This window comes from Roseobacter sp. HKCCD6576-2 (assembly GCF_013179285.1).
GTDB lineage: Bacteria > Pseudomonadota > Alphaproteobacteria > Rhodobacterales > Rhodobacteraceae > Rhodophyticola > Rhodophyticola oceani.
In genome coordinates this window covers 1-57,036 of the sequence record NZ_WVNW01000001.1, presented here as the reverse complement: position 1 = coordinate 57,036, position 57,036 = coordinate 1, and the positions used below count along the sequence as shown (strand labels likewise).

At 60.3% G+C, this 57,036-nt stretch carries 53 protein-coding genes, 1 tRNA gene and 1 riboswitch (1 of these 55 only partly in view); of the genes, 21 read left to right on the top strand and 33 right to left on the bottom strand.

What is annotated here, in order from left to right; all coding sequences use genetic code 11:
- Positions 1-872, bottom strand: the start of a protein-coding gene (dnaK, locus tag GTF44_RS00270) for a molecular chaperone DnaK (RefSeq protein WP_171558963.1). Its footprint begins 1,045 nt before the window's first position; 872 of the gene's 1,917 nt are visible here — the first part of the coding sequence; the start codon lies at positions 870-872; its stop codon lies beyond the left edge, outside the window.
- 254 nt (positions 873-1,126) lie between these two features.
- Here dnaK and GTF44_RS00265 point away from each other — a divergent pair, with 254 nt between their 5' ends.
- Positions 1,127-1,732 (top strand): alpha-ketoglutarate-dependent dioxygenase AlkB, encoded by a 606-nt coding sequence (locus tag GTF44_RS00265; RefSeq protein ID WP_171558960.1) that lies wholly within the window; start codon positions 1,127-1,129, stop codon positions 1,730-1,732.
- On the opposite strand, the gene GTF44_RS00260 is transcribed toward GTF44_RS00265, so the two are convergent.
- Together GTF44_RS00260 and GTF44_RS00255 are read right to left on the bottom strand one after the other, a co-directional pair.
- Positions 1,729-2,337, bottom strand: a complete 609-nt coding sequence (locus GTF44_RS00260) for an SH3 domain-containing protein (protein ID WP_171558958.1) — start codon at positions 2,335-2,337, stop codon at positions 1,729-1,731. The two genes, GTF44_RS00265 and GTF44_RS00260, sit on opposite strands and share 4 nt — an antisense overlap.
- On the bottom strand, positions 2,334-3,155 hold the full coding sequence (locus GTF44_RS00255) for an ABC transporter permease (protein ID WP_171558955.1): 822 nt from the start codon (positions 3,153-3,155) through the stop codon (positions 2,334-2,336). The genes GTF44_RS00260 and GTF44_RS00255 overlap by 4 nt, the downstream gene beginning before the upstream one ends.
- A 125-nt stretch (positions 3,156-3,280) precedes the next feature.
- Between GTF44_RS00255 and cysQ the strand changes: the two genes are divergently transcribed.
- The 6 genes from cysQ to GTF44_RS00225 all read left to right on the top strand — a co-directional run bounded on the left by cysQ (position 3,281) and on the right by GTF44_RS00225 (position 9,975).
- On the top strand, positions 3,281-4,078 hold the full coding sequence (cysQ, locus tag GTF44_RS00250; RefSeq protein WP_171558952.1) for a 3'(2'),5'-bisphosphate nucleotidase CysQ: 798 nt from the start codon (positions 3,281-3,283) through the stop codon (positions 4,076-4,078).
- The gene (locus GTF44_RS00245) at positions 4,075-4,875 is read left to right on the top strand and encodes a 3-deoxy-manno-octulosonate cytidylyltransferase (protein WP_171558949.1); all 801 of its coding nucleotides are present in this window, start codon (positions 4,075-4,077) and stop codon (positions 4,873-4,875) included. The genes cysQ and GTF44_RS00245 overlap by 4 nt, the downstream gene beginning before the upstream one ends.
- Positions 4,876-5,123: 248 nt before the next feature.
- Complete coding sequence (gene galU / locus GTF44_RS00240; RefSeq protein ID WP_171558946.1) at positions 5,124-6,017, top strand: UTP--glucose-1-phosphate uridylyltransferase GalU; 894 nt, start codon at positions 5,124-5,126, stop codon at positions 6,015-6,017.
- A gap of 46 nt (positions 6,018-6,063) precedes the next feature.
- Complete coding sequence (locus tag GTF44_RS00235; protein ID WP_171558944.1) at positions 6,064-7,086, top strand: glycosyltransferase family 2 protein; 1,023 nt, start codon at positions 6,064-6,066, stop codon at positions 7,084-7,086.
- 202 nt (positions 7,087-7,288) lie between these two features.
- The gene (locus GTF44_RS00230; RefSeq protein WP_171559591.1) at positions 7,289-8,275 is read left to right on the top strand and encodes a glycosyltransferase family 2 protein; all 987 of its coding nucleotides are present in this window, start codon (positions 7,289-7,291) and stop codon (positions 8,273-8,275) included.
- A complete protein-coding gene (locus tag GTF44_RS00225) occupies positions 8,272-9,975 on the top strand; it encodes a beta-1,6-N-acetylglucosaminyltransferase (RefSeq protein WP_171558940.1) in 1,704 nt (567 codons plus the stop codon). Before GTF44_RS00230 ends, GTF44_RS00225 begins: the two co-directional genes overlap by 4 nt.
- Positions 9,976-10,127: 152 nt before the next feature.
- Here GTF44_RS00225 and GTF44_RS00220 read toward each other — a convergent pair whose 3' ends face one another.
- The 9 genes from GTF44_RS00220 to GTF44_RS00180 form a co-directional block, all read right to left on the bottom strand.
- Positions 10,128-10,592, bottom strand: coding sequence for a PTS sugar transporter subunit IIA (locus GTF44_RS00220; protein ID WP_145213733.1), 465 nt, complete (start codon positions 10,590-10,592; stop codon positions 10,128-10,130).
- 39 nt (positions 10,593-10,631) lie between these two features.
- Positions 10,632-11,207 carry a ribosome-associated translation inhibitor RaiA gene (gene raiA, locus GTF44_RS00215; RefSeq protein ID WP_171558937.1) on the bottom strand — a complete coding sequence of 192 codons (576 nt, stop codon included), beginning with the start codon at positions 11,205-11,207 and terminating at the stop codon, positions 10,632-10,634.
- Between the two features lie 282 nt (positions 11,208-11,489).
- Positions 11,490-12,251, bottom strand: a complete 762-nt coding sequence (lptB, locus tag GTF44_RS00210; protein ID WP_171558935.1) for an LPS export ABC transporter ATP-binding protein — start codon at positions 12,249-12,251, stop codon at positions 11,490-11,492.
- Entirely contained in the window at positions 12,248-12,742 is a 495-nt protein-coding gene (lptA, locus tag GTF44_RS00205) for a lipopolysaccharide transport periplasmic protein LptA (protein WP_171558931.1), read from the bottom strand. The genes lptB and lptA overlap by 4 nt, the downstream gene beginning before the upstream one ends.
- 9 nt (positions 12,743-12,751) lie before the next feature.
- Positions 12,752-13,348 (bottom strand): hypothetical protein, encoded by a 597-nt coding sequence (locus GTF44_RS00200; RefSeq protein WP_171558928.1) that lies wholly within the window; start codon positions 13,346-13,348, stop codon positions 12,752-12,754.
- Positions 13,349-13,356: 8 nt separating this feature from the next.
- The gene (locus tag GTF44_RS00195) at positions 13,357-13,968 is read right to left on the bottom strand and encodes a ribonuclease D (protein ID WP_171558925.1); all 612 of its coding nucleotides are present in this window, start codon (positions 13,966-13,968) and stop codon (positions 13,357-13,359) included.
- 38 nt (positions 13,969-14,006) lie between these two features.
- Positions 14,007-14,093: transfer RNA gene (locus tag GTF44_RS00190), tRNA-Leu, on the bottom strand.
- 83 nt (positions 14,094-14,176) lie between these two features.
- On the bottom strand, positions 14,177-17,365 hold the full coding sequence (locus GTF44_RS00185) for a translocation/assembly module TamB domain-containing protein (protein ID WP_171558922.1): 3,189 nt from the start codon (positions 17,363-17,365) through the stop codon (positions 14,177-14,179).
- 41 nt (positions 17,366-17,406) lie between these two features.
- Entirely contained in the window at positions 17,407-19,191 is a 1,785-nt protein-coding gene (locus GTF44_RS00180) for an autotransporter assembly complex family protein (protein ID WP_367383343.1), read from the bottom strand.
- Between the two features lie 175 nt (positions 19,192-19,366).
- On the opposite strand from GTF44_RS00180, the gene GTF44_RS00175 reads away from it, so the two are divergent.
- Positions 19,367-20,350 (top strand): complex I NDUFA9 subunit family protein, encoded by a 984-nt coding sequence (locus GTF44_RS00175; RefSeq protein ID WP_171558919.1) that lies wholly within the window; start codon positions 19,367-19,369, stop codon positions 20,348-20,350.
- Here the strand turns inward: GTF44_RS00175 and GTF44_RS00170 are convergent.
- Positions 20,347-21,150, bottom strand: a complete 804-nt coding sequence (locus tag GTF44_RS00170) for an undecaprenyl-diphosphate phosphatase (protein ID WP_171558916.1) — start codon at positions 21,148-21,150, stop codon at positions 20,347-20,349. The genes GTF44_RS00175 and GTF44_RS00170 overlap by 4 nt on opposite strands.
- A gap of 213 nt (positions 21,151-21,363) precedes the next feature.
- Here GTF44_RS00170 and GTF44_RS00165 point away from each other — a divergent pair, with 213 nt between their 5' ends.
- The 5 genes from GTF44_RS00165 (at position 21,364) to gltB (ending at position 29,197) form a co-directional block, all read left to right on the top strand.
- Complete coding sequence (locus GTF44_RS00165; RefSeq protein WP_171558914.1) at positions 21,364-22,797, top strand: FAD-dependent oxidoreductase; 1,434 nt, start codon at positions 21,364-21,366, stop codon at positions 22,795-22,797.
- Positions 22,798-22,896: 99 nt separating this feature from the next.
- On the top strand, positions 22,897-23,658 hold the full coding sequence (locus tag GTF44_RS00160) for a hypothetical protein (protein ID WP_171558911.1): 762 nt from the start codon (positions 22,897-22,899) through the stop codon (positions 23,656-23,658).
- 4 nt (positions 23,659-23,662) lie between these two features.
- The gene (locus GTF44_RS00155; RefSeq protein WP_171558909.1) at positions 23,663-24,109 is read left to right on the top strand and encodes a GFA family protein; all 447 of its coding nucleotides are present in this window, start codon (positions 23,663-23,665) and stop codon (positions 24,107-24,109) included.
- Positions 24,110-24,197: 88 nt separating this feature from the next.
- Complete coding sequence (locus tag GTF44_RS00150) at positions 24,198-24,662, top strand: GFA family protein (protein WP_171558906.1); 465 nt, start codon at positions 24,198-24,200, stop codon at positions 24,660-24,662.
- Complete coding sequence (gene gltB, locus GTF44_RS00145; RefSeq protein WP_171558903.1) at positions 24,659-29,197, top strand: glutamate synthase large subunit; 4,539 nt, start codon at positions 24,659-24,661, stop codon at positions 29,195-29,197. Before GTF44_RS00150 ends, gltB begins: the two co-directional genes overlap by 4 nt.
- 182 nt (positions 29,198-29,379) lie before the next feature.
- Here gltB and GTF44_RS00140 read toward each other — a convergent pair whose 3' ends face one another.
- The gene (locus GTF44_RS00140) at positions 29,380-29,895 is read right to left on the bottom strand and encodes a hydrolase (protein ID WP_171558900.1); all 516 of its coding nucleotides are present in this window, start codon (positions 29,893-29,895) and stop codon (positions 29,380-29,382) included.
- Between the two features lie 63 nt (positions 29,896-29,958).
- Positions 29,959-30,837, bottom strand: a complete 879-nt coding sequence (serB, locus tag GTF44_RS00135; protein ID WP_171558898.1) for a phosphoserine phosphatase SerB — start codon at positions 30,835-30,837, stop codon at positions 29,959-29,961.
- A gap of 147 nt (positions 30,838-30,984) precedes the next feature.
- On the opposite strand from serB, the gene GTF44_RS00130 reads away from it, so the two are divergent.
- Positions 30,985-32,415: an alpha/beta fold hydrolase gene (locus tag GTF44_RS00130; RefSeq protein ID WP_171558895.1), complete on the top strand. Its 1,431-nt coding sequence runs from the start codon at positions 30,985-30,987 to the stop codon at positions 32,413-32,415.
- Positions 32,416-32,442: 27 nt separating this feature from the next.
- Here GTF44_RS00130 and GTF44_RS00125 read toward each other — a convergent pair whose 3' ends face one another.
- The 3 genes from GTF44_RS00125 to GTF44_RS00115 are packed head-to-tail and all read right to left on the bottom strand — an operon-like array spanning position 32,443 to position 36,579.
- Positions 32,443-33,504: a lipocalin-like domain-containing protein gene (locus tag GTF44_RS00125; RefSeq protein ID WP_171558892.1), complete on the bottom strand. Its 1,062-nt coding sequence runs from the start codon at positions 33,502-33,504 to the stop codon at positions 32,443-32,445.
- A complete protein-coding gene (locus tag GTF44_RS00120) occupies positions 33,494-35,902 on the bottom strand; it encodes an ABC transporter permease (RefSeq protein WP_171558889.1) in 2,409 nt (802 codons plus the stop codon). Before GTF44_RS00120 ends, GTF44_RS00125 begins: the two co-directional genes overlap by 11 nt.
- A complete protein-coding gene (locus GTF44_RS00115) occupies positions 35,899-36,579 on the bottom strand; it encodes an ATP-binding cassette domain-containing protein (protein WP_171558887.1) in 681 nt (226 codons plus the stop codon). Before GTF44_RS00115 ends, GTF44_RS00120 begins: the two co-directional genes overlap by 4 nt.
- 194 nt (positions 36,580-36,773) lie before the next feature.
- On the opposite strand from GTF44_RS00115, the gene GTF44_RS00110 reads away from it, so the two are divergent.
- Positions 36,774-37,661, top strand: a complete 888-nt coding sequence (locus tag GTF44_RS00110; RefSeq protein WP_171558884.1) for an AraC family transcriptional regulator — start codon at positions 36,774-36,776, stop codon at positions 37,659-37,661.
- A gap of 117 nt (positions 37,662-37,778) precedes the next feature.
- Entirely contained in the window at positions 37,779-38,105 is a 327-nt protein-coding gene (locus GTF44_RS00105; protein ID WP_145213800.1) for a hypothetical protein, read from the top strand.
- Positions 38,106-38,171: 66 nt separating this feature from the next.
- On the opposite strand, the gene GTF44_RS00100 is transcribed toward GTF44_RS00105, so the two are convergent.
- From GTF44_RS00100 to GTF44_RS00030, 15 genes are all read right to left on the bottom strand, one after another.
- Positions 38,172-39,149: a TonB family protein gene (locus GTF44_RS00100; RefSeq protein WP_171558881.1), complete on the bottom strand. Its 978-nt coding sequence runs from the start codon at positions 39,147-39,149 to the stop codon at positions 38,172-38,174.
- Positions 39,146-39,532 (bottom strand): biopolymer transporter ExbD, encoded by a 387-nt coding sequence (locus GTF44_RS00095; protein WP_253261241.1) that lies wholly within the window; start codon positions 39,530-39,532, stop codon positions 39,146-39,148. The genes GTF44_RS00100 and GTF44_RS00095 overlap by 4 nt, the downstream gene beginning before the upstream one ends.
- On the bottom strand, positions 39,529-39,909 hold the full coding sequence (locus GTF44_RS00090; protein ID WP_171558877.1) for a biopolymer transporter ExbD: 381 nt from the start codon (positions 39,907-39,909) through the stop codon (positions 39,529-39,531). Before GTF44_RS00090 ends, GTF44_RS00095 begins: the two co-directional genes overlap by 4 nt.
- Complete coding sequence (locus tag GTF44_RS00085) at positions 39,906-40,529, bottom strand: MotA/TolQ/ExbB proton channel family protein (protein WP_171558874.1); 624 nt, start codon at positions 40,527-40,529, stop codon at positions 39,906-39,908. The genes GTF44_RS00090 and GTF44_RS00085 overlap by 4 nt, the downstream gene beginning before the upstream one ends.
- A complete protein-coding gene (locus GTF44_RS00080; protein WP_171558872.1) occupies positions 40,526-41,329 on the bottom strand; it encodes a cobalamin-binding protein in 804 nt (267 codons plus the stop codon). The genes GTF44_RS00085 and GTF44_RS00080 overlap by 4 nt, the downstream gene beginning before the upstream one ends.
- Entirely contained in the window at positions 41,326-41,973 is a 648-nt protein-coding gene (locus tag GTF44_RS00075) for an adenosylcobinamide amidohydrolase (RefSeq protein WP_171558869.1), read from the bottom strand. The genes GTF44_RS00080 and GTF44_RS00075 overlap by 4 nt, the downstream gene beginning before the upstream one ends.
- Positions 41,970-42,728, bottom strand: a complete 759-nt coding sequence (locus tag GTF44_RS00070; protein ID WP_171558866.1) for an ABC transporter ATP-binding protein — start codon at positions 42,726-42,728, stop codon at positions 41,970-41,972. The genes GTF44_RS00075 and GTF44_RS00070 overlap by 4 nt, the downstream gene beginning before the upstream one ends.
- The gene (locus GTF44_RS00065; RefSeq protein ID WP_171558864.1) at positions 42,725-43,714 is read right to left on the bottom strand and encodes an iron ABC transporter permease; all 990 of its coding nucleotides are present in this window, start codon (positions 43,712-43,714) and stop codon (positions 42,725-42,727) included. Before GTF44_RS00065 ends, GTF44_RS00070 begins: the two co-directional genes overlap by 4 nt.
- The gene (locus GTF44_RS00060) at positions 43,711-44,508 is read right to left on the bottom strand and encodes an ABC transporter substrate-binding protein (protein WP_367383452.1); all 798 of its coding nucleotides are present in this window, start codon (positions 44,506-44,508) and stop codon (positions 43,711-43,713) included. The genes GTF44_RS00065 and GTF44_RS00060 overlap by 4 nt, the downstream gene beginning before the upstream one ends.
- Before the next feature lie 25 nt (positions 44,509-44,533).
- Positions 44,534-46,390: a TonB-dependent siderophore receptor gene (locus tag GTF44_RS00055; protein WP_171558858.1), complete on the bottom strand. Its 1,857-nt coding sequence runs from the start codon at positions 46,388-46,390 to the stop codon at positions 44,534-44,536.
- 135 nt (positions 46,391-46,525) lie between these two features.
- A riboswitch (cobalamin riboswitch) is annotated at positions 46,526-46,725 on the bottom strand.
- Positions 46,726-46,790: 65 nt separating this feature from the next.
- A complete protein-coding gene (locus GTF44_RS00050) occupies positions 46,791-47,708 on the bottom strand; it encodes a metal ABC transporter permease (RefSeq protein ID WP_171558856.1) in 918 nt (305 codons plus the stop codon).
- Positions 47,705-48,910 carry a metal ABC transporter permease gene (locus GTF44_RS00045; RefSeq protein WP_171558853.1) on the bottom strand — a complete coding sequence of 402 codons (1,206 nt, stop codon included), beginning with the start codon at positions 48,908-48,910 and terminating at the stop codon, positions 47,705-47,707. The genes GTF44_RS00050 and GTF44_RS00045 overlap by 4 nt, the downstream gene beginning before the upstream one ends.
- A 4-nt stretch (positions 48,911-48,914) precedes the next feature.
- Positions 48,915-49,721 carry a metal ABC transporter ATP-binding protein gene (locus GTF44_RS00040; protein ID WP_171558851.1) on the bottom strand — a complete coding sequence of 269 codons (807 nt, stop codon included), beginning with the start codon at positions 49,719-49,721 and terminating at the stop codon, positions 48,915-48,917.
- Between the two features lie 9 nt (positions 49,722-49,730).
- Entirely contained in the window at positions 49,731-50,681 is a 951-nt protein-coding gene (locus GTF44_RS00035; RefSeq protein ID WP_171558848.1) for a zinc ABC transporter substrate-binding protein, read from the bottom strand.
- 161 nt (positions 50,682-50,842) lie between these two features.
- A complete protein-coding gene (locus GTF44_RS00030; protein ID WP_171558845.1) occupies positions 50,843-51,184 on the bottom strand; it encodes a MarR family winged helix-turn-helix transcriptional regulator in 342 nt (113 codons plus the stop codon).
- A 395-nt stretch (positions 51,185-51,579) separates the two neighbouring features.
- On the opposite strand from GTF44_RS00030, the gene GTF44_RS00025 reads away from it, so the two are divergent.
- The 5 genes from GTF44_RS00025 to GTF44_RS00005 all read left to right on the top strand — a co-directional run bounded on the left by GTF44_RS00025 (position 51,580) and on the right by GTF44_RS00005 (position 56,961).
- A complete protein-coding gene (locus GTF44_RS00025; protein ID WP_171558842.1) occupies positions 51,580-52,734 on the top strand; it encodes a phosphoserine transaminase in 1,155 nt (384 codons plus the stop codon).
- Between the two features lie 44 nt (positions 52,735-52,778).
- The gene (serA, locus tag GTF44_RS00020) at positions 52,779-54,374 is read left to right on the top strand and encodes a phosphoglycerate dehydrogenase (protein WP_171558839.1); all 1,596 of its coding nucleotides are present in this window, start codon (positions 52,779-52,781) and stop codon (positions 54,372-54,374) included.
- Positions 54,375-54,482: 108 nt separating this feature from the next.
- A complete protein-coding gene (locus GTF44_RS00015) occupies positions 54,483-54,917 on the top strand; it encodes a MarR family winged helix-turn-helix transcriptional regulator (protein ID WP_145213851.1) in 435 nt (144 codons plus the stop codon).
- 119 nt (positions 54,918-55,036) lie between these two features.
- On the top strand, positions 55,037-55,789 hold the full coding sequence (locus GTF44_RS00010) for a metallophosphoesterase (protein WP_171558836.1): 753 nt from the start codon (positions 55,037-55,039) through the stop codon (positions 55,787-55,789).
- Positions 55,786-56,961, top strand: coding sequence for an acetyl-CoA C-acyltransferase family protein (locus GTF44_RS00005; RefSeq protein WP_171558833.1), 1,176 nt, complete (start codon positions 55,786-55,788; stop codon positions 56,959-56,961). Before GTF44_RS00010 ends, GTF44_RS00005 begins: the two co-directional genes overlap by 4 nt.
- The last annotated feature ends 75 nt before the right edge of the window (positions 56,962-57,036 follow it).

Here is a 57,036-nt window from a genome sequence, read left to right as displayed (position 1 = left end):
TGCAGCGGCTGACCGCCATTGGGGTCCATCGAGATGAACGGCTGGTTGATCTCGGTCTGGCTGGAGCTCGACAGTTCGATCTTGGCTTTCTCGGCGGCCTCTTTCAGGCGCTGCAGAGCCATCTTGTCTTTGGTCAGATCGACGCCGTTTTCCTTTTTGAACTCGCCCGCCAGGTAATCGACGATGCGCATGTCAAAGTCTTCACCGCCGAGGAATGTGTCACCATTGGTCGACTTCACCTCGAAGAGACCGTCGTCGATTTCCAGAATGGTGATGTCGAATGTCCCGCCGCCGAGGTCGTAAACCGCGATGGTTTGGGTCTCTTTCTTATCCAGACCATAGGCCAGCGCGGCCGCGGTCGGTTCGTTAATGATGCGCAGCACTTCCAGACCGGCGATCTTGCCGGCATCTTTGGTGGCTTGGCGCTGAGCGTCGTTGAAATAGGCCGGTACGGTGATGACCGCTTGGGTCACATCTTCGCCGAGATAGCTTTCGGCGGTCTCTTTCATTTTGCCGAGGATCAGAGCCGAGATCTGCGAGGGGGAGTATTTCTCGTCATTCACCTCGACCCAGGCGTCCCCATTGCCGCCATCGACAATCGCGTAGGGGACGAGTTTTTTGTCCTTCTCGACTTCTGCGTCATCCACGCGACGGCCGATCAAGCGTTTGACCGCAAAGATCGTGTTGTCGGGGTTCGTGACGGCCTGCCGTTTCGCGGCCTGACCGACCAGACGCTCATTGTCGGTAAAGCCGACAATCGACGGGGTGGTCCGCGCACCTTCGGAGTTTTCAATCACGCGCGGCTGCGATCCATCCATGATCGCGACGCAGGAGTTTGTGGTGCCGAGGTCGATACCAATCACTTTGGCCATATTTTCGAGTCCCTTTCTCAGGCGATCCAGGCGGGGTCGGGTCCGGTCTCGGCCCCCAATCCGCCATATCAAAAACCAGGGGGTCCGCCCTGGCCGGTTTCGGAGGGTATATAAGAAGGGGTTTTCGGGGCTGCAAGCGGACTCAATCGCAGATTGCGGCCTTGTTTTGCATAGCCTTTGAATTTTCTCCGTCTGTGGCCACGCAGCGCCACCTTTGGCTCGCGACGGGCCAGCGGCCTTGATAGGGTTTTGGCATGACACCCAAACTGAACCTCCGCGGCGTGGATATCTATCCCGGCTTGATCGATTTGCCTGCGCAGACGGCACTGCTTGATGACATTCGCGGCATTGTTCGCGCGGCCCCGTTGTTTCAGCCGCAGACGCCGTATGGCAAGCCAATGTCGGTGCGGATGACATCGGCTGGGCAGTTCGGTTGGTTCTCCGACAAGAGCGGCTATCGCTATTTGGAGCATCATCCCTCCGGTAAGCCATGGCCGGCGATCCCGCCAAGGATCTTGCGGATTTGGGAGGAGGTTGGCGATGTCACCCGTGCGCCAGAGTGTTGCTTGGTGAATTTCTACGAAGACGGGGCCCGGATGGGTATGCATCAAGACAAGGACGAGGCCGATATGTCGATGCCCGTCGTGTCGATCTCGCTTGGGGATGACGCCTTGTTTCGCGTTGGAAATCTGACGCGCGGTGGAAAAACGGAGTCGATTTGGCTGCAATCGGGTGATGTGGCAGTTTTGCGGGGTGACGCGCGTCTGGCGTATCACGGTGTGGATCGGTTGCGACCTGGGTCATCGGCCTTGTTGCCGAAAGGCGGGCGGATCAATCTGACCTTGCGGGTTGTGACTTAAGGCGCCAAGGCGCAGCAGCCTGAAAGCATCTGCGTGCCCTCAGCGTCTTGCAGAACAAGCAGAGTCGAGATGCCAAACGCCCGGTCTGACATCCCGTCATTGCAGCTCTCCCGGCGCAGCGTTGCTGTGATCCGCCCGGTCTCGCCATCCCAAATCGCACCGAACTGATCCGGGCCGCGCCCGGCCGCGGGGCCACTCCAAACCTCGGTGTAAGTCGATTGCGAGAACCCCAAATCGCTAAACACGGCGTCGCCGCCGGTGCGCTCCAGCGACCAGAAGGGTTCCGTTCCGAAACAAGACAACGGTGTCGGAAGCCCAAAGGACCAGATCGGGCCGGTGCGCTGCAGATAGAAGGCCGACGCCCAGCCCGACTGCTCTTGGAAGTTCAACTGCAACCAACGTCCATTTGCGCTTACGCCAACGATTTCAACGCTATGCGCGTTTGGCGAGAGGCCACCAATGATGTCATGGCCGACGCCAGGGCCAGACCGGATGTTCAAGACATCGTCACTCGCCACGCCACGGACGTCATAAAGAGCCGGATACTCTTGTGCCTGTGCCCATCCAGCGATCAGAAAAAAGAGGACGGCCCAGGCCCACCTCACCGTCCCGCGCTCCAACTGAGCGAGGCGTGTTTGCGGGTGTAGAACTCACCCATCAGGCCCAGCGTCAACATCGCGAGAGAGAAATAAAGCGGGTATTCCCAGTTGCTGTGATGCGGGTTGTAGTTGACGAAAACGACGCCGCGCATTTGATCGATGATATGGAAAAGCGGGTTCCAGTCGAACAGCCCGATCATTGCGCTCGGCAACATGTTGGCAACGAACATCTTGCCCGAGGCAATCATGTTGGCGCGCACATAGATCATCTGGATGATCGAGATCAAATCCGGCACCCAGGGTTTGAGAGCGAAGAGGATCACACCGATCGCGCAGCCGGAAAACCACGCCAAGAGATACATCATGAAGGCCAAATCCCAATGTAGGATCTCGACCGGATTGATCGCAACATGGATGACAAACAGGATTACAAATAGCGATATCGTCTGAAGGTACAGCGCCGAGAGAGCCGAGGAGAGGATGGCTACGATTGTGTTCATCTGTGCATGCATCATCATAGGGCTGGCCGCCCCCTCGGAACCCATGACGGCGCCCAAGGCCTTAATGTGGGTGAGATACAGAAAGATGCCGGTCAACAGATAGATCATGAAATCGCCACGGATCGCGATGCCGCGCGTGCCTAAGACGTTAAACATCAGATAGAAGGCGGCGATGAATAGAACCGACTGAAACACGCTGACGATGATTGCCATAAACGCGTTGCGATGCGTTTGGCGAACCTTCCGGGCCGCCGAGTGGAACGTCATCTCGGCCAGATTGAACATCATCCGGAAAGAGGAGTTCTGTCTTTTGGTTTCAAACATGCAGGTGCCTAACGTGCCTCGGGGCGAACCCCGTCTTTGTGCAGGGATGTCTTGCCGTTTGTTCTTTGCCAAACGATAACGGCAAAGGCCTTAACTATCAATCTTGACCGCAAGGAGCGTCTCGCGTGGATTTCGAGAAAATTGAGCAGGTTTTTCGCAGGCTGGCCATCGAAGCCGGAACCCGGATCATGGAGATTTACGAGGCGGCTGATTTCGATGTGAAGGTCAAATCAGACGCAAGCCCCGTCACGGAGGCGGATGAGGCGGCTGATGCGTTGATTTCCGCAGGTTTAAGAGCTGCCTTCCCCGAGATCACGCTCGTCACCGAGGAGCAAGCCGCAAGCCACAGCCAGTCGGCACGTGATTTCATCATCGTTGACCCGCTGGATGGCACCAAGGAATTCATTCAACGCCGGGGAGACTTCACGGTGAACATCGCGCTGGTTCAAGATGGCGTACCGGTCCGCGGCGTCGTCTATGCGCCTGCGAAGGGACGCTTGTTCTACACTCGCGCGGATGGGCAAAGCGTTGAGGAGACCGGGGCGTTTGACCCTGATGTCGCTGGGCCGTGCGTGCCGATTTCGGTGTCTGACCCGGATGAAACGGCGCTCATGGTTGTGGCGTCGAAATCGCATCGCGATGCCACGACAGACGCCTATATCGCGAAATACGCCGTCGCGGATATGAAGAGCGCGGGCTCGTCGCTGAAATTCTGTTTGGTTGCAACGGGCGAGGCGGATTTATACCCGCGTCTTGGCCGGACCATGGAGTGGGATACCGCCGCCGGGGATGCTGTTCTGCGTGGCTCTGGCGGGTTAATGGTTCGCTTCGACGATCATGCAACCTTCACCTATGGCAAGCCCGGCTATGAGAACTCGTTCTTCATTGCCTTCGCCCCTGGCATTGCGTTGCACTCGGCATGAGTGTGGTATGCATCATTCCTGCGCGATACGCGTCGACCCGATATCCGGGCAAACCGCTTGCGATGTTGCGCGGGGCGACCGGCCAATCTCAGAGCCTGATTGAGCGGAGCTGGCGGGCTGCCACAGAGGTGAATGGGTTTGACGCGATTTATGTGGCGACGGATGACGATCGGGTTGCCGATGCGTCGAAGGCATTTGGGGCTGATGTTCTGATGACCTCGGAAACCTGCGCCAACGGCACCGAACGCTGTGCCGAGGCTTTGGGACTGCTCAGCGATGATGTCGAGATGGTGGTCAACCTGCAAGGCGATGCGCCGCTGACGCCGGCCTGGTTTCTCGAAGATCTGGTTGCCGGTTTACGGGCGGCGCCGCAGGCCGTCGTGGCGACGCCGGTCTTGCGGTGCGATGGGACGACGTTGACGGCCTTAAAGGCAGACCGGATGGCGGGTCGGGTCGGCGGCACGACAGCGGTTTTCGATGAGAAGTCCCATGCGCTTTACTTCTCGAAAGAGGTGATCCCCTTCACAGCCGAGGCTTATGAGGCTGATGCAGAGACGCCTGTCTTTCACCATGTGGGTGTCTATGCCTATCGACCGGACGCGCTAAGAGATTACCCGACTCTCGCTCCGGGTATTTTGGAGCAGATGGAAGGTCTCGAACAACTCCGGTTCCTGGAGCATGGCCATGATATTCTGTGCGTCGAAGTTGCGGCAAAGGGCCGTCAGTTCTGGGAGCTCAACAATCCTGAGGACGTGCCCCGGATCGAAGCGATGATGGCTGAGATGGATATGCCGTGATCTCATAAAGAGGACCTCTCTTGCATGACGGCGCAATAGGTGACGCCGGAGGTCTGGCGTGCCGCCATAGAACCGCGGGGACAGATTGCCGCGAATGCTGAAATTGAGCTCTATTGCAGAAATTTCACCTTTTGTTGCGCGGGTTGAGCTATTACCGATCTAGAGGAACATTTTTAGGCATGCTGCGCCCGGTTCCGCACGAATGACGGACGACCGATCGGCGCGGCCCAACAGTCAGCGGTGGAATAATGAAAAAGCGCGTAACAAAAGCGATCTTTCCTGTGGCGGGGCTTGGCACACGTTTCTTGCCAGCGACCAAATCGATCCCGAAAGAGATCATGACCTTGGTCGACCGCCCGTTGATCCAATATGCGATTGATGAGGCGCGCGCAGCCGGGATCAAGGAATTCATCTTTGTCACGTCGCGCGGCAAGAGTGCGCTCGAAGACTATTTTGATCACTCACCCGAGCTCGAAAGCTCCCTGCGCAAGAAGGGTAAGACCGATCTGCTCGAAACACTGAAATCGACCAATATGGAGAGCGGCGCGATCGCTTATTTGCGGCAGCATAGAGCGCTTGGATTGGGCCACGCGGTTTGGTGCGCGCGCCGCCTTTTGGCAGATGAACCCTTCGCGGTGATCTTGCCGGATGACGTCATTGCGGCTGAGAAACCCTGCCTGCAGCAGATGGTCGAAGTCCATGCTGAGACCGGCGGCAATATGGTCGCGGCCATGGAGGTTCCGGCGGAGAAAGCCTCCGCCTATGGGGTTCTGGACATCAAAGAAGACATGGGCTCGGTCGTGTCGGTGCAAGGCATGGTGGAAAAGCCGCCCATGGGTGAGGCGCCGTCGAACTTGGCCGTGATCGGGCGGTATATCCTGACGCCGAACATCATGAGCAATCTCAACAAGATCAAATCCGGCTCCGGCGGTGAGGTTCAGTTGACCGATGCGATCGCACAAGAGATTGACATCTCTGGCAATGTCTATGGATACCGGTTCCGAGGTCAACGGTTTGATTGTGGCTCCAAGGCCGGGTTCCTTCAAGCGACGGTGGCATTCGGCCTGGCGCGTGAAGAGTTGCGCGATGAGTTCTCGCAGTATCTTGGCGAACTGATGGCGTCACAAGACGCCGCACAATAGGCGACCATGTTGGGCGCCATTTGTTCGCAAACCTGATCCAGCCAAAATGAACCGTCTTGCCAACATGCGCGCCGCCTATCGTCTGAGATGGAAGCGGCGCGAGTTGCTCTATCGGGCCTATCGTCTGCGGGGTGAGATCACCTGCCAGAAGGACCGTACAGATCAGATCAAGCCCGACATGGTCTTGGGCTTCTCCACCGTCCGCAATGAATATGAGCGCTTGCCTCATTTCCTGGCGCATCATCGCGCGCTTGGTGTGGGCCATTTCTTTATCGTCGCCAATGACTCTACCGATCAGACAATTCCGTTCTTGAACGAGCAGAGCGATGTATCGTTTTGGACAACCGACCATAGCTACAAAGCGTCTCGATTTGGCATGGATTGGTTGACCTGGCTTTTGATCCGTTTCGGGCAGGGGCGTTGGTGTCTGACGTTGGATGCCGATGAATTATTGGTCTATCCGCATTGCGACAGTCGCGACTTGAGCGCGCTTGTGGCCGAACTGGCGATGCGTGGCCAGCCGTCATTCGGCGCACTGATGATCGATCTGTATCCAAAGGGCCCTGTGGGCGACCAAAGCTTCGAGGCGGGAAGCGACCCATTAGACTGCATCGCATGGTTTGATGCCGACAACTACCGCCGCACGGCGCAGCCGCATCTGCACAACAATCTCATTCAAGGTGGTGCCCGCGACCGCCTGTTTTTTGAGGCAACCCCGAGACGTGCGCCGACGATGAACAAGACGCCTTTGGTCAAATGGCACTGGCGCTACGCATATATGAACTCAACCCATACTCTTCTGCCGCCACGGCTCAATCGGGTCTTTTCCGAACCAGGATTTGATCGGCTGTCAGGGGCGTTGCTTCATACAAAGTTCCTGCCTTCGATTGTCGAAAGATCGGTTGAGGAACGCGCGCGGAAACAGCATTTTGCCCGCAGCGAAGCGCATACCGACTATTACGAAGCCTTGGTGGCAAACCCCGATCTTTGGGCACCGACATCCTGTCGTTATGACAACTGGCGGCAGTTGGTCGACCTGGGGCTTATGTCTGATGGTGGATGGCGGTAGAGGGCCAAACTAACTTTTCATTTATCTTGTCACGCTATGACTGATCTTGTTGGCCCGCTGGGGTTGCCTCTGTTTCGGATCGACAGATGAAGGATAGATAAAAGTCTTTCCCTGTTGCATAAGTCTCTAAGCAAAGAAAATGATGACGATCTGAGGCTTCCTGGTAGGTGGATACAGGTTGAGCATACTGAACTCCTACAAAATGCGCCTGCGTCGTAAGCGGCTGGTGCTCCGCGCCCTTCTGAAACGGAGGGAGTTGGAACTTGTCGCGGATCGAACGGACAGGATCAAACCCGCAGACCTGCTATGCTTTGCGACGTTTCGGAACGAACGCCCAAGGTTGCCCTACTTTCTCGACTACTATCGGGACCGTGGGGTTGGGCATTTTCTGTTTGTCGACAATGACAGTGAGGATGGCAGCCGCGAATATGTGATGGGTCAGCCAGATTGCTCTGTCTGGACCACCGATGGGAGCTATAAAGCCTCCCGCTTCGGCGTGGATTGGATCAACAGTTTGCTGATGACCTATGCCGATGGTCATTGGGCGCTGACAGTCGATGTGGACGAGTTCCTGGTCTATCCGTTTTGTGACACCCGGCCGATCCCTGCCCTGACCGACTGGTTGGATGCCTCGTCGGTGAAGTCTTTCGGCACCATGATTTTGGATATGTATCCGAAGGGAAACCTATCTGCGCAACCCTATCGGGAGGGGCAGAATCCATTCGAGATTGCGTGCTGGTTTGACCCCGGAAACTACGCGATTTCTCGGAACTGGGAGTTCCGCAATCTCTGGATTCAAGGCGGGCCGCGCCGCCGGGTCTTCTTTGCGGATCAGCCTAAGAAGGCGCCAGCGCTGAACAAGATTCCCCTAGTGCGGTGGCAGAAGAGATACGCTTATGCCAGTTCGACTCATATGCTGCTGCCCCGAGGTTTGAACCTCGTCTTCGATGAGTCGGGCGGCGAGAAGACGTCGGGTGTACTGATGCACGCCAAGTTTATCGACACGTTTTCGGCCAAGACCAATGAAGAGATCAAACGCGGTCAGCATTATGCCGATGGCGTCGAATACAAAGCGTATCACGACGGTCTTCAGGAAGATCTCGCCTTCTGGTGCAAGTGGTCAGAACGCTACATCAACTGGCGGCAGCTTGAGATTCTGGGCCTGATGTCCAAAGGAAACTGGGCATGAGCACCGTCGGCTTTGTCATGCTCTGCCATACCGCGCTGGATCGGGCGGCGCAGGTGGCGCGCCATTGGGCCGAGCAAGATTGCCCGGTGGTGATTCATCTGGATCGGCGCGTTGATAAGGCGTCTTCTGAGAAATTGCGGTCGGATCTGAAAGACTGCGGCAATATCCGGTTCTCCAAACGTCACAGATGCGAATGGGGCACGTGGTCTCTTGTTGCGGCGTCGCAAACCGCCTCCGAAGTCATGCTGGCCGAGTTTCCGGACGTCAGACATATCTATCTGGCCAGCGGCTCTTGCTTGCCGCTGCGCCCGGTTGATGAGTTGCGCGAGTATCTGAAAGCGCGCCCCCGGACAGATTTCATCGAAAGCGTGACAACCCAAGACGTCGACTGGACGGTTGGAGGCCTCAATGCGGAGCGGTTTCAGCTCCGTTTTCCATTTTCTTGGAAGCGGAACCGGCTTCTGTTCGATCGGTATGTGGAGCTTCAGCGGCGGGTCGGTTTCACCCGCAAAATACCCGAAAACTTGGTGCCGCATCTGGGCTCCCAATGGTGGTGCCTGACCCGACAAACCCTCTCAGCGATTTTGCAAGATCCGGCACGGAAGATCCACGACGCCTATTTCAAGCGGGTCTGGATCCCGGATGAAAGCTACTATCAGACGATTGCCCGGCTATATTCGACGCGGATTGAAAGCCGGTCTCTGACGCTCTCAAAGTTTGATTTCCAGGGTAAACCGCATGTGTTCTATGACGATCACTTGCATCTTCTTCGGCGATCCGACTGTTTCGTCGCCCGCAAGGCTTGGCCGCAGGCAGATCGGCTATACGAGACCTTCCTTGGGCCGAACCACCGCGAGTCGCAAATGGCTGAGCCAGCGCCTGGCAAGATCGACCGTGTGTTTGCAAAAGCGCTTGAGCGGCGCACGCGCGGACGCGCGGGGCTCTATATGCACAGCCGGTTTCCACGCCTGGATTTGGAGAACGGTAAAACCTGCGCCCGATATTCCGTCTTTCAGGGGTTCAATGATCTTTTCGAGGATTTTGAGCCCTGGCTCTCGCGCCGTCTCGGCACTCGCGTTCATGGCAGCCTGTTTGATCCGGCCCGTGCCCGATTTGCTGGCGACGCCGATATCTATGCTGGCTGCCTTCCGGCGACCGCGGCGCTTCGCGATGACAACCCTGAGATGTTCCTGACCAGTTTGATCTGGAACACACGTGGCGAACGGCAGGTTTTTCAGTTTAGCCCCCGGGACAATCAGAGAATCTGCTGGTTTCTCTCGACCGACAGCAACGCACAGATCTCCGTGATCACGGGGGCCTGGGCCGTTCCGCTTTATCTCTCGAATCGAGATTTCTCCGATATTCGAAAAGAAGCGGCGTTGATGCAGAAGCGCGAAGTTGAGTTCGTGAACCGGTTGCGGAACATCGGAACCCGCGCCGACGTGCGGGTTTGGAGCTTGGCGGAGTTTATCGAAGAGCCGATGGAGAATCTCCAAAGCATTCTTGATGCGATGGATGGCCCCTCTGCCCCGCGTCTGACCGAAGCACCGCGCATGGCCAATCTGGACGGGTTCGGGCAGTTCCTACAGAATCTCAAAAACCAGGGTATGAAACCGTTTGTGATGGGAGATTTCCCGGCGACGAATGTCGAAATGCACCAACCGACTGGGGGCCCGCGCCCGTATCTGGTGAAGAAGTAACCGCTTTCGCTAAGAAGATATCGGCGGTCGAAAACGACACGTTTTGCACACTGAAAACGAAGCGATCACGCTTCTATGCAAAGACGCGGCGATAGAAGTTGATCGCCGCGTCTGTCGCAATTTCGGCTATCGCTACTGGGATCAGCCTTAGATCAGGCCGCTTGCGTCGCCATATCACCCGTAATCAGCGTGTGCAGCGTGGCTGGATCGGAGTTGGCCCGCAGCTTTGCGCAAAGGGCCGGATTTCGCAATGTGCGAGACACAAGCGCTAACGCTTTGAGGTGATCCACACCGGTATTCGCGGGCGCAAATAGCGCAAAGACAAGATCGACTGGCTGCCGATCGACTGAATCAAAGTCGATCGGCTTGTCGAGTTTCAAAAATGCGCCGCAGACCTCTTTGAGATCGGTCAGACGCGCATGCGGCAAGGCAACGCCATGGCCGACACCCGTTGGTCCCAAGCTCTCCCGATCCTGCAGGGCATCGAAAATACGGCCAGCGGGTAAGCCCACAAGGCCTTCCGCCACATCAGAGATGGTTTGCATCAAACGTTTCTTGCTCGTGACATCAGAAACAACCTTAATGCTCTGCGGTTTGAGCAGCGTCGCCAAATCCATGTCTGATCCTATCCTCGCGCGCGTGCGGCGCGTGCTCCGTTATGTTTCGCGGCGCGGGTCGATCCACCCGACATTTCCGTCGTCGCGGCGGTAGACCACATTCACCTCGTCATGTCCCTCATTTCGGAAAACCAAAAGCGGTGCACCTGCGATTTCCATCTGCATGACCGCTTCCCCAACCGAAAGTGAGGGGATTTTGGTTTCCATCTCGGCCACGATGATGGGTTGCAGCGTTTCGGGTTCCGCAGCGTCGCTATCTTCCGATGCGGCGAGGATATAGGACGACGCACCGAAAAGTTCAACGGGCTGCACACGTTCTTTGTGATGGTCTTTCAGGCGCCGTTTATAGCGGCGCAACTGCGTCTCCATCTTGTCGCAGCACGAATCAAAGGCTGCGTAAATCTCGTGCTCCGACGCTTTGGCAGAAGCCGTCAGCCCGGTGGAGAGGTGAACAGTGGTCTCGCAGACATGTTCATGCCCGCTGCGCGAGAAAACCACCGAGGCATCCGTGGGCCGTTCGGCATATTTCGACATCACACTGCTCAGACTATCCTTCACATGGGTCTGAAGCGCGTCACCAATGTCGATCTGTTTTCCGCTGATTTGGTACCGCATATATCCTCCGCATAGCGCAAAAGGCCGCACACGACTTTAGCTGCGAGGCCTTAACCAAGTGTTTACGATGTCGGAAACTGCTCTGCCGTGCTCTTGCGTGCGATCCGGGCGTATCGAGCCCAAACCAAGTGCTTTGAGTGGATCGGCGGTTGCGAACATCGGACGTATTTGGCGATATTTTGCGGGTGGCGTCAATCGGAACCCGACGGGAAGAGGGGCGGCATATCGTGGCACTTGCGTGTTTGCGCTGAGCGCATCGCCGCTGATTGCGCGATGACTTTCTCAGCTGATGCGGAAGCTTTGTCCCAGATAGACCCGGCGCACATTTTCGTCTTGCACCACCTCATCCGCACTGCCGCTCATCAGAATCGTCCCATCATGAAGAATGTAGGCGCGATCGACGATTTGCAGGGTTTCCCGCACGTTGTGGTCGGTGATCAAAACACCCAGCCCGCGCGTCTTCAGGTCGGAGACCAACGCACGAATCTCGCTCACCGCAATCGGATCAACCCCCGCAAAAGGTTCGTCCAACAGCACGTATCGCGGATTGGATGCGAGGCAACGGGCGATCTCCACACGCCGCCGCTCACCGCCGGACAGCGACAGTGCCGGCGCACGGCGCAGATGGCCGACGGAAAACTCCGAGAGAAGTTCTTCTAGACGATCCAAGCGCTTGCTTCGGTCGGATTCGGCCACCTCGAGAATCGCCATGATATTGTCTTCAACCGACAACCCTCGAAAGATCGACATCTCCTGCGGCAAGTAGCCGATCCCAGCCTTGGCGCGGCGATACATCGGCAATTGCGTCACATCGCGGCCATCGAGCGTAACGGTGCCGCCATCGGGTGCGATCAACCCGGCGATGGAGTAAAAACACGTCGTCTTGCCGGAGCCGTTCGGGCCAAGTAGCGCGACCACTTCACCTTGGTTCAGCGACATCGTCACATCTCGGATCACTGGGCGGCGGCGATAACTTTTGCGCAGCTTGCTGATATGCAGCCCCTGCTGTCCGTCGGTGACGGTCAATGCCGGGCGCGGGGTCATTGATCGGTCTCTTCAGATTGCAGAATGGTGCGCACCCGGCCTTCAACAGTGCCGTCGCCGGTGGCCATGTTCACAACCATCCGATCACCAGAGATCGCGGTCGCGCCTTGGGTGACCAACACATCTCCGGTCAGGGTCATGAGCGAGGTGACAACTTCATAAGCGGCGGATTGCCCCTCGGCCGCATCGGTGCCGCGCGTCACCAAGACGCCGCCGGTCGCCTCAACCCGCGTCACATCCTGCGCGCCGTTCTCGGTGCCGTAAAAGACGATGACCTCCCCGGCTGCAATCCGCAGGTCACCCTGAACGATAATCACATTCCCGGAGAAGACGGCGTTACCGGTTTCTTGGTTCAAGGTGAGATTGTCCGAGGTCACCTCGAGGGCTTGGGTCGCGTCATGAGCGACGCCGCCAAAGCCGATATTGACTTGGGCGGCGGCGGTGATCGCAGAAAAGCAAAGGGCCAAAACGGCCAGAACGAGAGAGCGCATTAAAAATCCTCAACTGTTCGGATCATATAGCATCCTCACGCCCCCATTGAACATCAGAACCTGCGCGCCATCGGTTTCTGTGAGCTCCATACGATCGGCGGAGAGAGTCATAGACGGGCCGTTGACATGCACCGGACCGGGCGAAATTACGCTCAGAATATCCAGCGACAGCACCATTTCCTCGCTGGCCAAGCGGTACCCAGAAGAGCTTGTGATGCGGACGTTTCCTTCCAATTGAGCCGTCCGTGCGGACAGATCAACCAACGATCCGGCGCTGGCCAAGAGGATATAGCTGGTCTCGGATAGATCGACGCGGGCTTGAACCACATCTGCGCGCATCTGATTTGGTGCGTTGGGTACGGGGGCGGCTTGCTCCGCGATGAACAGCACTTCGCGCCCGTCTTCCAGCGTGCCAGCGAATCGCGGCTGCCCCAAACGTTGCTCGCGGGCGAGTTCTTCCACATCAACTTCGGCGAAGGGAATTGCCTGCTCTGGGTCCGGCGAATTCGAGAAGAGAAAGAGCGTCGAAAGCAGTCCGAGAGCCAGAAGCGGCAGGATGATTTTCACCCAAGAGACGATTTGCGAATATCTATTCTCGGCGGCCATCGCACGGCCTAATGAGAGAAGATGTCGATCTCGGGCCATCCCGCCAGATCGAGCTGCGCACGGGTCGGAAGGAAATCGAAGCAGGATTGCGCAACCTCTTCGCGCCCCTCGCGAGCCAAGCGGCGATTCAACTCATCGCGTAGTTGATGCAGATACAAGACATCGGACGCGGCATAGGATTTCTGTGCCTCGCTAAGGGTCTCAGCGCCCCAATCCGAGCTTTGCTGCTGCTTCGAGATGTCGATGCCGAGAAGCTCCTGGCAGAGATATTTCAGCCCATGCCGATCCGTATAGGTCCGCACCAGTTTTGAAGCGATTTTGGTGCAATACACCGGCGCGGTGAGAGCTCCGAAGGCATGATACATCGCGGCGATGTCGAACCGTCCGAAATGAAACAATTTCAGCACATCGGGATTGGTCAGCAGGGCGGCAAGATTAGGCGCTTCGGTCTGGCCCTTTGCCACTTGGACCAGATGGGCCTCGCCATCCCCGCCAGACAGCTGGATCAGACATAGCCGATCGCGATGTGGGTTCAGACCCATCGTTTCACAATCAATCGCGACCACCGGGCCAAGGTCGAGTCCATCAGGCAGGTCGTTTTGATAGGTATGGATTGCCACGCTCTGCCCCTTGTCCATGACCCCTGGTCAGAAAGGGGTGGTGCCCAGGAGAGGACTCGAACCTCCACGTCCATACAGACACCAGCACCTGAAGCTGGCGCGTCTACCAATTCCGCCACCTGGGCAGGTGTCGTGAAAGCGGCTGATATAGCGGGGTCAGGGCGCTGTCAACGGGGCTTCGCGGGAATTCCCGAATGTGCTGTCGGGTTCAGTAATCCCGCTCGAAAAACACGCCGAGGCTGCTATCGCCATCGGCACCGAAACTCCCGCGCGCGGTGACGTTGGGTGTCAGATCGATATTCAGGTTCACCGTCGCACCATCATCAGATCCAACCGTCACATCGGTGTAGATATTGTCAGAGATATAGCGCCCGGCCCTCAGCGCGGCATTCCCATCTTCGGTGGTTTGAATGTCCAGATCGTCGAGGCCCAGATTTTCGCGCAGGCTGGCAAAGATGCCGCCGCCACTACCTCCGCCCGCGAGGCCCGAGACGGCATCGGCGAGTTGCAGGGCTTGCACCGCGGACAGGCTCGAGACACTGCGGCCAAAGAAGAACTGCGCAAGAACCTCATCCTCCGGCAGTTCCGGCTCAGAGGTGAAACGCACCTCTGGGGCGGATGCCAAACCCTCCAAGATGATCCGGATCAGGTATTGGCCAGACCGGCTTTGCGCGACGAGCCGGATGAACGGATCGAAACTGCCGCTCAGGGTGGCGCTGCCTTCGACCAAATCAAGCCGCTGGCCCAAAATGCCAAGCCGCCCGCGGATCAGGTCAAACTGACCCGCCGGCTGCGCGTTGGCGGCGGTCCCGCGCACGCGCAGAGTCCCGCCCAGTTCGGCGTCCAAGCCGCGCCCTCGAAGGAAGATGCGGCCCGGTGCGGAGATGGTCAGGTTAAGCGCGATATTCGCATTACCGTCGCCCGATGTGTCCCTGAGCAACCCGGCAAAGGCGCGGGTCCGACGCTGGGCCGCCGATTCTCCAATATGCGTGATCTCTGGGATCGGTTCGGTCGTGCCAAGTGACGACTCAGGCACCCGAATCTCCGTCTCCCCAATCAACACTTCGCCAGAGAGCCGCCCCGCCCCGGTCAGGTTGCCGGAATAGGTGAGGCGCGCTTGGGGCACACTTGCCTCAAAGAGCTCCGGGTCGATTAGCCGGAGATCATCCAGTGCGATGTCAAACTGCGCCGGCAGGGTGCGACCGGTGAAGGCGGCGGATCCGTTGGCCGAGATTTGTCCGCCGGTGGAGAGCGCCGCCGTTGTGGTCAGCCGAACACTGCCGCCAGAAATCGCTGCATTTGTGGTCACATCCGTGAGGCTGACACCAATCGTTGGCGCGGCAACCCGGGCACCCGCCGTTGTCAACTCGCCTGAGAGGTTCCGTAAGTCCGGCGCCCCGCTCAGCCGCAGGTTCATCGCCAAATCGCCGCGCACTGTGCGCGGCGCGATAAAGCGATCCGCCAAAGGGAGCGGCGCCCGCCCTGTCAGGCCGAGATCGACGGCTCCGTCCGGCAATCCAACCTCTCCCAGCAAAACCAAGGTGGTGCCGCCCGGGCCATCCAACCGGGTTTGGGTGGTCCAAGGTCCGTCGCCCGTCCGGATCAGGCCCCCGCGTAAATCGACTTGGCCAGAAAGGGCGGAGGTGAAGAGGTTGATATTCCGAAGGCGCGCCCGATAGAGCAATTCACTTTCCGTGCTGCTCAGCCGCCCGCTGCCCTCCAGGGTCACTTCCTGACCAGTCAAGGAAACATCCTCGAGGGTCACGCCGGTTTCGTCCCGCCGCAACCGCGCTGTCAGATCCGTGGCCCCAGCAAAAAGCTGCGGCGGCAGGTCGGGGGTCAGCCGCAGGTCGCGGGTTTGCCCCGCCAAACTGGTGTCGAAACTGCCGGATAGAGCCTCTGCCGTGCCATCAACAGAGAGACTCGCAGCGCCTGCCAGCCCATCCCCGGCCAGCGGCGCGAACCGGGTGAGATCGCCGATTTCGGCTTGCAATGCATAGTCGAGGCCAAGTCGCGCATCGGCCAAGTCGGCCGTCATCTCGCCCTCCAAGGCCACGTCCCCCGCCGTCAGACGCAGATCGGACAAGGTCAGCCCGCGCGTATTTTCCCATCTGATCTGGGTGTCCAGCGCCACACTGTCTCCCAAAGCTGTCGCCAGGTCTGGGTCGGTATGGGAGAGCCCCGTCGTCGTTGCCGCGACCTCTGCGGTGATCGCGGCCAGCCCTTGCGCAGCCTCGGTGATTTCACCGGTTAGGTTCAAAACCGTGTCTGACGCGGAAAAATCACCGGAAATCAGATCGCGAAGCTCAAATTCGCCACGCCATGTGTTTCCGGCAGTCCGATCATAACCGATGTCGAGCGCGGCTGTGGCCACGGAGAGATCGCCGCCCGAGATTGGTAGAACAACGCGATCCTCCTCTTCGCCGGTCGGATCAATCGCGCCGGTTAGCGCGAAACTCTCCGGTTGGCGCTCTGCATTCAGAACCAAACGGCCCTCAAGGTTCATCGCCGCTGCGGTGAGCCGCATCGGATCAGCGGTCAGAATGCCTGAGGCATCTTGGGTCACATTGGCCACCAGGGAGATATCGGGGCCGAAGAACTCGCGATATTCGGGCAGGACAATCGCCGTCACATCGCCGGACATATCCAGCGCGACGGTTTGGTCACCCTCTTCGGATTGAGAGATTTGCAATCCGCCGATTAGACGTGGCGTGGCATCGGTTTCCAAGGCGAAATCAGCCGCAAACGCAGTTAGCGGCCCTTGCCCGTCGACGGTCAGCCGAACAGAAGGCTCGCCCGGAATGCCAAGGAGAGTCGCGGCCAGCCCCCTGGCCTCTTCCTCAAAGAGAAGATCAATCGCCGCGACCCGGCTCTGGTTTTCGAAGCTGCCGATCAGGCGGAACTGCCCCTGCGGTCCGTCAAGTCGGTCAAGCTGCAACTCAGCATTCCCTTCGCCACCGGCGAGTTCCGCCGCGCCAATGATGGAAAAGGCGAGGGCTTGGCCAAAAACAGGCTCGCCGATCTCAACCCGATCAATCGCGGTCTGGTCGATGCGGATGCTGAGCGGCAATTCCGGTAAGCTGAAGGGTTGCGCTTCGGCGGCGGGCAATCCGTTTTCGGTCTGCGGCAGACGCGCAAGCTCCAATCGCCTGGCCGTCAACGCCGTGACCTCCAGCGCGCGGGAAAACAGCGCGCGGCGGTTCCAATCAAGTGTGACGTCTTCGAGCGTCAGCCAGACCCCCTCTTCATCGGCAATGGTCAGCCGGTCGAGGGAGGCTTGCGCACTCAGCGCACCGCGAAACCCGTCAATGCGAACCTGTCGCGCGGCCTCATCTGAGAGAGCGTCTTCCAGAAGCTGGACCAATCGGCCCCGGTCGTCCTCTTGGGCCGCTGCCATCAGAGGGGTAAGCAGCAGACAGGTTATGAGGCAAAGCCATCTCAAAACGCGTGTCCGATGCCGATATAAAGTTGCACACTTTGACCCGCATCATCGCCGCTAACTGGTGTGGCGAGATCAACCCGGATCGGTCCCAGCGCCGTGTTGTAACGAAGGCCAAGGCCCGCGCCCGTCTGCCAATCGCCGCTATCGTCCCAAAGGGCCTCCCCCGAGATATATCCACCATCGACAAAGGCGACGAGCCCGTAGGTGTCGGTGATATCGGCCCGATATTCGGCCGACAGGCCCAAAAACCCACGCCCACCTGCGACCTGTCCACCCTGCAAAGCACCCAATGACTGATACGGCTGCCCGCGCACAGTGTCGCCGCCACCGGAGAAAAACAGAAACTCAGGCGGGAGATCGGTGAAATCGCCGCCCTCAACGGTGCCCAATTGCAGCCGCCCGGCCAATCGGTGCCGGTCGCTTTGCCCAAGAGCCAGATACCCGCGCGCGTCCAGAGTGGCGCGAAGCCCGCCGCCATCACCGCTGCCGTCGAGAACAGCAAAAGGTGTCAGCGCCAGTTCGGCAAAATACCCTTCCCGGGCATCAAGCGGATCGTCGCGATTGTCGAATGTTAGGCCGAGCGGCAGGGTCAGGAGCGTCACATCGCGAGAGCCGAACGCATCGGTAATATCCGAATAACGGAGGCCCAGACCGATCTCACCGGTCAACGTATCCGAGTAAATCCGCTCGAACCCGCCTGTGATCTCAAACAGCGTTTCTTCGAAATTTGGCTCATCCAGGCCAGCCAGCGTGACGTCGAAGACGAGGGTTGTATCAGCGTTGATCGTCGCGGGGCGTGAGAAGGCGCCGCCCAGTTCCCAATCCGCACCACCGCTGTCGCCACTGATCCCACTGATTTCGGCGTCGAAGCGGAGCCGTTCCGCACCGCCAAAGAGATTGCGATGCAGCCAATACGTGCTGAGCGCCGCGCCATCGGTGGAGGACACTTCGGCACCGAACCCGAACCGTCGAAGCGGAGCCTCGACCAAAGTGGCGCCGATATCCATGGTGTCGTCGGCGCTTGGAGGGCGCTCCTCCAATGCCACGGATCGAAACACGCCCGTGCGCCGCAGCCGCGTTTCCGAGGTTTCGACTGCGGCGGGGCTGAACACCTCACCGCGCGGCAACCCGGCAATCTCGCGAATACGCTCGGGGCGCATCCGGTCTTGCCCCTCCGGGATCAGATCGCCGAAGCGGATCAGTGGGCCGGGCGCGACCGTAATTTGCGCATCCAATACGCCCTCACGCTGTCGGGCGGTGATGGATTGCCGGGCGATGCCAGCAATAGCGTGACCATCGTCGCGCCATCCGGCGATGGCGGCTTCGGTGGCTTCGCGCAGAATTGGGGTGCTTGCGGGCGCGCCGCTCCGAAACCCTTCTGGTAGATCGGTGTCAGGAGCCAACGGCGCGATTTCTGCACTGCCAAGCCGGAATGCGCGCCCAGGATTCACGCGGATTTCCATAGAGGTTATCTGCGCGGGTGGGGAGAAGGGGGACAGGGTCGCGGCTTCTTGCCTGTTCAGCCGAATGCTGATCTCTGGCCCGAAAAACCCGCGCTCATACATCACGGCGACCAACCGCCCATAATCGGCACGGGCGGCGGCGACCAGATCTTGCACGGTTTCGGCGTCTTCAGCCTCCGTGCTCACAAGCAGCGATGCAGCACGAACCGCGTCAGTCACCTCATCGGCGGCACCGGGCACGTCAATGCGGACCTCGGCGCTCGCGGCAGCGGGGCAGAGCAATGCGATCGACAGGAAAAATGCACCAAACCGGGCCACGCCCAAGATCCCCTCAAAATCGTCTGATCCACCTGTAGCCCTGCAATGCGCCTATTGCCACCTGCGCGGTGCGGTTCGGTGGAATTGTGAACCCCGCTTGGGACGATTTGCGCCTTGTTCCAGAGGGGGCAGGCGCGTATCAACCCATGCAAGTTGGACCAGAAGGATGAAAGCCATGTCGAAACTCGTCACCATCTTTGGCGGTTCGGGATTTGTGGGCCGCTATGTGGCGCGCCGCATGGCGAAGGAAGGCTGGCGTGTGCGGGTGGCGGTGCGGCGTCCCAATGAAGCGCTCTTCGTGCGTCCTTATGGTGTGGTCGGTCAAGTCGAGCCGATCTTGGCCAATCTGCGAGATGATACGTCGGTCGCTCAAGCGCTGAAAGGGGCGGATGCGGTGGTGAACTGCGTCGGGCTTTTGTCGGAGCGCGGCCGGAACAAATTCGCAAGCGTGCAGGCCGAAGGCGCAGCGCGGGTCGCTCGTTTGGCGGCGGCTGAGGGCATCACGACGATGGTGCATATCTCGGCGATTGGCGCGGATGCCGAGAGCGACAGCGCCTATGCCCGCTCGAAAGCCGAAGGCGAGGCGGGCGTGCTGGAACACATGCCAAACGCGGTGATTTTGCGCCCCTCGGTGATCTTCGGGCCGGAAGACGACTTCTTTAACCGGTTCGCTGGGATGAGCCGACTTGGGCCGATCCTGCCGGTGGTCGGGGCCGATACCAAGTTTCAGCCGGTCTATGTTGATGATGTTGCTAAAGCGGCTGAAATGGCGGTCCTAGGTCAAGCCGCACCGGGGATTTACGAGCTGGGTGGCCCCGATGTGGAGAGCTTCCGCGATTTGATGCGGAAGATGTTGGGCGTGATCCGGCGGCGTCGATTGATTTTGAATATGCCGTTCTGGCTTGCTGGGTTGATGGGATGGGGCTTTGACCTGATCCAAACGCTTTCGCTGGGCCTGATCCACAATAGTATGCTGACCCGCGATCAGGCGCGGCAGTTGCGCCGGGACAATGTGGCGGACCCAGACATGCCGGGATTTGAGGCTCTCGGCATTGCGCCGGTCGCGATGGAGGCGGTCTTGGACGAATATCTTTGGCCCTATCGGTCTGGCGGGCAATATGCCGAGATCAAAGAAAGCGCCGAGAAGCTCAGACCCTAGCTATAGGCGATGACCAGCAACACCACGCCGAGGATCAAGCGATAGATCACATAGGGCGTAAAGCTGACACTGCGCAGTAGGCGCATCATGAAAAACAGCGCCGCGAGCGCGGCCAAGAACGCAAAGACCGCAGCGATGGCCCCGTCCCGCGCGGCTTGCGCATCTGCAGTCGTGATGACCTCTCCGCCAAGCAAGACGCCGGAGGCGATGATGGTCGGGATCGACATCAGCATCGCCAATCGCGCGGCCCCCTCCCGGCCATAGCCCAAAAACCGCGCCGCCGTGATCGTGATGCCAGACCGCGATGTGCCGGGGATCAGCGCGACGGCCTGCCAAAGCCCCATGATCAACGCGTGTTTTAGCGTCCAGTCTTTCGCTTCGCGTGCTTCGCTGCCGGATTGATCGGCGGCGTAGAGCACGACGCCAAAGATCACCATGGTCCAGCCGATCACAGCCGTGGAACGGAGCAGATCATCCCATCCCATCAGTTTGAGGATCAGGCCGAAAATCACCACTGGGATGGTCGCGATGAGCAGACACAGGGCCAAAAACGCGCCGCGGGTGTCGATCCTTCCCCGTAGAAGGCGCAATGACCCGATGGCGGCCTCGCGCACATCGGACCAGAAATAGAGAACGACCGCGCCGAGTGTGCCGACATGGACGGCGACGTCGATTACTTGGCCTTGGTCGTCCAACCCCGTCAGATTCGGCAGAAGAATCAGATGACCAGAGGAGGAAACCGGAAGAAATTCGGTGACCCCCTGGATCAGGGCGATGAGGAAAAGGTGAAAGAGGCTCATCAGCCCTCCACGAGGCGAATCAGTTATCTCAATCTAAAGCCTTGGAGTCGTGGGGAAAACCTGCAAATAGGTAATCTATACTGTCTTATTTTTCCAGCCAAAAGGTTGAAAAGCTCCACATTTTTACAAGAAACCCTTTAATAGGTAAGTAGTGCTGTCTTTTATGCCATCCGCGCTGGCGATATAGGAGCGGTGTTGGAAGCGGAGGGACCTGTGGCCAAGCAACCTATGTTGAAATTCGTCACCCTAGATAAAGAGATGCCAGAAAAGCGGCCTCCAAATCTACGGAAAGAGGATTTCCAAGAGATTTATGGCGAATATGCGCGCGACAAGGCGGCCGAGCAAGCCGGGCGCTGTAGCCAGTGTGGTGTGCCCTATTGCCAGTCGCATTGCCCGCTGCACAATAACATCCCCGATTGGCTCCGCCTGACCGCCGAAGGGCGGCTCGAGGAAGCCTATGAGCTGAGCCAAGCGACGAACACTTTCCCCGAGATTTGCGGCCGGATTTGCCCGCAGGATCGCTTGTGCGAAGGCAATTGCGTCATCGAGAAATCTGGCCACGGCACAGTCACCATCGGATCGGTCGAGAAATACATCACCGACACGGCGTTTGAGATGGGTTGGGTGAAGCCGATTTCGCCCACCACCGAACGCCCCGAGAGTGTCGGCGTCATCGGCGCGGGCCCAGGTGGATTGGCTGCTGCAGACTTCCTGCGCCGCGCGGGCGTGCAGGTCACGGTCTATGATCGCTATGATCGTGCGGGCGGCTTGATGACCTATGGCATCCCTGGCTTCAAGCTGGAGAAGCCGGTGGTCATGCAGCGGATCGAGCAATTGGAACAAGGCGGCGTTCAATTCGTGCAGAACTGTAATGTCGGTGAGACGACCAGCTTTGCCGATCTACAGGCCAAACATGATTTTCTTGTCATTGCCACAGGGGTTTACAAGTCGCGCGACTTGCAAGCGCCTGGTGTTGGGGCCGATGGAGTGGTGCGCGCGCTCGATTACCTGACGGCCTCGAACCGCAAGAGTTTCGGCGATGATGTGCCGGAATTCGACAGCGGTGAGTTGAACGCCGAAGGCAAGCGTGTGGTTGTGATTGGCGGCGGCGATACCGCGATGGATTGCGTTCGGACCGCCGTGCGGCAAGGCGCGACCAGCGTGAAATGCCTCTATCGTCGCGACCGGGCGAATATGCCGGGCTCGCAGCGAGAAGTGGCCAATGCCGAAGAGGAGGGCGTCGAGTTTGTCTGGCTCTCGGCGCCGAAGGGTTTCAAAGGTGAGACCATCGAAGGCGTCATGGTGCAGAAAATGCGCCTGGGTCAGCCGGATGCGACGGGGCGGCAGAGCCCCGAAGTCATCGAAGGCGCGGATTATGTCGAGGACGCCGATCTGGTGATCATGGCGCTTGGGTTCGAGCCCGAAGATCTGCCCACGCTTTGGGATATGCCCGAGTTGGAAGTCACGCGCTGGGGCACGGTGAAAGCCAATTTCCAGACTCATGAGACCGCGATTGAGGGCGTTTATGCGGTGGGTGACATCGTTCGGGGTGCCTCGCTTGTCGTCTGGGCCATCCGTGATGGACGCGAGGCGGCGGAGGCGATTTTGGCTAAGCTGGCAACTCCGGCAACGGTGGCGGCGGAGTGACGCGCAATCGGAAAACGGTCCTAATCCCGTGATATAGACCCGATATAGATCTCGCATATCTACCGCCACGTCGAGGTCGCTTGAGGAGAGGTAAAGGTCATGACTGCTGACCAAGACAGATCCAGAGAGAAAACATCTGCGGCGCTCGTAGCCGCGCTTTTGCTGTTGCCGTTAAGCGGCATGCCGGTCCCTGTTTCGGCGCAGCAAGGCAATCTGTTTACGCCCCCATCGGGCTGCACCGCTTTTCTAACGGTGCAATCGCGGAGCTGCATCGTCTCGCATCATTGGACATGCGAGGCCGATCCCGCAGGGCACAGCTGGCGCATCGCGATCGGCGAGGATGGGCCATTCTACCTGTCATACACCGATAGCGAGTTTCGCTGGTTGAGGAACTACGACCTGCGCAATGGCGGGCAGTCGACCCTGGTCGAACCGGAGGAAGATCCGGCCAGTCTGACCGATCTGTTCGAGACCGGCACCGACTCGATGGTCTACAGCATCGTCGAAGAAGGCCCGAACGGAACCGAGCAGCGGGATTATGTCGGCTTCGATGCGCTGACCGGTGAGCGTGTGGTGGTTGATGGGCATACCCTTCTGATCACATCGTTTTCTTATGAATACGAGACCGGGTTCGGCCCTCGCCGGGTGAATGGCAATCAGTTTGTGAGCGAAGACTGGCGGTTGTTTTTCGGCGGAACAGAGACTGTCACGACGCCCGATGGCGGCACATTCGAAGGCAACTATTCCCCGATGGAATTTGCCGAGCCGGGCGAGAACGGGTTTCTGACCATGACCCCGCTCTATGACTGCGGCAACACGATGTCTGGGCTGTTTGATTTTAACCACGTTCACGGAGGCTAACGAGATGAGCGCATCTCAGACGGGCGGATGCCTTTGCGGCGCGGTACGCTTTGAACTGGCCGAGGCCCCGACGGAGTATGGTGCCTGTCACTGTACCATGTGCCGGAAATTCAGCGGCGGGATCGAACTCGGGCTGCATGTGCCGCCGGGCGGCGTGACCTGGACCGGTGAGGATAATATCGGGCGATATCAGTCGTCTGAATGGGCCGAACGCGGGTTCTGCAAAACTTGTGGCTCGAGCCTGTTTTGGCATTTGACCGCGCCGGGGCCGATGCAGGGGATGTTCAGCCTCTCAGCTGGCGCATTGGACAGCTTCGACGGCCTCGAATTTGCTACCGAAGTTTATATCGACATGAAACCGGCGAGCCATGCCTTCGCGGGGAACCGCAAGCGCATGACCGAAGCCGAGGTGATGGAGATGGTCAATGCCGGGCCGGAGGGTCAGGCGTGACCTTGTCACTTGCAAAAGGGCGCGGAAAACGCGCGTTTTCCGGGCCGTTTTTCGCGCGAAAAACGGCTCCCGTTGCGGAGGGCGTGCGATGAGCAGCCTGGCGGATCAGTATCGGCGGCGCGGCCAGTTGCAGGGCGCCTGCCTGTGCGGCGCGGTGCAGATCTCCATCGATGGGGACTATGTGGCCGCCGTCGGCGCCTGCCATTGCAGTCGCTGTCAGAGATCGGCGGGCGTGTTGTGGGGCGCGTTTGTCGGCTCGGCACCTGCGGTGACGGTCACGGGCGAGGTTGCGCGCTATGCCTCGACCGAGTTTTCCGAGCGGGCGTTTTGCCCGGTCTGCGGCAGCAATCTTTGGCTGCGCGACAGCGACAATGATGCGGCCGACTACGGGTTCATGCCCGCGCTGTTTCCGGAGGCGGCGGCGTTTCCGCTGATCTCAGAAATCTACACGGATTGCCGACCGGCCTATGTGCCGCTGTCGGGGTCCCATGCCACAAAGACCCGCGCTGAGTGGGAGGCGGATAACCGCCATGTCGAAGGAGATATGCCATGACCAAGTTCGATGCCAATTGGGCGGCCGCCGAAGAGGCGAAGCGCAAGTGGATGGACGAGAACGGCATGTTCTCGGAGGCGGATGAACACTCCTCTTGCGGGGTGGGCCTGGTCGTCTCCGTCGACGGTAAGCCGTCGCGCAAGGTGGTGGAAAACGGTATCAATGCGCTAAAGGCCGTCTGGCACCGGGGGGCTGTCGATGCCGATGGCAAGACCGGCGATGGCGCCGGCATCCATGTGCAGATTCCGGTTCAGTTCTTCTATGACCAAGTCCGGCGCACCGGGCATGAGCCGGATATGGAGAAGCTGATGGCCGTGGGGCAGGTGTTTCTGCCGCGCAATGATTTTGGCGCGCAAGAGACCTGCCGGACCATCGTGGAATCCGAAGTACTGCGGATGGGCTATTACATCTATGGCTGGCGTCATGTGCCGGTTGATGTGTCTGTATTGGGCGAAAAGGCCAATGCGACGCGCCCTGAGATTGAGCAGATCATCATCTCCAACGTCAAAGGCGTCGACGAAGAGACGTTTGAGCGCGAACTCTATGTAATCCGCCGCCGTATCGAGAAAGCCGCGGCGGCCGCTGGCGTCGGTCAGCTCTACATTTGCTCGCTGAGCTGCCGATCGATCATCTACAAGGGTATGATGTTGGCCCAGGATGTGGCCGAATTTTACCCCGATCTGAAAGATGAACGGTTCGAGAGCGCCTTTGCCATCTATCACCAGCGGTATTCCACCAACACCTTCCCACAATGGTGGCTGGCGCAGCCGTTCCGCATGCTGGCGCATAATGGCGAGATCAACACGCTCAAAGGCAATGTGAATTGGATGAAGAGCCACGAAATCCGGCTCTCTTCCAGCTATTTCGGCGATATGGCCGAGGACATTAAGCCGATCGTGCCGGGTGGGTCGTCGGATAGTGCCGCGCTGGACGCGGTATTTGAGGTTTTGGTGCGCGCCGGGCGGAACGCACCGATGGCGAAGACCATGCTGGTCCCGGAAGCTTGGTCGCAGACCGCGACGGAACTGCCCCAGGCGTGGCAAGATATGTATTCCTACTGCAATTCGGTGATGGAACCTTGGGATGGGCCAGCCGCCTTGGCGATGACCGATGGGCGCTGGGTCTGTGCTGGGCTCGACCGAAACGGCTTGCGCCCGATGCGTTATGTGGTGACGGGCGATGGGCTGATGATTGCCGGGTCCGAAGCCGGGATGGTGCCGATTGACGAGGCCAGTGTTGTTGAGAAGGGTGCGCTCGGCCCGGGGCAGATGATTGCTGTCGATATGGCCGAACAGAGACTGTTTCACGACACCGAAATCAAAGACGCGCTGGCATCGGCACGGCCCTTTGGCGAGTGGGTCGGGAAGATTACCGACCTTGCGAAAGAGACGGAGGGCGTGACCGAAAAGGCCCTGTTCGGCGGTGCCGAGCTGCGCAAACGGCAGATTGCGGCGGGCTATTCGATCGAAGAGCTTGAGAGCATTCTTGCGCCGATGGCCGAGGATGCGAAAGAGGCGCTGGCCAGTATGGGCGACGATACGCCGTCGGCTGTGCTGTCTGCGCAGTACCGGCCACTGAGTCACTTCTTCCGTCAGAATTTCAGCCAGGTGACCAACCCGCCAATCGACTCGCTTCGCGAATACCGGGTGATGAGCCTGAAGACGCGCTTCGGGAATCTCAAGAATGTGCTGGACGAGGATTCGTCTCAGACGGAGATCCTGGTGCTCGACAGCCCGTTCATGGGCAATGCGCAATTCGAGACGATGATGGAGCATTTCGGCGATAGCGTCGTTGCCATCGATTGCAGTTTCCCGGTCGGATCTGGCCAGGGCGGGCTGCGGGCCGGTTTGGAGCGGATTCGGGCAGAAGCGGAGGATGCCGTGCGCTCAGGTGCGGGGCATATCGTTCTGTCCGATCGGTTCCAGAACGAAGGCAAGGTGCCGATGCCGATGATCCTCGCGACATCTGCTGTGCATAGCTGGCTGACTCAGAAGGGCTTACGCACCTTCTGCTCACTGAACGTGCGTTCGGCGGAATGTATCGACCCGCATTATTTTGCGGTGTTGGTCGGCTGCGGCGCGACGACTGTAAATGCCTATCTGGCGCAGGATTCGCTGGCGGATCGGATCGATCGGGGCTTGCTGGATTGCACGTTGACCGAAGCTGTCGCGCGCTATCGCAACGCGATTGACCAGGGTCTGTTGAAGATCATGGCGAAGATGGGGATTTCTGTCATCTCGTCTTACCGCGGCGGTTTGAACTTCGAAGCCGTAGGCCTCTCGCGCGCGATGGTGGCGGAGTATTTCCCCGGTATGATCTCGCGGATCTCGGGGATCGGCGTCTCTGGTCTGCAAAAGAAGGTGGAAGAGGTTCACAAGCGCGGCTGGTGCGGCGGGCAGGATGTGTTGCCCATCGGCGGGTTCTATAAGGCGCGGCGCTCGGGCGAGAAACACGCGTGGGAAGCGCAGACGATGCATATGCTGCAATCGGCCTGTGACCGCGCGAGCTATGAGATGTGGAAGCAGTATTCCGCAACGATGCGGAACAATCCGCCGATCCATCTGCGGGATTTGCTGGACATTAAGCCGTTGGGCAAACCGGTGCCAATCGAAGAGGTCGAGAGCATCACCTCGATCCGTAAACGGTTTGTGACGCCGGGCATGTCCCTCGGCGCGCTGAGCCCCGAGGCGCATAAGACGCTGAACGTCGCGATGAACCGGATCGGCGCGAAATCGGACAGTGGCGAAGGCGGCGAAGACCCGGCGCATTTCGTGCCGGAGCCGAATGGCGACAACCCATCTGCGAAGATCAAGCAGGTGGCGTCTGGTCGGTTTGGCGTGACCGCCGAATATCTGAACCATTGTGAAGAGCTTGAGATCAAGGTCGCTCAGGGTGCGAAACCCGGCGAAGGCGGTCAATTGCCAGGCATGAAGGTGACCGAGCTGATCGCGCGGCTCCGGCACTCGACCCAAGGGGTCACGCTGATCTCGCCGCCGCCGCATCACGATATCTACTCGATCGAAGACCTGGCGCAGCTGATCTATGATCTGAAACAGATCAATCCGCGCGCCAAAGTCACGGTGAAGCTCGTGGCCTCCTCTGGGGTTGGCACAATTGCCGCCGGCGTGGCCAAGGCGAAGGCCGATGTGATCCTGATTTCGGGTCACAATGGCGGGACTGGTGCAAGCCCAGCGACCTCAATCAAATATGCCGGGCTGCCCTGGGAAATGGGCCTGACCGAGGCGCATCAGGTTCTGGCGATGAACAAGCTGCGTGATCGGATCACGCTTCGGACAGATGGCGGGCTTCGCACCGGGCGCGACATTGTCATGGCGGCGATGATGGGGGCCGAAGAATACGGGATCGGCACCGCGGCGCTGATCTCCATGGGCTGCATCATGGTGCGGCAGTGCCAGTCGAACACCTGCCCGGTGGGCGTCTGCACGCAGGATGAGAGCTTGCGCGCGAAGTTCACCGGCAATGCCGATAAGGTCGTGAACCTGATCACCTTCTATGCGCAGGAAGTGCGCGAGTTGTTGGCCTCGATCGGCGCGCGCTCCTTGGACGATGTGATCGGACGGGCCGATTTGCTGACGCAGGTCAGCCGTGGGTCGGCGCATCTGGACGATCTGGACCTGAACCCGCTTTTGATCACCGTCGATGGCGCCGATGAGATCGTCTATGACCGCAACAAAGAGCGGAACACGGTGCCCGATACGCTGGACGCGCAGATTGTGAAAGATGCGGCGCGGTTCCTGAAAGATGGCGAGAAGATGCAGCTGTCTTATGCGGTGCAGAACACGCTTCGCACCATCGGAACCCGGACCTCAAGCCATATCGTGCAAGCCTTTGGGATGCGCAATGCGCTCCAGCCGGATCACCTGACGGTAAAGCTGGAAGGCTCCGCCGGGCAATCGCTTGGCGCCTTTGCGGCACCGGGTCTGAAGCTAGAAGTGTCCGGTGATGCGAATGATTATGTGGCCAAGGGGCTGAGCGGCGGGACCGTGGTGGTGAAGCCGCCGCAGGTCAGCCCGCTGAAAGCCGATGAGAACACGATTATCGGCAATACCGTGCTCTACGGCGCGACCGATGGCTATCTCTTTGCCGCGGGTCGGGCTGGTGAGCGGTTTGGGGTGCGGAACTCGGGCGCGAAAGTCGTGATCGAGGGCTGCGGTTCGAACGGCTGCGAATACATGACCGGTGGCGTCGCGGTGATTTTGGGCTCGATTGGCGCCAATTTCGGGGCTGGGATGACCGGCGGGATGGCCTATCTTTATGATCCTGACGGGTCCGCGCTGGTGAATATGAACCTCGAGACGCTGGTGACTTGCCCGGTGACGGTGGATCATTGGGAAGCGCAGCTCAAGGGCTTGGTCCAGGCCCATGCGACGGAAACTGGCAGCCGCAAAGCGGCCGATATTCTGCAGCACTGGGATCATGAGAAAGGGAACTTCCTGCAAGTCTGCCCGAAAGAGATGCTGGATAAGCTGATCCACCCCTTGGGGATCGAAGAGGCTGCCGTGCCGGCAGAGTGACCTCACAAACCCATTATGGCGAGCCGCACCGCAGTGATGACGGCTCGCCAACATGCCAAAAAATTGGACGAAACAGCCTTAGGCCGATCCTCCGTTTCGAGGTCGTGCCGAGCGTTGATGCGAACTCTGGCTGACGGCATCGCGATTGGCCCAGGGCGCGTCATCGGCAATGACGCCGATGGTCAGGCGGCCAATGTCTCCGCAACACCGATAGTGTAGTTCTTCCCATAGGCTTTCGCGCAGCGCGGACAGGTTGTGTAAAAGAAGAAAATCCGCCCCGGCTCCCTGCCACTGGCGCGGACCAGATCCTGCATCTGCCGGTGCCACTCTTTCGCCTCTTTGTAAGGCCCTTCGAAGACCTTTGTGATGAAATCGCCGGACAGCGTGGTCATTTCTTCGTCCGGCACGTTGTTGTCAGTGGCGAATAGGTGCTCAACCTGCCAAGGCGACAGGTCGCGGCTCAGAATCAAGAAATTGTCGGGGTCGATCACACCGCTTCCGCCGATATGAGTCTGCACCCGGGTGAAAACCCGACCCACATTGAGCGGTATATGCATGAGGCTGCGCGTGGTGGCGCGAACGAACGGTTTGTCAGTGAAATGTAGCTCTTGCCCGTCCCAGCCATCTGGGTTGAATTTTGGGCAGCAGCCGGTGGTGTTGATGCTGTCATCATAATGCGGCACGGCGTTGGTCTTCATGGCAAGCTCCTGGTCTAGAGAGGCCATGATGCCATGGTCGCAACGATCCCGCCTTAAACGAGGTCAATCAGGCGCGACGATTTCGTCGGCGCTATAGCCTTGGATGTAGAGCAGCGCCGTCAGGTCGCTGTGATTGACGCGGATCTTGGCTTGCTCCTGCACGGCTGGTTTGGCGTGAAGCGCAACACCGGTTCCCGCCAATTGCAGCATGCCGAGGTCATTTGCCCCATCGCCGACGGCGATGACCTCGGCTGGCGTAATTCCAAGTTGCGCAGTGATCTCTTGGAGGGCCCGAACCTTCGCGTCGCGGCCTAGGATGGGGTTTGCCACCTCTCCGGTCAGCACGCCATTTTCAGACAGGAGCGTATTGGCGCGGTGATCGTCGAAGCCTAGATCGGCGCAGATCCTGGCTGTGAAATCGGTGAAGCCGCCAGAGACCAGCGAGGCATGGCCCCCATGTTTCTTCATCGTTGCGACAAGGGCCGCGCCGCCCGGCATATGGGTGATCCGTTTGGCTAAAACAGTGTCTATCACGGAGGTATTGAGGCCCTTTAGTAGGCCAACGCGTTCCTTCAACGCCGCTTCGAAATCGAGCTCACCATTCATCGCGCGTGCTGTGATCGCCGCGACGCGCTCACCGACACCAGCCTCGGCGGCCAACTCGTCAACGCATTCCTGCTGGATCATCGTGGAATCCATATCCGCCAGAAGCAGCTTTTTCCGCCGCCCATTGCTGGACTGGATCACCAGATCGACCCCTTCGGCTTGCAGGCTGCTCCAGATCTGATCCTCGTTTCTTGGCCGTTTGGGGAGAGTGAACTCCGCCGCCTTATCAGGGGCCAACCAAAGGATATCACCGCCGCCAAACGCGTTGCGCAGGCTATCGACCAGCGCGGGTTCGAGATACATCGCGGGGTTCGTAGTCAAAGTCGCGGTGAACATAGGTCTCTCCGACAGGCACGGTATCTAAGGTCGCATAAACCATGTTCAGGGCCAGAGGGCCAGAAATGCTGCAAATTCCCAATTGGCTTTGCGGCAGGGGTATTTATGCTTGGTGATCGATGGTTAGTCCGTTTGCGAGGGCGCCGCGTGCTATTGCGAAATCTCCTGGCTGTCTTGGTGGCCCTGCTCTCGATCGGGCTGGGCCTGTTTCTGGCAGAAAGGCCCCGCGCGGGGCTCGAAATCATGCCGCTGATGGTTGGCGACACGCCAGCGACCATTATGCGCGTGCCACAAGCAGTCGGACCCGTCGTCGTTTTGGCGCATGGGTTCGGCATGACGCGTCAGGCGATGCAGCCGCTGCAACTTACCCTTGCCCGGGCCGGATACATCACCGTCAGTTATGATGCCCTCGGACATGGGCGAAACTCTGGTGTGCCGGGCCTACAAGAATTGCGGACCGAACTGGCTGCGGTGAGTACCGCTGCACTGGCACAGCCAGGTGCCGACGGGCGTCTCGCGCTTCTTGGCTATCGCTTAGGTGCAGAGGTCGCGGTGCACCAAGCGGAGGTGGATGACCGCGTTGACGCGGTGATTGCCCTGTCTCTACCAAGTGATGTGCAGGTGCCATCCGGGGTGTCTGACAATCTCCTCCTGGTTAATGGATTTCAGGGAGATGTGTGGCCGCTGCTCAGCGGCTGGATCACAGATGAGACAGCAGCAGACGACGATGTCATCTCGGGCCGAGTCATTTCAGTCCCGCTGATGGCGGGGGCCGGTCTACTCTATGCTCCGGTGACATTGCGCGAGACGCGGGATTGGTTGAACACCCGTTTTGGGCGGCCCTATCGCAACGGGATTGCTTCGATCGCAGCGTCGGTTGTCTTGATCGTGCTGGGTATTATCGTGCTCGGTTTGCCCCTGGCCGATCTGTTGCCTGCCGGGCGGGTCTTGCCCGAGGTGCCATCCGGCGCGTTCTGGAGCTTGACGCTTGCACCGATGATTTTGACGCCTTTGAGCTTGTTCTGGGTCGAAACGAGCCTGTTATCCGCTGTGGCTGCGGATTATTTGGCGCTGCATCTGGCGTTGTTCGGTGCGTTGGTTCTGGTCGGCTTGGCCGTGGAAGGTGACATGCCACAACTGCGGGGCGTGTGGCCCGGCCTGGCGGTGGCGGGATATGGGCTCCTCACGATTGGCATCGTTTTGGACCGTTATGTCACCGGGTTTTTGCCGCAAGGCGGGCATTGGCTGGTCATGGCGGCGCTCTTGCCGGGTGCGGTGCTGACGATGGTGGCCGACGCAGCGCTCAGCCAGGCGGGTCGGGCACACGCCTGGCGGCGCTGGGCGGTGCGTTTGGCGTTTCTCGCGTCCTTGGCCATAACCGCAGTATTGGGCGGGGAAGAGTTGTTCTTCCTCTTCGCGCTTCTGCCGGTGATGGTGTTCTTCTATCTCAGCTTCGGGGTGGTCGGCGGGTGGGTCGGGCGACGCACCGGATCGGCATTCGCGATGGGGCTTGGGCTGGGCATCGCCTTGGCCTGGCTGCTTGCGGTGCGACTACCTTTGGGGCCGATCTTGCCCTAAAAACGGCTCTAAACCGCTTTTCAGGGTCTATTCATAGCCCGTCATTTCCAAATAGCCGATCCCCTGATGGCTGCCGCTGAATCGGATCGGTCCCTCCCAGTAGGGAAAGCTTGTCGCCATCCAGCTTTGGGCGTTCACCGGTTGTGTCTCGATGTCGACGCCCCGCGCCGGTAACTCGACGCGCCATTCCGTCGGCACCTCCCGGCCCGCCACAGATGTGGTGTTAAGCGAGGTAAGGCGCAGGGCACCATCGGGATACGGCGTTGCTCTGCCATCGGGTGTGATCCAAGTGGCCGATGTGTAAACCGGCCGCGTCGCTGAGCGGAGGCCGAACCCCATCAGCCGTGCGCCATCGGCGAATTGCAGCGAGAACCAATCCCACCCGTTCTGATCTTCGGAGAGCGGCTGCGATGACCATTCGCGGTCGAGCCAGGCGGTTCCTGTCACAGCGACAGGGCCACCCGGCAGGGTTAACTCGCCGGACGCCTCGTAGAAGGGTTGCGAATAGTAATAGCTGGCCTGTCCATCGGCGGATTTGACGGAATAGCCGCCGTCGCCCTGAAAGATCAGTGGGCCGGTTGCGGTGAGGGAGAGATCATAGGCGAAATCCGCCCCGCGGGCGGTCAGGCTCAGCGCAGAGAGCGCATCGTTCCCTGCCGATGCCGTGGAGATCATGCTCCAGTCATCGATCCAGGCTTCAAACGGTTCGGATGTTACACCAGCTTGCCCGATGCCGCCGCGTGCCAGACGCTCCGCATGATAATGGGCATCGGATGTGGTGAGCCCCGCATGACCCATCCAAAGTTGCGCCGCGTCCCAGTTTTGCGCCGACTCGGGCCGGAGCGCGGACCGAAACAGGGTCCATTGCACGCCGTAATCCTGACCATCTGCACCGGACAGCGTCGCGGTCAGGTACCACCATTCAATCCGATACTCAGGATGCGGCCCGTGATCGGCCGGGAAAGAGAATTCTGGATTTGGGGCGGGCACCGCGAAGCCGTCTGCTTCGGTGCCGAGCCCGGCGAAGCCCTGCGATAGAGCATGATGTGCGGTCAAGATGAGTGCTGCAAGGACGGCTTTAACGTTCATGGGCAAAAACCTTCAAAAGCGTTGCTGGCGCGATCCGAGCAAGACGCCAGGCGGGCCAAGCGGCGGCCAAGAGCGCGGCGAGGAGCGCATAGAGACCTAGGCGGGCCCAATCGGCTGGGAAGACTTGCATGGGGAGACGCCAACCAAAGGCCTCGACATTCACGACCGCGAGCAGCACCCACGCCAGGGCGAGGCCCACGGGGATCGCCAAGATGAAGGTCAAGCAGGTCAAAAGCGCCGTTCGGATCAGCTCTGCTTGCGCCAATGTACGGCGGGTTTGGCCAAGCGCCCAGATCGGGGCCAATTGCGGCAGACGAAGGCCCGCGAGGGTCAAAAGACTGGTCAGGAGGGCGAAACTGGCCACGCCGAGCGTGAGAATGTTGAGCGCCCCGGTGATGAGGAAGGTTTGTTCAAAGACCCTGAGCGAGAAGCGCTTGATCTGATCTTGGTTCACCACATTGGCACCCGGCAGGTTGAACGCGGCCCGAAGCGCCTCCGCCAAGGCGGGGACATCCTCTGGTGCCAGACGCAGGGCCAGCCGACGATGGGCCAGATCGGGGAATCGGGCGTTGAAGAGATCAAGGCCAATGATCGCTTGGCCCTCGGGGTTGCCATAGTCCGAATAGACGCCCGCGATCGGCAGAGACCAGCCCGGGGTCAGCGCCACGACATCGCCGGGGGTTAACCCCTCGCGCCGGGCAAGCTGTTCATTGATCAGAACGGCTTGGCCGGTTGCGATTTGATCCCAGACATCTGGTGCGGCAGCGAGCAGTGGCCAATGATCGCGATAGGTGGCGTGATCGGCGATGCCGTAAAGCTCTCCGGGCCTCTGATAGAGAGAGACGGGCGCGGAGATGATCGGCAAGACCGCGTCGACCTGCGGCGTGACCCAGGTGGTTATGTCCTGCGCTTCGCTTGGGCTGCGGGCGGTGATGTAGAGTTCTGACGCGAGACGCTGATCCAGCCAGCCGGTGAAGGTGCCACGGAAGGAGCCGACCATGGTGGAGACGCCGATATTGGCCGCGAGCGCCAGAAGCAGCGCCATCAGCGCCAAGGAGAGGCCAGGGAGCTGTTGCCGTGTGTCGGCCAGGAGCCATTCGCGAAAGGGTGTGGTCGCGAGGCCGTTGGTGAGGCGGAGCAAACCGGCAAGCAACGCGGGCAGGGCCAGGGCCGCGCCGATCAGAAGGGCGGCGAGACAGGCGAAGCCAGCGATCAGGCTTTGGCCGAACAGCGCAAGGCTGGCTGCGACGAGGAAGAGCAGACAGGCAGTCGCCAATTGGCGCCGGGTCGTTCGGTTTGAGGCCAGCGCCCAAGCGCGGGGCTGGGCCGGGGCAAGAAGTGGCAACCGCGCGACACGCGACAGGGCTTGGATCGAAGCAATTGCGGTCCCGAGCAGGGCGATCCCCATGCCAGCGACGGCCCAAAGCGGTTGAAAACTGAGTTGGCCGGAGATGTCTGCGCCGTATAGGCCGCGCAACGTGCCGGACACACCCGGCAAGAGCGCCGCCGCGATCGCATAGCCAAGGGTGATGCCGATGAGGCCTGAAACCACGGCAAATCCGGTGAGCTCCAATGCCAGCAGGCTGATCAGACGCCTGAGCGGCAGGCCAAGCGCGCGCAACGTCCGGAAACTGGCGCGGCGTTGTTCGAAAGCGAGGCCGATAGCGGCATGCACGATGAAGAGTCCAACGGCGAAGGCCAGAAGGCCGAAGGCGGTGAGGTTGAGATGAAAGCTATCGGTCAGCCGCCCCAAATCGTCGCCAGAGCGCGGCGCCGTCAGGATCAAGTTGGGCGCGGCTTCGGCGAGGGAGGCGAGGCCCTGAGGCTGCGCTGGCGCGACCAAGAGATAAGACGGGTCCGACTGACCGCTGAGCCGCGCGGCGGTTCCGATATCGGTGAGCGCGGTGTTGGGGGCGAGGTCGGCGGAGATGATTAAGGGGGGCAGATCCGGCGGCAAAGATTGGCTGGCGGTCTCGGCGGAGACGATCAAGCGGCCAGGCGCGGCGAGAAAGCTGTCAAACGCGATGTCATCATCGGTGAAATCCGGCGCTTGCGCTTGCGGCGGCGCGGTCAGCGGATCAATGCCCAACAGTCGCAATCGGGCACCGGGTCCGCGCAACTCCGTCTCGATCACCGGTGAGACGAGATAGCCCGCCCGGCGCAACTCCACGTAATCGGCAATCGGGATCGGCTGACCATCGGCGCGGCTGAGACGGGCCAGCTGATCCTGGCCCAGAACCGCCGCAGCGCGGTCATAAGAGGCGCGCGCCTCCGCATTGATCGCCTGCACACCGGACCAAAGTGCAGTGGCCAACGCCAATCCAAGAATCAATGTGAGGCATTGCCCGGGATGCCGTCGCCAATGCGACACCAAAGCCGAGAGTGCCGCGCGGGTCATTGGGCGGCCTGCCCCAAATCAGGGCGTGTCAGTTGCCCTTGTGTAAGATGCACCTGCCGCGCCATGCGCGCCGCCAACCTCTGCGAGTGTGTCACCATCAAGACGGCGGTATTGGTTTCGCGGGCCAGCTCCAAGAGGAGATCCAGAACGGTATCGCCGGTTGTCTCGTCCAAATTCCCGGTTGGTTCATCGGCCAGCACCAGGCGCGGGCGCGCGGCAAGCGTTCGACCAATGGCGACGCGCTGTTGCTGGCCGCCCGAGAGTTGTTCGGGGTAGCGATCTAGATGATCGGCCAGGCCAAGGCGTTGGGCCAAGCTGTCGGTCCAAGACACGTCATGACGACCGGCCAAACGCGCTTGAAAGGTCAGATTCTGCGTGACGTTGAGCGACGGGATCAGGTTGAATTGCTGGAAAATCAGGCCGACCGTGTCGCGGCGCAGCTTGGCCCGTCCAACATCGTCGAGCGTGCCGAGATCGACGCCATCCACCACGATCTCTCCTTGATCCGCGGCGTCGAGCCCGCCAATCAGATGCAGCATCGTGCTTTTGCCCGAGCCGCTCTCGCCTGTGAGCGCCAGGGTTTCCCCACCTTCCATCGCCAGAGATACACCCCGCAACACCGGCAGCGCACCGTCCTCTGTTTCGTAAGCTTTGTGAAGGTCGGTTACACGCAGCACCTAGGCATCCTTTGAAAGGGGTCTCCCGCTAAGCTAGCAGCCATCGGCGCGGGTGAAAGGGTCACGATGCCACGTGACGTCTGAGCCGTGGCGTCAGGGAGTGGCAAGAGCTTGCCAAGGGGTGGAAATTTCGGCTTGCGAGCCGCCGAATTACACCTATTTAAACTGAACGGTTCGGTCTTATCGAGGGGAATATGGGAGTCCATCGACCAACGGCCTGGTTCGCGGATGCGGTGTTCAGTTCGGCCCAGTTACCTGGCGGCGGGCCCGATCCGGTGATCCGTGCGGATTACTTTGAGATGGGGCCAGGCCATTTGGAACCGACGGCCATGTTGGAGCATAGCCTGCTTGTCCCGACGGGGGCGGGTCATGTGACGGGCGTGTATCGCCGACAGGGGCAGCGGGTCGATCTCGACCTTTGGCCGGGCTCCATGATTGTGACGCCGGCCGGAGAGATTTCCAGCTGGGAATGGCACGGGCCCGTCAAATTTCTGCTGATCCGGGTGCATCCTGATCGGATTCGCCATTTCGTCCGCGGTGATCTGCGCGTGATGGCGACCGAGTCTCAGTTGGATGGTCGGGTGGTGATCGAAGATGAAGAGTTGAGCGACTGGGCCGGTCGGATGAAAGACGCGCTTGAGGTGCCCGGGCCGGGCCAGCCAGTGCTGTTTGAGGCCTTGGCGCGGGTGTTTTTGGTGACTTTGGTTCGGCGCTACGTGGCGGCCGATACGGCCCCATATGGTGAGGATGGCGGGCTGAGCGCCACGCGATACGCGCAACTTTTGGATTATATCGACGACCATATCGGTGGCCCGCTGCGGACACCGGATTTGGCCCATCATCTGGGTATGTCGGACTCCGCCCTGACCCGCGCTTTGAAACATAGCGCCGGGATGACGCCGCAAGCGGTGGTGATGCTCCGCCGGATTGATGCGGCCAAGACCTTGTTGCAGAAGCCCGATTTGAGCCTCGGGACGATCGCAATGACGTCCGGCTTCGCGGATCAAGCGCATTTGTCGCGGAGTTTCAAGGCGGCGATGGGGATGACGCCCTCGGCATTTCGCAAGGCAAAAACAAACTAAACGGTTTGGTTCAAAAACTTGCCGGACAAGTTCAAGTTTCGGCTGATCGCGATGGTCATATTCAAATCATGAAGCGCAGGCCAACCCGGCCTGACCCATTACATCGGAGATGATTTGATGACACGCATGATCCTTCCCCTCGGTGCTGCTCTGGCCGTTTCCTTGGCTGTTCCAGCGTTTGCAAACGATGCACAATTGGCCGCATCCGTTGGCGTTGAGCCCGGCGTCTATACGACCGCTGAACTGATCCAATTGTCGACTGCGATGGCTGATGACAACAGCATCATGATGAACCACATCCTGCGCGATGGGCCCGAAACGATCTCGACTCAGAGCGCCGCTGCCAACCAGGGCAACCAGCAACTTGCTGATTTCCTGGGTGTGAATGTCAACGACTACACCACCAGCGAACTGGCTGCGATGTATATCGACGCGACTGACTAAGATGTCCGTTTTTGAAGGCGGATTGCAACGGGGCGAAGCCAATGCTTCGCCCCGTTCTTTTTTGGATCAAAGAAACCGGATCGGCAGATTGAATCGATAGCTCGGTTCAGCAAGTCCGTCGGGCGCGGTCGGGAAACGCCCCGCCCGCTGCACGGCGCTGATGCCAGCCTGGTCAATCTGAGCATTGCCTGACGAGGCCGCAACCGCAACGCTTTGCAGCCGCCCGTCCCGTCCGATGCTCAGTTGCAGAGTGACGACCCCCTGCCCTGAAACACGCGGCTTGCGCCGCTCGATCCGCGCATGGATCTGCGCGCCCCAACGAGCCATCAAACTCTGCCGTTCAGAGGCCGAAAGCGTCGCGGCTGTCGCTGTTTCCGCCTGGCCTTGAGCTTCTGCGCCGCCAGAACCGGCGGCGATTTGCTGCGGCTGCGCCGCACGCGGCGGCGATGTCTGCGGCGCGGTTTGTTGGACCCTTTGCGGTCGCTCTGGCCGCAGGTCTGGCCGCTGCGAGCGGGCGACGGCCAGCGGGGAGACAACCTCGCGCATCGCATCGGGCGGCACATCTGGCGTGAAGGGCTGTTCCAGGCCCGGCGGTGGCGTTTGATGCCGGTTCTCCGTGACCAGAGGCTGCGGCCTGGTTATTGCGTCGAACATGTCGGGGCTCGGTAGAGCCATCATTTGGTTCATCGGCGCGACTGCCGGTGCGGGCGCCTGAGGGCGGAGCGGCAGGCGTTCTGGGATGACCAGCTCCATCGCCAAGGACGTGGCCGCTGGCTGCGTGTGAACCGGCTCTGGCGCTGTTGGCGCGATAATCTCCTGGGCCATTGGCGGCGGCGAGAGGGTATCGGGTTCCACAACCTCCGGCGGTCGGGTCCACAAAGCGACCATCTCGGCAATGTTGCCCGATGCCGCTTCGAGTGTCGCACGATCATTGCCGCCCTGTCCGGCCCCGGACGCGCTGCCATCTGGGAGTTGCACGAAGGCCGCCGCATGCACCGCCACCGAAAGCGTCAGAAACGCTGGGACCTGCCAGGATGTCCTCATGGCGCCCCCGCAATCAGCGCGATATCCGTAATCCCGACAGAGGCCAGTTCGGGCAGAAGCGTGGCCAATACACTGGCGGGCAAGTCGGCATCGGCGCGAATCGTCAGCGGCCCCGCATCGGGCGCGCGGCCGCGAAGGGCCTCGAAAACGGCTCTATTTCGGGCCGTTTCGTAGGCAAAGCTGCCATCGGCGGCGATATAAAGTGTATCTGGCATGGCCTCGGTCGGTTCCGGCTCTGCCTCGGGCGGGGTGATCGGAAAGGGTTCCGGCGGAGTGATCTGGGCCGTCATCAGAAAGAAGATCAGCAGCAAGAAGACGACATTGATCATCGGTACGATGCTTTCGCCGCGTTTGCGGCGGGGTATCGGGCCAAAATCCATCATTCGACCAGCACCAATCGCGTAAAGCCAGCCTGCTCCAGAACCGACATCACCGTCACCAAGCGCTGTAAACTCGCGCCATCGACCGCGCGCAGAATGATCGTGTCACCCGGCGTATCGGTCAGTGGAGTAAGTGCTGCGGCAAGCCCGTCGATCTCTGTGACGCGCCCGTTGAGTCGCTGACCGTCCGGCAATACATCGACCAGCCGTGGCGGGCCGGAATAGGTGGCACCCTGCCCGGCGACGGCCAGCGGCAAGGCGCCGTCTTGGCCAAAGCGCGCCGCGAGCATGAAGAACACCAGAAGCAAAAACACCACATCGATCATCGGCGTCAGGCTCGGGCGGCGTCTGGGCCGACCTATGGCGAAGTGGAAGCTCATGCGGTGGGCCCGCGCGTGAAGATTCGGGTTGCGGCGTCTTCCATATCCGCTTGGACACGGTCCACGACGCTCTCGAACCAGGTCAGCGCCATTGAGGCGGGGATTGCCACGGCCATCCCGGCGGCCGTGGTCAAGAGCGCCTCCCAGATGCCGCCGGCCAATGTGGCGGGGTCGGCGCGGGTGCCCGCGACTTGCAGGGCCTGGAATGCGGCAATCATCCCCAAAACAGTCCCTAACAAGCCCAAAAGCGGCGCAATCGTCGCGATCAACTCCAAGGCGCGGAGGCCGCCGCGCGCATCGGACAGCAAGGATTTCGCGACCCGGGTGGTTTCTTCTCGGGCGCTGTCATTGTTCAGGGTGGTGTCGCGGCGGGCGCCCATAGCAACCAACGCCAGCTGGGCGCGCAACGACCGCCGTCCGGTCAGGTCCTCACCCGCCGCCGCTTCTCCGGCTTGCCATCGTCTGACGGCCTCATCTGTCACCGCGCCGCCCGACCAAGCGCCCATCTGCGCCAGTTGCCAGGTTTTCCACAGGATGAGCGCCAAAGTGATCACCGACAGCGTGGCAATCGCCCAAATCGCTGGACCACCCTGCGCGAGGAACTCCATCATCTCCGTCATGCACGTGCCCTCTTTTCTGCGGCGTCATCCCAAAGGATATCCAGGATCGCATCAAGCCCGTCGCCGAGCGCTGCAGGCCCAGGCTGCAGGATGAGCGGCGACTTTATCTCGGCAATCCGCCCATGTTTCACCGCTGGAATCGTATGCCACCCAGAGCGGTTTGCGATCTTCTCTGGGCGCACCTTCTTGCCGCACCAACTGGCGATGATCACGTCGGGCGCTGCGGCGATCACATCGCAAGGATCGATAATTCGGTTCTTGGCGGCTTGCTCCTGGCGGAGATGAGCGAACACATCCTCCCCACCGGCCAGTTCGATCAATTCACTGACCCAGGCGATGCCGGAGATCGGCGGCTCGTCCCATTCTTCGAAATAAACCCGGGGCCGGGTTGGCCTCGGCATATCCCGTAAACGCTGCAGCCTGGCCTCGAATTTCGCGGCCAACGCCTTCGCTTTCGCGCCGGCGCCAACCAGTGCGCCGACAGTGCGGATCATCGCAAGAATGCCGCTGATGTCGCGCTGGTTAAACGCATGCACCGAAATGCCCTCACGGATCAGTTGCGCGACGATATCAGCCTGCAGATCAGAGAAGGTCAGGACCAAATCAGGCTCTAACGCATGGATTTTGGCGATATCGGCAGAGGTAAAAGCTCCGACACGCGGCTTTTCTTGGCGGACCTGTGGCGGGCGCACGGCATAGCCGGTCACACCGACAATCCTATGCTCTTCGCCCAACAGGTAGAGCGTTTCGACCGTCTCTTCGGTCAGGCAGATGATCCGGCTGGGCGGGAATGCTTTCATCGCTTTGCCTCCGTCTTCATCCACTCGGTGACGCCTTCGGCAACGGCGTCATAGACGGCACGGCCGATCGCTTCGCCGATATCCGTGTGAAGCCCGGCATAGGCAATATCGCCCGGTGGACAGGCCAGCGCGATACAATCGGTGCCGGTGCCGGTCGCGGCACCTTCCGGCAGAGCCGGGCCATTGGCGATGATGGCGGCGGTGCGGGCTTGCGTCGCGATGCTGAGCGCTTCGGTCATCGCGGCATTGCTCACCCCGTGAGAGAGCGCCACCAGCAAATTGACCGTGCCATACTGTTCCGCCAAGACAGGCTGCCGATATCCCACCCGTTCAGCGTTCGAGAGGCCAACTGTCGCAAGACAGTCAGCGGCTACATTGCCAGTTTTCGCCCGTGTTAGAGTATATTTCTCGACATTGCGCGAGGTTAGCATGGTCACGGCGTCTGACGGCCCCCGCCGCGTCATTTCTTGATTTAGCCAAGCGATGGCGTCGAGGTCTTTCGGCAGGTCCGCGTCCCGCACCTCGCGCCACAATACGTGTTGCGCCAGGACGAGCCCTGGCCGGAAGGGCGCCCAGCTGATCACGCGCATTGGTTGGCCCAAATCGGCCATCAGCCAAGGCCTGTCGAGCGTGGCGCGGATCATCGGGTCGACTCCAGTGGTTGGAAGATCAGCCCGTGATCGGTTTCAACAAGATGGGCGGCAATGCCAAAGACGCAGTGCAGATGCTCAGGCGTCAGGACATCCTTCGGTGCACCGTCTGCCACAAGGCGACCTTTGTCGAGGAGCAGCAGCCGCGTGCAATGCCGCGCGGCCAATCCCAAATCATGCAAGGCCGCCAAGACGGTTTTGCCTTGTGCAGCCAGCCGGGCAAAAATCTGCATCGTGGTGATCTGGTGGGCGGGATCGAGCCCGGCAATCGGTTCGTCCGCCAGAATAAGCGGCGTATCCTGCGCCAAAACGCGCGCGATTAAGACGCGTGCCTGTTCGCCGCCGGAGAGCTCCGTCGCGGGCCGTGTTTCGAACCCAGTGAGACCCATATCGTCCAGCGCTTGCGCAGTTGCCTTATGGTCGTCTGGCTTGGGTTGTGCACCGCCAGCCAGATGCGGCACCCGACCCAGAAGCACCAGGGTCTCCACAGCAACAGGCCAGGCGATTTCGCGGGTTTGCGGCATCCAAGCGACGGTTTTGGCGCGTTCGCGGCGCGGCATCTGGGCCAGATCGGATCGGCCAGTATGAGGCTGAAGCCCGAGAATCGCCCGTAATAGGGTCGTTTTTCCGGCACCGTTGGGCCCAATCAAGCCGACAACCTCACCAGAGGTGAGTGACAGGCTGACACGGTCGACGACCGGGCATTCGCCCCGATGAACGGTCAGGTTGGTGACGGTCAGCGCGCTCATATCATCTGCTTCCGCGTCTTATAGATCAGATGAAGGAAAAGCGGTGCGCCGACGATCGCCATGAGGACGCCGAGTTTCAGATCCCGATCGGGGAGCACCAGGCGGACGGCGATGTCGGCCGCAAGAACCATCGCCGCACCGCCAAGCGCGGAGGCAGGCAAAAGGGCGCCCGGGCGTGCGCCGACAAACGGGCGTAGAATATGCGGCACCACAAGGCCGACGAACCCGATAGCCCCCGCCACCGCCGTCGCCGCGCCGACCGACGCGGCGACACCGGCAACCAATCTAAGGCGCAATTGACTAAGGTTGATGCCCATGGATTCCGCCGCATCTTGGCCCAGCGTCAGGGCATCAAGGCCGCGCCCGAGGCTCGCCAAAAGGACCCACCCGAGCAGCATGACTGGTAGGGCGACGGTCACATGATCAAAGGACCGATCCGAAAGAGACCCAAGCATCCAGAACACGATTTCACTCACCGCGAAAGGGTTGGGCGAGAGGTTGAGAACCAAGGAGAGGAAGGCCCCGGCCAGTGCGCTGATCGCGATGCCTGCGAGGATCAATGTGAGCGATCCGCCTCGGCGGCCGGCCAGAACGAGGAGGAGTAGAACAGAGATCAATGCGCCGGTTAGAGCCGAAACAGGCAGTGCCAACGCAAAGCTCGTGGCAAATCCCGTTTGCAGGGCAAGCACCGCGCCCAAGGCTGCGGAGGAAGAGACACCGATCAATCCGGGTTCGGCCAGGGGGTTCCGCAAGAACCCTTGCAGTGCCGCGCCGGAGAGTCCCAAGCTAACCCCCACCATGACGGCCAGAATGGCGCGGGGCAGGCGAATCTCGCGCATCACAAGGGTCACCGCCTCACCTTCCCCGCCGAGCAGGGCGGAGAGGCTTTGGCCGATGCCAAACCCCGCCGGCCCAACCAAGAGCGAGAGGCCGAACAGCACCACGACCAGAGCCGTCAAACCGGAGAGGAGCAGCGACAGTCTCATTCCGCCTCCATCCCGTCCCGCAGGGTTGTCAAATCTGAGAGCGCGGTCAAAACCTGCGGCGTCCCGCAGACCCAGTCGGGTCCGCTGACATGCCCCTGCCCCGCCGCAATGAGCGCCTCAAGAGCGGGATGATGCAGAATATCCTCGGATCGGGAGTTGCCGGGGTATGTTCCGGTGCTGATCACCACATCTGGCGCAGCCACGGCCAGAAGCTCTAGCGCCAAGCGACCGCTGCTGTCCCGCCCCAGTTCGTCGGCGATATGGCGGAACCCGGCGGTGGTTAGGATCTCATGAGACAGGGTGCCAGTGCCCAGAGAATAGCCGTTTGGGTAATAGAACGCCGCCCGCGGCCCGGTTTCAGGGCGGGTCAGCGCATCCAGATCAGTCTCAAAGGCTTCGGCGCGCGCGGCGGCCTCCTCTTCCCGATGGAGAAGCGCACCGACTTCGGCCAGGCGGTCCGTGACTTGATCAAGCCCGGTGACAATGTCGATCTGCGCCACCTCAACCCGCAAACGGCGCAGCATCGAGACAACGGCGGGGTCGGAATAGACGCCGGCCAAGACCAAATCGGGGCGGAGCAGATAAATCTCTTCGGCACCGCCAAAATTCGCAGGATAGGCCGCGGCCTCCAAATGCATAGGAGAGATCAGCGGATCGGTGGCAATATCGCTGACCGAGATCAACTGCCCCGGCGCGGCCAGCATCATCGCGAGCTGGTCGGTGCAGAGATTCATCGAGACGACACGCTCGGGCATGTCGGCCCAACTGGGCGCGGCGGCAGCCACAAAGGCCACCGCCGCACCAAGCCTTATGACGCGGCTAGAAGGACGCACGGACGCCAAGGTAAAACGCCCTGTCGCTGGTGCCGTAGCCAAGCGTGGTCTGATACTCCTCATCGAAGATGTTCTCAACGCGCAGATATACCTCGGTCGCATCGTTCACGGCATAGCCAAGAGACATGTTCGCAACGGTATAGTCGGGCATATCGAACGGGGTGCTGGCAAAGGTCGGTGGCGGGCCGAACACGCGATCTTGACGTCCGGCGACATGCTGCACTGTGACTGTTCCGCTCCAGAGGTCATTGAACTCTGCGCGTAGTCCAAGAGTAAGATCATGTAGTGGGACGCGGGCCAGGCGATTGCCGCTGATTTCTTCACTGTCGGTGTAGGTATAGTTGCCGAAGAGCGAATAGTTGTCGTTCAGCGCAAGTTCCCCGGTCAGCTCGATCCCCCGCGACACTGTTTTGCCAGGCACCTGTACGTAACCGCCGCCTCGGAAGTCTATCAGATCATCAATCTCGGTATAGAATAAAGCCGCCCCGACCCTGCCATTCGCAAATTCGCGCTCGATGGCCAACTCGGCACTGCGGCTTTCTTCGGGCTGCAGATTCGGGTTGGGCGCGCCAAAGGGACCATAAAGCTCATTGAGCGAGGGCGCGCGGAAGCCGGTTGCAATAGATGCGCGGATCGTGGTGTTGGCGTCAGGTCGCCACGCCAGCGCGGCGCGGCCTGTTGTGGCGCCACCAAAAACCGAATGCTCGTCGTATCGCACTGCCAATGCCAGATCGACGTCGTTGCCAAGGCGGGTGGTATACTCTCCCAGAAGTGTGGCGACGGAGTAATCCGCCTCGGTGCGTCCGCCTGTGCCAAAGGACAGGTAATCCTCACGGGTATAATCCGCCCCGATCACAAGGCCCTGTTCGCCCGCCAGATCGATTGTCCCGCGATAGGAGAACCCGAGCCGGTCGCCTTCGAAATTGGTCACCGATGATGTGGAATTCGGATCGGACCGATCAATGCGGAAGGCCTGAACCGCGATTTCATGATCGATATGGACGCCGTCGAATTGCGCGAAGATCCGTGCACCCAACTGTTCTGAGGTCAGGAAGCGGTCGGAATCTCGGCCCGCCCCGCCGCCTGAATCGAAGTCGGACCGCGAATCCAGGTAGATGACACTGCCGCCGATCGTGACTGTTTCCGACAACTCATAGGTGCCGGTAAAGCTCAGCGTCGTGGATTCGTACCCATCCGCTTCGGTGTTGCCGAGGTTTTCATCGGCGGCCGAGAACCCGTCAGTCACGACGCGAGTGGCGCTGAAGGCCAGTGTGCCGCGGTCAAAACGGGTCGCGATGCCGACTTCGCCGAGGTAGGAGTCATAGGTTCCGCCCTCGGCATTCACGATAATGTCTGTCCCGTTCTCGTCAGGCGCTTGCAGGGTGGTGATGTTGATCACGCCGCCAATGGCCTCGGACCCGTAGATGGCGCTCTGCGAGCCATACAAGACCTCAATCCGGCTGATGCCGCCGGTGGTCAATGTGCCGAAGTTGAAGTTTGTTTGCGTGCTGGACGGATCTGTCACGTCGATCCCGTTGATCAGAACGGGGATGTAGTTGCCGTTGAGCCCGCGGATCCGAAGCGTTGTGTTCGTACCAACCGGGCCGTTTTGTGTGACGGAAATGCCCGGCAGGGTTTCGAGGTAGTCCGACAGTTGGACATCCCCGGCGGCGTCGAGGTCGTCCTCATCCACGACTTCGACACTGACGCCGGTGCGATTTGCCTCGATCGCGGTCAGGCCAGCCGAGAAGATGATTTCAGGCAGTTGGAACACTGGCTCCTGCGCCAGAGCGGATGTGGTTGTCAGAAGGGTCGCAGCAACGGCGCCCAGTGTCTTATTCATAATGTCCCCCTTGTCAGCCCGTCCCCGGGGCTGCGTGGTGCAACGATTTGTCTTTGGAAGGGGGATGGCCCCGCCGCAGACGGTGAGAGTGCCACCACGACGGAAAGACCGTTGCCCATGACGCCTCCCGCGTCCGAACAGGGTGATCACCTCGGCAGGTCTCCTGACTCGCGGGTCGACGCTTGGCTGGGCCTTCCCGTGGCCCATGTGGGGCCGCAGTGGCATAGTCCAGTCTCGCTCGCCGCTTACAGTTGCGGGGGCAGCCACGGAGTTTCACCGTGTTCCCTTTTACCCAGACGACTCACGCCGCCCGGACCGAAGTAGGATGTGCTTACGCCGCGCGGGCCTCTGGCTCAAGTCCGAATGCGACGGTTTGATTGCGGGAATGCGGCGCGACGGCTCAGACCATCAGGCCGCGTCGTCGCGGCCCGAAGAGTGCCGCCAGAGCCAAGATCACCCCAGAGACGGATGCGATCATACCCGCGGCGCTCACCGAATCGTCCCCGCCGAGCCAAAGTGGGCCATAGCCTGCGAAGACATACCCAAGCGTCGCCGAGAGCGTTGCAAACACCACGCTCCAGGTCACTTGGCGACTCAAACTGTCGGTCATCAGACGCGCGGCGGCGGGGGGGCAGATGAACATGGCGATCACGATGATCGACCCGACCGCATCGAAGGCCGCCACGGCCGCGATAGCGGCGATCATCACCAGGGCGATACTTAGAAAGCCGGTCCGCATGCCCATGACCTGCGCGAAGCCTTCATCGAAAGTGGAGATTTTCAGAGGCCGCCAGAAGACCAGGGTGAAAAGGACAACCAGGGCCAAAACCACGGCCAACCGAGAGAGTTCATGTGGCAACCCAGCGAGCGCCTGTGTGTCAAGGAGCGAGTGCCAGCCGGTGGCTTCCAGCCAGATCAGGCTTTCCAGGTTGCCCATCAGCGCGTGTTCGACATCCAAATGCACTGAGGAGGTGTCGGAGCGCTCGAGGAGCAATACACCACCCGCAAACATCGCGGTAAAGACCACCCCCATGGCCGCGCCGGTTTCGATCCGGCCCAGACGGCGGATCGCTTCGATCAAGACAACGGAGATCAGCGCGGCGCCCGCGGCGCCCAGCATCATTGGCCAAGCGGTGACTGCGCCGGTCAGCAAGAAGGCTACGACGATCCCGGGGAGGACCACATGAGAGATCGCATCGCCAATCAGAGCCTGACGGCGCAGCACCAGGAAGTTGCCAGGCAGGGCGCATGCGATCGCCGCGAAGATGCCGATCAAGAGCGGCGTGAGCGAGAGGGGGACGAATTCGGCGCCGCTCATGGGGTCACCTCGCGCGGGGCGGCAATCCGTGTGTCGAGATCGCGGAGCTGATCCTTGGTCAGGATCGTTTCCAGATGGGTCAGCCCGTCATAGCGCGCAGCGGTCGCTTCATGGGCTTGTAACCCGCGCAAGATCTCCCAGCGTTTTTCATCCAGCAGAGCTTTTGCCGCTCGGGCCTGCCCCTCTTCGGTCGCGACGCCATCGGCGCGGGCCAACCCCTCCCGTTGCAGCAGGCGGAGTGTGTACCCTTCGTAGATCGGCTGGCCTTGCGCCAATGCCAGAAGCCCTTGACGGCGATGAACACGGCGGCGGTATTGCAAATGCGTCAAGACCGAGGACAACACGCCGCGCGCGGGCGAGAACAGAAGCGAGAGCACGAAGAGTCCAAACGCCACCAGCACGATGATCGGCCCGGTGGGTAAGGCCGGGGCCGAAGCAGAGATCGCTGCACCGACATAACCAGAGAGACCACCCAAGCCGCCCGCAATCAGCCAGACCCGCTCGGTCCGTTCGGTCCAGAACCGGGCTGTCACCGGCGGAATGATCAACAGAGCGACAATCAGGATCAGCCCGACAATCTTGAGTCCAACCACCGTAACGGCCAGAACCAGCCCCATCGTGGTCAGGTCGATCCGCGCGACGTTCAGACCCGATGCGGCTGCATAGTCACTGTCAAAGGCCACAAGTGACATCGGCCGTCTGAGGAGCAGAGTCAGCGCCAGAACCAGCGCCCCGCCCACCGCAATCAGTATCGCATCGGATAACAGCATCCCCGCCGTAGAACCCAAAAGGAGCGAGTCGAGCCCAGCTTGCCGCCCGGCGCTCATCCCTTGGATTACAGTCAGCAAGACCACACCGGCACCGAAAAACACCGAGAGCACGGCTCCGATGGCCGAATCCTCGCTGAGCCGTGTGCGATTGCTCAGCCATTGAACGCAAAGCAGCCCAACCCAGGCCGACAGCGCCGAGCCGATGAGCAGCCCGATCAGGCTTCGCCCGTCCATGCCGAACCAGACCATAACGATAAAGGCCAACCCGACACCGGGCAGTGTCGCATGGCTGATCGCGTCGGAGACCAGGGCGCGTTTGCGGAGGAAAAGGAAGGTGCCCGTCACCCCCGCCGCGATGCCGAGCAGCATCGCGCCGATGGCAACCAACGTGGCGTTATAGCCAAGCTGGAGGGTGAGCGCCTCAAGCAGCATGGGCCTAGCCCGCTTGGCTCAGCCGGTCGATCTGCGCCGTGGCCAGCCGCCCGCCATAGGCCGCTTGCAAGGTCTCGGCAGTGAAGGCCTCGGCCACCGTGCCTTCGGCAATGGGCCGCGTGTTGATCAGGAATGCGTGGTCGAAATACTGCTCGACCGTGGCGAGGTCATGATGCACGGCGATAACGGTTTTACCCTCGGCTCTGAGGCTTTTCAGAACCGCAATGATTGCCTTTTCGGTGGCGGCATCGACACCGGCAAACGGCTCGTCCAGCAAATAGAGATCGGCCTTCTGTGCCAGCGCCCGGGCCAGAAACACCCTTTGCTGCTGCCCGCCGGAGAGCTGGCCAATTTGCCGGTTCGCGAAATCACTCATGCCAACCCGCTCCAGAGCTTCGGCGGCGGTCTGGCGGTGCTCCCCGCGCACCAGGCGCAAGAGGCCCAGCTCACGATAGAGCCCCATCAACACCACGTCCAAAACCGTGGTCGGGAAATCCCAGTCCACGCTGGCACGCTGCGGCACATAAGCGATGCGCCCGCGTTGACTATCCAGCGGTTGGCCAAAAACCGTCACATGGCCCGACAGGGGACGAATAATGCCCAATGCGGCCTTTAAGAGGGTCGATTTCCCGGCGCCGTTCGGCCCGATGATGGCGGTCATCGATCCCGGCTGGACGGTCATATCGACCGAGAAGATCGCCGGTTTCTCACCGTAAGACACCGTCAGCCCCCGGATCGCCAGGGGGCTGAGAGCGATATTGGCTGCCTGGGCGCGATGGCCGTTTTGGGTTGCCAGATTTAGTGCCGTCATAAGAGCCTCTTACATGCCTGCCGAGAGCAGACCATTCATGCCGCGTTCCGGCGCGGTGCCGCCGAGCGCGCGGGTGATCACCGTCACATTGTGATCGATCATGCCGAGATACGTGCCTTCATAGCTGCCATCGGCGCCCATCGCGTCGGAATAGAGCTCGCCACCGACGATCACCTCATGGCCTTCCGCTGCGGCCCCTTCGATCAGAGCGCGGATATTGCGATCAGAGACGGAGCTTTCGACGAAAACCGCGCCCACTTGTCGCTCGACAAGCAGATCGACCAATTCGGCAATCCGCGCCAGCCCGGCCTCGGATTCAGTCGAAATCCCCTGGATTCCCATGACCTCAAACCCATGCGCATTGCCAAAATAGTTGAATGCATCATGGGCGGTCAAAAGCACGCGCGCCGTCTCAGGGACGGTGCCCAAAACTTCGTCGGCATAAGCGGCCAGTTGGGTCAGATGCTCGGTATGGGCGGCGGCGTTCGCCGCAAAAATCTCTGCATTGTCGGGCTGCACATCGCTCAGCGCTTCTTCGACTTCGGCCACGACAAGCGCCCAAAGCTCCGGGTCCATCCACACATGTGGGTCAAACCGACCGTCGTAATCGTCATGCGCCAAGAGAACGTCGCGCGGCATTTCTTCGGCTACCGCGACAACTGGCCGGTTTTGACCCAGATCGGCAAAGAAGTCTTCCATCTGCGCTTCCAGGAACAGCCCATGCCACAGCACCAGATCGGCGCGTGTCATGGCGACGATATCGCTGCGGGTTTGACGATACGCATGTGGGTCGACACCCGGCCCCATCAGGGCCTGCACCTCGACCAGATCGCCGCCAACCACACGCGCGGCATCGGCAACCATGCCTGTGGTGGCCACAATCGTCATCCGATCTTGGGCCATGGCCGCGCCCGAGAGCGCCAAAACAGTGGCCGCAGCCGTCAACAGAGATTTCATCATCGTCACAGAATCCGTTCCTTTGAACGCCGTCTCAATTGATATTGCGACTGACTCGCAGAAAGTCAATGCTTTTGCGAGTCAGTCGCAAACTGTAACTGCGCCAGACACGACTTTCGAAGGCTCTGGAGCCTTCGCTTTCTGTGAAACTGTGTTGGTTGACGCTAGAGTTTAGAGAAGAGTGACGACATCGTCACTTGAAGACTCGCGCGTTCCGATGGGGTCATTGTGTCGAGCATATTCGCCTCGACTGTGCGCGCGGCCGTCTGCAACCGGTCGAACTCTCGCTGACCGGTGTCGCTGAGCTGGACGATCAAACGGCGTCGGTCCTGCCGATCTTGTTTCACATCGATCAGGTCCAGATCTTCCAGCCGCCGCTGCGCCCGGCTGACCCGTGCCGCATCCATTGCGGTCAGGATACACAGGTCATTGGAGGAGCAGGGTTGATTGGTCGGCAACGCCATCATGATCCGCCATTCGGGCAGTTGCAGCCCGCTGTCAGACATAATGGTCTGAAACAAACGTGACGACACAACCGCCATTTGGAATGGAAGAAAATCACTTAGTTCAAACGTTTTGCTCTGTGACGAGTCTCTCATGGCTGGACTCTTTCTATGCACTCATACGGTAATATTTTAAGGTTTAATGTTAGATTTCGATAGGGTGCAACTAAAAATTGTACGAACTTGCCGCTACGTGATCTTCCACTGGTTGTGCGAAATCAGCCTAAAATACTGTAAAATATGATTTTCTCCCATAAGGGCAGTCGCGTCCAGGTTGCGGGTGCGGTTTGCGGCATTTTGTGCGGTTTTCTGACTTGTGTCATCGAAGCCGCCCGCGTATCCCCAAAGGTGGGACACCCCTCCCCAACGAGGGGCGCATATCTGTGAGGATACTACCGATGGTTACGAACACCCCGGCCGCGCGGCCGGTCAATCCGCGTTTTTCATCTGGCCCCTGTGCCAAACCCCCGACATGGACATTGGACAAGCTTGCCGACGCCTCTTTGGGTCGGTCGCATCGCGCCGCTGTTGGCAAAGACAGGCTCAAGGCCGCAATCGAAGGCACGCGAGAGCTGCTGGGCATTCCGGCGGAGTATAAAATCGGCATCGTACCCGCCTCGGACACCGGTGCATTTGAGATGGCGATGTGGAACCTCTTGGGCGCCCGCCCGGTTGAGATGGTGGCCTGGGAAAGCTTCGGCGCGGGTTGGGTGACCGACGTGGTCAAACAGCTGAAGATCGAGGCCGAAGTGCATACGGCCGAGTATGGCGGCATCGTCGATATGGCCGTGTTAGACTATGATCGTGACGTGTGTTTCACCTGGAACGGCACCACCTCGGGCGTGCGAGTGCCGTCGGGCGATGTGATCCCCGCGGACCGGGCTGGGCTGACGCTCTGCGATGCAACCAGCGCGGCCTTCGCGCAGGATTTGCCTTGGGACAAGCTCGATGTGACCACCTTCTCTTGGCAGAAAGTCATGGGCGGCGAGGCGGCGCATGGGATGTTGATCCTGAGCCCCCGGGCCGTCGAACGGCTCGAAAACTACGTGCCCGCATGGCCGCTGCCGAAAATCTTCCGTCTGACCAAAGGCGGCAAGTTGATCGACGGTATCTTCACCGGGGCGACGATTAACACGCCCTCGATGCTGGCCGTGGAAGACTATCTGGTTGCGCTCGACTGGGGGCGCGAGATTGGTGGACTACCGGCTTTGATGGCGCGGGCCGACACCAATGCGCAGGCGATTTTCGACTTTGTCGCCACCAAGCCCTGGATCGAGAACCTGGCCAATGACCCCGCGACTCGGTCCAACACCTCGGTCTGTCTGAAGTTCGTCGACCCGCGCATTTCGGATGGTGCCGGTTTTGCCAAAGCTGTCGCCAAGCGGTTGGAGGCTGAAGGGATTGCGCTTGATATCGGAGCCTACCGTGATGCGCCTCCCGGTCTGCGGATCTGGTGCGGTGCGACGGTGGAGACCTCGGACATCGAAGCGATGCTGCCTTGGCTGTCCTGGGCCTTCGACGCCGAGATCGACGCCCAGTCCGAAGCGGCCTGACATCCCTTATTAGACCCTATTCTCTGACAGAAGGAGCGCCTGAGATGGCCCCCAAAGTTCTGGTTTCCGACAAGCTGAGCGAAACCGCCGTGCAAATCTTCCGCGACCGTGGAATCGATGTGGATTTCGAACCCGGTCTTGGCAAAGACAAAGACCGCCTGCTGGAAGTAATTGGCCAATATGACGGTCTCGCCATCCGATCCGCGACCAAGGTGACCGAGAAAGTCATCGCTGCGGCCAGCAATCTGAAAGTTGTCGGCCGCGCCGGGATCGGCGTTGACAATGTGGACATCCCCGTGGCCTCGAAGAAGGGGATCATTGTGATGAACACGCCCTTCGGGAACTCGATCACCACGGCGGAGCACGCGATCTCGATGATGATGGCCGTGGCGCGGCAAATCCCAGAGGCGAACGCCTCCACCCATGCGGGCAAATGGGAAAAGTCGCGTTTCATGGGCGTCGAGTTGACCAACAAGACCCTGGGCGTGATTGGCGCCGGGAATATCGGCTCTATTGTGTGCGATCGCGCCTTGGGGCTGAAGATGAAGGTTGTCGCCTATGACCCGTTCCTCAGCGAAGAGCGTGCGATGAAAATGGGTGTCGAGAAGGTCGAACTGGAAGAGCTTCTGCCGCGCGCCGATTTCATAACCCTACATGTGCCCTTGACGGACAAGACCCGGAACGTCCTCAGCGCCGAGAACATTGCGCAATTGAAGCCAGGCGTTCGCATCGTCAACTGCGCCCGCGGTGGCTTGGTCGATGAGGATGCTTTGGCCGAGGCTTTGAAAAATGGCCACGTCGCGGGGGCCGCCTTTGACGTCTTCGCCGTCGAGCCCGCCACCGAAAGCCCACTTTTCAACCTGCCCAATGTGGTTGTGACCCCGCATCTGGGGGCCGCCACCACCGAGGCGCAGGAAAACGTGGCCCTGCAAGTGGCCGAGCAGATGTCGGACTATCTGTTGACCGGCGCTGTCTCCAATGCGCTCAACATGCCATCCGTCACCGCCGAAGAGGCCGCTGTCATGGGGCCGTGGGTGAAACTGGCCGAGCATTTGGGCGAGTTTGTTGGCCAACTGACCGAGGAAGCGATTGAAGAGATTTCGATCACCTATAACGGTCTGGTCAAAGATATGAACCTTGAGGCGCTGAATTGCGCGGCCATTGCCGGGCTGATGAAAGCGACCAACCCGGATGTGAACATGGTCTCCGCCCCGGTGATCGCGAAGGAGCGGGGCGTGGAAATCTCCACCACCACCCAGGACAAAACCGGTGTGTTCGAAGGCTATATCCGTCTGCAAGTGAAGACGCCGGAACGGCAACGGTCGATTGCGGGCACCGTCTTCTCCGACGGCAAACCGCGCTTCATCCAGATCAAGGGGATCAATATCGACGCCGAGGTGGGGGAACATATGCTCTATACCACCAATGACGATGTTCCGGGCATCATCGGCACGCTTGGCCATACGATGGGCGAGCATGGGGTGAACATAGCGAACTTTACCCTGGGCCGGTCTGGGGCCGGACAGGATGCGATTGCCCTGCTCTATCTCGACGATCAACCGCCTGCCGAAGTGCTGGAGACGTTGCGTGCCACAGGCCTGTTCCAACAGGTCCGCCCATTGCGGTTCTCGGCGGCATAGATACCTGCGGCCCGCCTTGGACAAACCGTTAAGGCGGGCCGTGTTCGGCTTGAACAGGCGCAACTTTCGCGCCACTCTGGGTCTCGTCGCATCTGCAACGGATTACCCATGGCCGAGCCCTTCCACCTCGATTCATTCCTGCCCTATCGGATGATGGTATTGGCTGGCCGCCTGAGCCGGGAATACTCGCAGATTTATCACGACCGGTTTGGCCTTTCTCGGGCCGAATGGCGGGTTGTGGCGCATCTCAGCCAAGAAAGTGCAGTCTCCGTGCGAGAGATCCATGCCCGCGTGGACATGGACAAATCCAAGGTTAGCCGCGCGGCGACCCGGCTGGAAGAGGCGGGCTACATCACCAAACAGACCAGCACCTCTGACCGGCGCTTGGTCGAGCTTGCTTTGACAGAGAAAGGTCGCGCGATGATGGCGGAGCTGACGCCGCTCGCGCATGCGTATCAGGCCGAGTTGATGGCGCGGCTTGGCGCAGATGCAGACGGCTTTCTGGCAGGCGTCGAGGCGCTTTTGGAGAAATCGGGCGGGTAGGTTTGGTGTTTCAAGAGCGATCTGGACGCGGGCCCATCTTCAGTATCGGATGCAGGCCCATCCTCACACGGCACAACGTCGAGACCTCGCGTTGGACCGGGCCGCCGCTCCGGATCGCATTGATTTCCGATCTGCATATCTGTTGGCCTTGGGTCACTCCCGATGCGTTGGCGCGGGTTGTGGCGGGCGTGAATGCGCTGGAACCTGATCTGATCTTGCTACCCGGTGATTTTCTGATTGGCCGCAAACTGCCCTCTTTGCCGACCGATGCGGAGACAATCGCTCAAACGCTCGCAGCACTCGCCGCGCCGCTGGGCGTGTTTGCGAGCCTTGGCAATCACGATTGGAAGGATTGCCGTCAGGCGCGGCGCAATGACTATGCGCATGGGTCTGTTACCCCAGCTCTCGAAGCGGCTGGCATTCCGGTTCTGAGCAATCAGGCTGTGCAGATCCGGAGCCGATCCGAGGCCTTCTGGCTTGTCGGGTTCGACAGTCAGCAAGGTCATGGCTCAACGCACCGTCCGCACCCGCGCCATGATCCAGACCGCGCCTTTGACGCGGTGCCCGAGGGTGCGTCTGTGGTCTTGATGGCGCATGAGCCGGACTATTTCATGGAAGATGACCCGCGCGTCGCCCTCCAGGTCAGCGGCCATACCCATGCTGGTCAGATGAATCTCTTTGGCTGGCGGCCCCTTACGCCGTCTCGCTATGGCGGGCGTTTGGCCTATGGCGCTCATGCCCGAGGAGATGGCCGCCTCATCGTCTCGGCTGGCCTGGGCTATAGTGGCGCACCGCTTAGAATTGGGGCACCGCCGGAGGTCACGCTGGTGTATTTATCCGGTCAAACCGGAGATGGAGGAGAGAACGTATGACCGATATTGTGATCTTGTCAGGAGCACGCACCGCGATCGGCACATTCGGTGGGTCGCTTGCGGGCACCACGCCGATCGACTTGGGTGCGACGGTGGCCAAAGCCGCGCTCGAGCGGGCGGGAGTGGAAGGCGGCCAAATCGGCCATGTGGCTTATGGTCATGTGATCAATACCGAGCCGCGCGATATGTATCTCTCTCGCGTCGCGGCGATGGGCGCGGGCATTCCCGATACAACGCCCGCGATGAATGTGAACCGGCTGTGTGGCTCTGGCGCGCAGGCGATTGTGTCGGTCGTGCAATCTCTGATGTTGGGCGATGCGGATTTCGGTCTCGCAGGAGGGGCCGAGAGCATGAGCCGCGGGCCGCATATCCTACCCGCCGCGCGTTGGGGTCAGAAGATGGGCGATACCGGCGCGCAAGACATGATGCTGGGCGCCCTGAACTGCCCCTTTGGCACCGGTCATATGGGTGTGACGGCCGAAAACGTCGCCTCCGAGCATGAGATCACCCGAGATGCGCAGGATGATTTTGCCATGGAAAGCCAGACGCGCGCGGCGAAAGCCATAGAGGCGGGTTATTTCAAAGAGCAGATCGTGCCGGTTCAGGTCCGGGTGAAACGCGATATGGTGGATTTCGACACCGACGAGCACCCCAAGGCGACCACCCTTGATGCGCTTGGCGGGCTGCGCACCGTGTTCAAGAAAGACGGCACGGTGACGGCGGGCAATGCCAGCGGCATCAACGATGGCGCGGCGGCGCTCGTTATGGCGCGGGCGGAGGCTGCGGAGACGGCGGGCCTGAAACCCCGCGCCCGCATTCTCGGGTATGCCCATGCGGGCGTGCGGCCCGAGGTGATGGGCATCGGCCCGGTGCCGGCGGTTGAGAACCTTCTTGCGAAGACGGGCCTGTCGATCACTGATTTCGATGTGATCGAGTCGAACGAGGCGTTCGCCGCCCAGGCTTTGGCGGTGAACAAGGGTCTCGGTCTGGATCCGGCCAAGGTGAACCCAAATGGCGGTGCAATTGCTTTGGGCCATCCGGTTGGGGCAACGGGTGCGATTATCACCATAAAGGCGCTTTATGAACTGGAGCGCATTGGCGGCTCGAAGGCGTTGATCACCATGTGCATCGGCGGCGGTCAAGGCATCGCACTGGCCATCGAGCGTCTCTAAGCGTCGATTGCGAAAGTAAAAAAGCCCCCCTTGCTGATTTGCAAGGGGGGCTTTTGTTTGGGCATTTGGGGGGAG

Excerpts from the sequence above, each read along its gene's own strand:
- GTF44_RS00235 (WP_171558944.1), top strand. The coding sequence starts at position 6,064 with ATGAACCGTCTTGCCAACATGCGCGCCGCCTATCGTCTGAGATGGAAG.
- GTF44_RS00230 (WP_171559591.1), top strand. The coding sequence starts at position 7,289 with ATGCGCCTGCGTCGTAAGCGGCTGGTGCTCCGCGCCCTTCTGAAACGG.
- GTF44_RS00100 (WP_171558881.1), bottom strand. The coding sequence starts at position 39,149 with ATGAGGACATCCTGGCAGGTCCCAGCGTTTCTGACGCTTTCGGTGGCG.
- GTF44_RS00225 (WP_171558940.1), top strand. The coding sequence starts at position 8,272 with ATGAGCACCGTCGGCTTTGTCATGCTCTGCCATACCGCGCTGGATCGG.
- GTF44_RS00170 (WP_171558916.1), bottom strand. The coding sequence starts at position 21,150 with ATGAGCCTCTTTCACCTTTTCCTCATCGCCCTGATCCAGGGGGTCACC.
- GTF44_RS00090 (WP_171558877.1), bottom strand. The coding sequence starts at position 39,909 with ATGAGCTTCCACTTCGCCATAGGTCGGCCCAGACGCCGCCCGAGCCTG.
- lptA (WP_171558931.1), bottom strand. The coding sequence starts at position 12,742 with ATGCGCTCTCTCGTTCTGGCCGTTTTGGCCCTTTGCTTTTCTGCGATC.
- GTF44_RS00035 (WP_171558848.1), bottom strand. The coding sequence starts at position 50,681 with ATGATGAAATCTCTGTTGACGGCTGCGGCCACTGTTTTGGCGCTCTCG.
- GTF44_RS00040 (WP_171558851.1), bottom strand. The coding sequence starts at position 49,721 with ATGACGGCACTAAATCTGGCAACCCAAAACGGCCATCGCGCCCAGGCA.
- gltB (WP_171558903.1), top strand. The coding sequence starts at position 24,659 with ATGACCAAGTTCGATGCCAATTGGGCGGCCGCCGAAGAGGCGAAGCGC.
- serA (WP_171558839.1), top strand. The coding sequence starts at position 52,779 with ATGGCCCCCAAAGTTCTGGTTTCCGACAAGCTGAGCGAAACCGCCGTG.
- galU (WP_171558946.1), top strand. The coding sequence starts at position 5,124 with ATGAAAAAGCGCGTAACAAAAGCGATCTTTCCTGTGGCGGGGCTTGGC.
- GTF44_RS00155 (WP_171558909.1), top strand. The coding sequence starts at position 23,663 with ATGAGCGCATCTCAGACGGGCGGATGCCTTTGCGGCGCGGTACGCTTT.
- GTF44_RS00200 (WP_171558928.1), bottom strand. The coding sequence starts at position 13,348 with ATGGCCGCCGAGAATAGATATTCGCAAATCGTCTCTTGGGTGAAAATC.
- GTF44_RS00105 (WP_145213800.1), top strand. The coding sequence starts at position 37,779 with ATGACACGCATGATCCTTCCCCTCGGTGCTGCTCTGGCCGTTTCCTTG.
- GTF44_RS00015 (WP_145213851.1), top strand. The coding sequence starts at position 54,483 with ATGGCCGAGCCCTTCCACCTCGATTCATTCCTGCCCTATCGGATGATG.
- GTF44_RS00080 (WP_171558872.1), bottom strand. The coding sequence starts at position 41,329 with ATGAAAGCATTCCCGCCCAGCCGGATCATCTGCCTGACCGAAGAGACG.
- GTF44_RS00120 (WP_171558889.1), bottom strand. The coding sequence starts at position 35,902 with ATGACCCGCGCGGCACTCTCGGCTTTGGTGTCGCATTGGCGACGGCAT.
- GTF44_RS00065 (WP_171558864.1), bottom strand. The coding sequence starts at position 43,714 with ATGAGACTGTCGCTGCTCCTCTCCGGTTTGACGGCTCTGGTCGTGGTG.
- GTF44_RS00160 (WP_171558911.1), top strand. The coding sequence starts at position 22,897 with ATGACTGCTGACCAAGACAGATCCAGAGAGAAAACATCTGCGGCGCTC.
- GTF44_RS00220 (WP_145213733.1), bottom strand. The coding sequence starts at position 10,592 with ATGGATTTGGCGACGCTGCTCAAACCGCAGAGCATTAAGGTTGTTTCT.
- GTF44_RS00110 (WP_171558884.1), top strand. The coding sequence starts at position 36,774 with ATGGGAGTCCATCGACCAACGGCCTGGTTCGCGGATGCGGTGTTCAGT.
- GTF44_RS00005 (WP_171558833.1), top strand. The coding sequence starts at position 55,786 with ATGACCGATATTGTGATCTTGTCAGGAGCACGCACCGCGATCGGCACA.
- raiA (WP_171558937.1), bottom strand. The coding sequence starts at position 11,207 with ATGCGGTACCAAATCAGCGGAAAACAGATCGACATTGGTGACGCGCTT.
- GTF44_RS00070 (WP_171558866.1), bottom strand. The coding sequence starts at position 42,728 with ATGAGCGCGCTGACCGTCACCAACCTGACCGTTCATCGGGGCGAATGC.
- GTF44_RS00175 (WP_171558919.1), top strand. The coding sequence starts at position 19,367 with ATGTCGAAACTCGTCACCATCTTTGGCGGTTCGGGATTTGTGGGCCGC.
- GTF44_RS00245 (WP_171558949.1), top strand. The coding sequence starts at position 4,075 with ATGAGTGTGGTATGCATCATTCCTGCGCGATACGCGTCGACCCGATAT.
- GTF44_RS00125 (WP_171558892.1), bottom strand. The coding sequence starts at position 33,504 with ATGAACGTTAAAGCCGTCCTTGCAGCACTCATCTTGACCGCACATCAT.
- GTF44_RS00140 (WP_171558900.1), bottom strand. The coding sequence starts at position 29,895 with ATGAAGACCAACGCCGTGCCGCATTATGATGACAGCATCAACACCACC.
- GTF44_RS00025 (WP_171558842.1), top strand. The coding sequence starts at position 51,580 with ATGGTTACGAACACCCCGGCCGCGCGGCCGGTCAATCCGCGTTTTTCA.
- GTF44_RS00255 (WP_171558955.1), bottom strand. The coding sequence starts at position 3,155 with ATGTTTGAAACCAAAAGACAGAACTCCTCTTTCCGGATGATGTTCAAT.
- GTF44_RS00045 (WP_171558853.1), bottom strand. The coding sequence starts at position 48,910 with ATGCTGCTTGAGGCGCTCACCCTCCAGCTTGGCTATAACGCCACGTTG.
- GTF44_RS00185 (WP_171558922.1), bottom strand. The coding sequence starts at position 17,365 with ATGGCAGCGGCCCAAGAGGACGACCGGGGCCGATTGGTCCAGCTTCTG.
- GTF44_RS00055 (WP_171558858.1), bottom strand. The coding sequence starts at position 46,390 with ATGAATAAGACACTGGGCGCCGTTGCTGCGACCCTTCTGACAACCACA.
- GTF44_RS00095 (WP_253261241.1), bottom strand. The coding sequence starts at position 39,532 with ATGATGGATTTTGGCCCGATACCCCGCCGCAAACGCGGCGAAAGCATC.
- GTF44_RS00075 (WP_171558869.1), bottom strand. The coding sequence starts at position 41,973 with ATGATCCGCGCCACGCTCGACAGGCCTTGGCTGATGGCCGATTTGGGC.
- GTF44_RS00085 (WP_171558874.1), bottom strand. The coding sequence starts at position 40,529 with ATGACGGAGATGATGGAGTTCCTCGCGCAGGGTGGTCCAGCGATTTGG.
- GTF44_RS00150 (WP_171558906.1), top strand. The coding sequence starts at position 24,198 with ATGAGCAGCCTGGCGGATCAGTATCGGCGGCGCGGCCAGTTGCAGGGC.
- lptB (WP_171558935.1), bottom strand. The coding sequence starts at position 12,251 with ATGACCCCGCGCCCGGCATTGACCGTCACCGACGGACAGCAGGGGCTG.
- GTF44_RS00050 (WP_171558856.1), bottom strand. The coding sequence starts at position 47,708 with ATGAGCGGCGCCGAATTCGTCCCCCTCTCGCTCACGCCGCTCTTGATC.
- serB (WP_171558898.1), bottom strand. The coding sequence starts at position 30,837 with ATGTTCACCGCGACTTTGACTACGAACCCCGCGATGTATCTCGAACCC.
- GTF44_RS00265 (WP_171558960.1), top strand. The coding sequence starts at position 1,127 with ATGACACCCAAACTGAACCTCCGCGGCGTGGATATCTATCCCGGCTTG.
- GTF44_RS00030 (WP_171558845.1), bottom strand. The coding sequence starts at position 51,184 with ATGTCTGACAGCGGGCTGCAACTGCCCGAATGGCGGATCATGATGGCG.